Here is a 57,344-nt window from a genome sequence, read left to right as displayed (position 1 = left end):
GCGACGCTCCGGACACCGCCGAGGCCGTCGCGCTCCTGCACCGCGTCACGGAGGCGGCCGACACGACGGGCCGCCCGCTCGCCGCGGCCAACGCCGCCCTGCCCCGGCCGGACGAACCGCACCTCGCGCTCTGGCGGGCGGCGACCGTCCTGCGCGAGTACCGCGGCGACGGGCACCTCGCGGCGCTCGCGCACGCGGAGCTCGACCCGGTCGAATCGCTGGTCTCCTTCGCGGCCATCGGCGCGGCGGCACCCGAGGTGTTCGCGAGCCGGGGGTGGAGCGACCAGGAGTGGGGAGCGGCCCGTCAGAGGCTGCTGAAGCGCGGGCTGTTGACGCCTGACGGTACGGCGACGGAGGCGGGCCGGGCGCTGCGCGGCGAGGTCGAACGGCGTACGGACGAGGCGGCCGCCGCCCCCTGGCGGGAGCTCGGGAGCCAGGAGCGGGAGCGGCTCGTGGAGTTGCTCGGACCGTTGTGGGTGGCGGCGATCGGGTCCGGGATGCTGCCGTCCGAGACGACGCTGGGCATCGGGAAGGTGTGATCCGGAACGCATCCGGGGCGCAGGGCGGTCATGAACACGTCCTGGCGGGGAATACGTCCGTAGAATAACCGAGTTGGTTCGGCTTTCTCCCCGTCAGGACGGCTTCGAGTGATATCTCCCCGCGCATACCGAGTGATGGTGCCCGCCCTCGGAGTGGCCGCCGTGCTGGCCCTGGCGGGCTGCGACCCCGAGAAGATCACGTCCGGTGCCGAGTCGCCGGGCGCCGGCTCGAACGGCGGCGGCGGCCCGGTCACCGGCTTCGGCGCCAGGCCGCTCGACAACGCCGACGGCACGAAGGCCGGCCTGGCGCCCCTCACCTCCGACAAGGACCGGGCGGCGGCCCGCAAGGTCATCGAGAAGGTCGCCACCAAGGGGCGCGGCCCGAAGACCGGCTACGAGCGCGACAAGTTCGGGTACGCCTGGAAGGACTCCGTCGACCACGTACCGCTGTCCCACAACGGCTGCGACACCCGCAACGACCTGCTGGCCCGGGACGGCAAGAAGGTCGAGTTCAGGTCTGGTTCGAAGTGCGTGGTCGCCTCGATGACCCTCAAGGACCCGTACACCGGCAAGACCATCGAGTGGCGCAAGCAGCAGGCCACCAAGGTCCAGATCGACCACGTCATGCCGCTGTCGTACGACTGGCAGATGGGCGCCGCCCACTGGAACGAGTCCAAGCGGCAGCAGATCGCCAACGACCCGCTCAACCTCATCCCGGTGGACGGCCCGGCCAACAACGCCAAGCGCGACTCGGGCCCGGCGTCCTGGCTGCCGCCGTACAAGCCGGTCCGGTGCTCGTACGCGCTGCGGTTCGCGCAGGTCTCGCTGAAGTACGAACTCCCGGTCACCACCGCCGACAAGAAGGTCATGCTGGAGCTGTGCGGCGGCTGACGGGGCGGCGCATCGCCCCGCCTCGCCGAGTGCCCACCTCCGCACAAGACCGCGAGCGGCGGCATTCGCTGGAGGCGAGCGGCTACGTCTTCACTCGGCCCGACGGCAGCCCCAGCGAGGGTGCCACCCTTGCCCGGCAATGCAACACCCTGCTCCGCCACGTCCGTTTCCATTACCTCCGGCACTCGGTAGTGGCCGTTCTCGGACCAAGGCGTCGAACTCGTCGCCATCAAGGAGTTGCTGGGCCGCACCCACATTGGCGTGACTGCCACCGTGTAGGCCCACGTCCGACTCCGCCTCCAGCGCGACGCCATCGACCTCCTCGACAACCGCCGCCGCAACCCCGTTCAGCCCTCCACCCGACGACAGCGATGAACCCACCACTTTGTGCAGCCCCCGCCCGCTGACGTTGCCCTCAACCATTGCCGTCAAGACGCGCAGAAGCCCCGCCGGAACAATTCCGGCGGGGCTTGGTTACTGGGGTCCGGCGTGCAACCGCCTTGCCGTCAATGGCCCGCACTCCGCACGGAGCCAAAGGAAGTGATAAAGGCTCAAGAACGCTTTGGCCACGGCCTTCGGCCTGGAGAGGCCCAAGCACACACCAGTGGTCGAGTTGGCCGCACCGCGAATTCCAACGCCTCAAACGGCGTTTCGCCCAGCTCCCAAACAAGGCCGTCCAGGTAAGCCCGCACGCTACCGCTGGAACCCATGAATACGTGGCTGCTGCTCAACCACCAGCCCACCGGGTTGTGATTCTCCCCGAACACTTCCTCTAGCAGAAGTGCCTCGTCCAGGTATCGGACTCCTTTATTCGGGCTGACCCAATAGGGTTCATCATTCATGAAATTCGGACCAGCAGCCAAGGCCGGCCGGATCTCCAAACCCCAGAATTCCCTGATGAAGGATATGAAATTCTCATGTATCGCATACCCGGAGAGAGTGAGCCGTGCGATGGTGTCTGAGACATCTACGCTCCTTCCTGGCCGCCATCCGGCGGCCAGGAGAGCTTCACGGACTGGAAGGCTCAGCCCATGGTCAGGCCCCGCTGATTCACGGCCCAATGAAAAGCCCCTTCTTGAGCCGAGCGCACCGCCCACAAGGCTTGGCAACGTCGCCATGCTCCCAGTTACCGTCGGGGTCGTCACCCACGTGAATGACATCCATGTGGCCTCCACGTATCGCATCCGGACCCTCGGCATTATAAGCCTTGATCAGACACTTAGTCTCGGCGCATCCGCCATGGTGATCGAGCTCGTCGAAAACATCTTCCATACCGGGAGGTGCAGAAACCTGCTCCTTGTTATGCGCACGATAGGTCGCACCCGAAGGTGAAGTGTATTCGGCAGCATATTCTGCCTCATATGCTTCCGCTATGTCGGCCGTATTTTGCAGATCTTGCGAAGGGGGGCAGTTGTGGACCAATACCGGTGTCGAGCCCGCGAGGACATAGTACGTGTGGACGTCGCGGACGGTCAGGTTATTGACGGTGCTGCTTTTGACCGTCCAGCGGCCGATCGCCGTGATCTGGACGTGCGTCCCCGCGCTGGTGCGGAGCCATTCGCCGGGCTTGAGGTCCGTGGCCTTGATCCAGGCGTTCAGTTCGGGGACCCAGAAGGGGTGGCCGTCGGTCGCGGTGACCTGGGCCGTTCTGGTGCCCTTCTTGCCGTCGGTGTCGATCGTGACCTTGACCAGGTGCTTAAGGCCCTGGCCCTTGATCTCGGCCGTGACCGTCTCGGTCCGGGTCTCGCCGGTTGCCGGGTCGGTCGTGACGACCTTGTCGCCGGCCTTGACCTTCTCGATCGGCTTCGTCGAGCCGTCGGCCATCAGGACCTTGGTCCCCGGCACGAAGCTGTTGCACGTCCCGCCGGACTCGCCCGATGCCTTGCCCGAGCCGCCGCTGCCGCTGGATCCGCCGCTGCTCTTGGTGGATCCGCCGGTCTTGCCGCCCGGCTTCGAGCCGCCGCCGCTGCCACCGCCGCCGCCGTGGGCCGACACCTTCGGGGCAGCCTTGGCCTGGGCCCTCTTCTGGACCGGGTTACCGGTCTTCTTCGCGGCCGCGAGTGCCTTGTCGGCGGTTCTCTTCGCCGCTTCGGCCGCCTTTTTCTTGGCTCGCTGCGCCGCCAGCTTCTTGGCCCGCTCGATCGCCAGTTTCTTCGCCCGTAGTGCCGCCGCCTCGGCCGCCTTCGCCGCCTTGAGGACGATCTGGGCTGCCTTCTTCGCCGCCTGGAACGATTCGACGGCCTTGATCGTGCGCTTGACCGCCTTGATCACCGAGGGGATCTTGCCGAGCTTCGTCCAGGGGATTGCGTCGACCGCGATGCTGACGCAGGACCACATGTCACCGCCGAAGCAGGCCATGGCGTCGTTGATGCCGATGAAGTCCTTCAGCGTCTCCCATGCCACGGCGAGGATCACCGAGGTCATGGACTTGCCCATCATCGACTGCGCCTGCGCGACCTGTGCCGCTGACAGGCCCGCGCCGGCCAGCGCCGCGGCCCGTTCGGTCGCCGAGAGCGAGATGGCCAGACCTGTTGGGTCGGACATCGTCACCGGGTTGTTGTGCGCGTAGGCGTACCCGTTGGACTGCAGTACGTCGTTGAGGTCCACCACCGGGTCGGCGGACAGGAAGCGCCCCACCACCGGGTCGTACAGGCGGGCGCCCAGTGGGACGAAGCCGGACGCGTTGTCCTCGGAGGCGCCCAGGAAGCCGGTGTGCGCCCGGAGGCCGGCGCCGGCCGTGTCCGCGCCGCGCTGGTTGCCGAACGGGTCCTGTTTGCGGATCCGTACCTGCATTCCGCCGTCCAGGGCGACCTCGGCATAGGTGCTGCCCTGGTGGTCACCGGTCTGGGCGACGAGCCGGTCGGCGCTGTGGCCGTTGGCGTAGCGCATGACCGTGCCGCCGGGAGCGGCGTAGGTGCGCTGGGTGGTGGCCAGGACGCCGCCCTGCTGGACGGTGACCTCGGCCTCGCCCAGGTACAGCGTGGCCTGCTTCCCCTTGATCGTCAGCAGGCGGGAGCCGTCGGGGCCGTAGATGTGACGGGTGTCGTTCTGCGGCGCCCAGAGCTGTTCGGCCTTCGTGCTGTCGCAGGAGGCCAGTACGACGGCGGTGGTATCGGCCGAGTCGGCGTTCTTGACGGACAGGCACAGTGCCGAGGCGACATGGATGAGCTGGCCGGAGGCGTTCCGCTTCAGTTCCTGGCCGGCCGAGCCGTCGCACTTCTGGATCTGGACCGCGGACCCGGCAGTGGTGCCGGTGGGCTGGACGCACCACTTGTCGTAGATGTTGAGCGTGCCCCGGTCGGGGTCGGTCGGTGCCTTCCCCGGGGTGGGGCTGAAGCGCCAGTCCTGCGCCAGGGAGGAGTTGCAGGAGTACAGCTCGACCGGCGTCCCCGCCACCGCGAGACTGCTTGTGAGGTCGAGACACTTGTCGGCGAGGCCCACGTACGGGGTCTTGCCGCCGGTGCCCGCGCCCTTGATGCGGTCGACCTTGCCGTCGTACGTCCAGGTCAGGTCCTGCTTGTCACCGTTCTCCAGGGAGGTGACGGACTTGGTCTCACCGGTCAGCTCGTACAGCCGCTCCGCCTCGGCCTTGACCTGGGCACCGGCCGGTGTGGTGTAGGACTTCGACACCTTGGCCAGCGTGTGCGGCTGGGTGCCGTCCGCCTTGCCGTAGGTGTAGGTGCTCGTGGCGTCCTTGTCGGTGTCGCCGGTGAGGTCCTTCTCGGTCAGCTTGGTGCGGTTGCCGAGCAGGTCGTACTCGTACTCCTGCCAGTAGCCGGAGCCGTCCTTGCCGGCGGCCACGGCGACCGATCCGGCGCCATCCTTCGGGCCGGTGCAGGCGCTCTGGTCCTTGGCGGTCCAGGCGGTCTTCAGCTGGCCCAGCGGGTCGTAGACGAAGCACTGCCGTTCATCGATCCCGGTCGCCGCCTCCTGGATCGAGGTGACGTTTCCGGCCGGGTCGTAGGTGTACGAGCGCTTGGAGACGAGATTGCCGGGGACCACCGACTGGTCGCCGCTCTGTTCGCGGTAGACCTGCTGGTCTTTCAGCTCGCCACTCGACTCGTCGAACGTCGACTGCGTCCACACCCGGTAGGGCTGGGCGCCGAGCGTGGAGCGCAGCACCTGGCCGTAGGGGTCGTAGATCGTTTCGGCGCCGTACCAGTCCTTGCCGGAGACCGACAGCGGCTTGCCGTCCTCGTTGTAGCGGACGACGAGCTTCTCCGCGTCGAACGCGCCGACCTTCGGCAGCGTGGAGCTCTCCAGTACGCCGTCGGCGGCGTAGTCGTAGGAGTACGTGTACGACTTGTCCAGGCCCCACGTGTCGGCCAGCGTGGCCGGCAGGCTCAGCGTGGTGGACGTCGGCTGGTAGTCCTTGGTGTAACCGTCGACCTTCTGCGTGTAGGCCTGGCCGTCGGTGTAGCGGGTGGCGGTGGAGGGCAGGCCCTTGCCGCCGGGGGTCTGGTCGTAGCCGTAGTCGGCCAGGAGGGTGCCGCTCGCGTCGTTCAGCCGCTGCTGGGTGGGCCGCGACAGTTGGTCGTAGCCGTTCCAGACGGTGATGCCGCGGGCGTTCTTCGTGGTGAGGACGCGGTCGTGGTTGTCGTACGTGTTCCGCGTCGTGCCCGTGTCCGGGTCGGTGGCGGTCTCCTGACGGCCCCGGCTGTCGTACGTCCAGGTCCACGGGTGGGTGGTGTCGGCGGAGTTGACCGCCTGCACCAGCTGTCCGCGGGCGTCGTACCGGTAGCGCATCGACGTCATGCCGTCGGGCGCGGCCGGGTTCAGGGTGTCCACGCGGGACGTGCGGCCGAGGGCGTCGGTGTAGACCTGGTAGGACGAGGCGCCCTGCGGGTTGATGACCTTCGACCAGTCCAGGCCGTACTCGTAACGGGTGGCCCGCTCGTCGACCGGCTGGGACGACGACTCGTGGGTCAGCGGGTCCTCGACCTTGAGGAACGGCGTCTCCTTGAGCACGCGGCCGGAACCGTCGTAGGCGTAGCGCGTGATGTTGGGGACGGCCGTGTCGCTGACCGGGGTGAACAGCTCGCCATCTGTGGCCTCGTACGTCAGGTAGGCGTTGTTGGTCTGCCACACCTCACCGGAGCTGTTGTACAGCGTGTCGGTGACGAGCCGTCCGCCGCCGTCCGCCTGCTCCTGCGTCTGCCGCTCGCGGCCGAGGCCGTCGTAGAGCGTGACGGAGGTCTCGATGCGGTCGTCGTGGCCACGCGTGTAGGTGGTGACGTAGGAGGGCTTGCGGTCCTCGCCCGCCTTGTATGCCGGCACCGTGTAGACCGCCCTGAAGTCCGGCACGGCCGTGTCGGAGGGGGTCCGGTCGGCGGCCCAGGCCTTCTCGAGCCGGCCCAGTGGGTCGAACTCGGCCTGGGTGACGTGCTTGTTCGCGTCGGTCGTCTTCAGGGTGGTGCCGCGACCGGGCTCGACCTCACGGATCTCGGCGTGTCCTGCGGCGTTGGTCTGGGTGACCTTGAAGACCTGGCCGGTGTCAGGCTCGTAGGTGATCGAGCCGGCGGGCTTGTCGTCCTGGTCGGTCGCGCTCACCACACGGCCGACCGCGTCGAACGCGGTGCTGCCGTCGGACTGCCAGCCGGTTCCGGTGCCGTTGACCGACCAGGTCCGGGACGCCTCGCCCTTCGTGGTGGACGCGAGCGCCGCACCGTAGGCCTGGCCGTCGTACGCGGTCCTGGTGCCGCCGTTCAGCGTCGACAGGGTGGCGAAGTCGGCCGCGGCGCAGGTGGTCGGGGAGACCAGGACCTGCTTGGACAGACCGATGAGGTTCTTCGCGGTGTTGTGGACGTACTCCGACTTGGTGCAGGACTCGTCGCCGGACTTGCCCGTGTCGCCGAGCGACTCCACCTGGACGGGCAGGCCGTAGACCGACTCGTAGACCGTGTGCGTCTTCACCGTCCGCTCGGTGCGGGGGTCGTCACTGTTCTTGCCGGAGGACCTGGTGTACGCGATCTCGTCGGGTTCGGTCACCCGCCAGGCGCGCAGCGGGTCCAGGCCGTCGTCGCGGTCGCGGTGGGCGAGTTCGGTGGCGGCCGGGACGGTGAGGGAGCGGGACACCCAGTCCGTGTCGGCGTCGTCCGCCTCTTCGTAGTCGAGTTCCTCGGCGATCCGGCCGGCGAACGGTTCGCTGTCCTTGGCGATCTCGGCGCCCTCGATGTCCTTCACCGAGACGTCGTCACCCATGCCGCGGAAGAAGCGGGTGACGGACTTGGAGCGCGTGGAGCCGATCGCCTTGTCGTCGGCACCCGTGATCACCGAGGTCTGCTCGAACCCGGCGAACTGCGAGTAGGTGCGGGTGGACTTCTTGGTGAACTCGCCCTCGGCGAGCTTCCAGCCCGCGTTCTTGTACTGGTACTCGGTCTGCGTCGTGTACGCCCCGTTGACGTTGGGGAGTTCTTCGATGGTCCCCACCACGTACTTGTGGAACCAGTCGATGTCCTCGACCTCGGGGTCGGGGTGCCAGAACGACGGGTAGCACAGACGGGTGTTGGACTTCAGCGCCGCCTTGTCGGACTTGCCGGGCAGGCCGGTTCCGGTGGCGCAGTCACCGGCGGGCTGCTTGTAGGTGACGACGGTCTCGCCGCCGTACTCGTTGATGACGCGCCCGATGCGCAGCCGCGAGAAGCCGGGCCGCGGGTCGTTCGGGCGCTTCACCCGGTTCGGCATGTCCTCGGCGTTGGACTCGAAGCGCACCGCGTTCATGGGGACGTTCTTGTCGGTGCTGCCGTTGCGGGCGTATCCGGTGCGCTGCACCGACTCCAGCCACAGGGCGGTGTTCGGCCCGGTCTTCAGGACCGGGAAGTTCTGTGTCAGCGTGAACCGGTCGACCACCTGCCGTGCGGTGGTGTCCGTCCGGCGCTGCGCCGAGGTCTGGATCTGCACCAGGCGCTTGCGGCTCCAGAAGGAGGGCCCGGCGTTCCAGCATTTCGTCTTGTAACTGGAGCTGACCTTACGGCAGTTCAGGTCGGCGGGAGTGTCGTACCAGATGCGGTACTTGCCTGGGTCCTTGTCCTCGAAGTTGGCGTCCGAGCAGGTCAGACTGCCTTCGGCGAGGCAGCGGTCGGTGACGGTGAAGTTGACGCGGGCCGGAGCGACGGCCGTGAACAGGGTGTTCTTGCGCTGGCCGTAGTCGATGTGGTCGAGCCAGCCGTCGCGGTCGTAGACGACCGGGGCCTTGAAGTCGAAGTTGCGGGCGTAGTAGTTCTGCGCCTTCTTCCACCAGAAGGACATGGCGTTCTCGTGGATGTCCTCGACGTAGTCGAGGCTCCAGCGCCAGCCCTGGGTGCACGAGGAGTGGGCCCAGTCACCGGCCTTGTAGCAGTCCTCGCCCGCGTGGTTGCCGTACACCGGGACGGTCAGCACCGAGTCGGTGACCGGCTGGCCGGAGGTCCAGCCGGGCAGCTTGTTCCGGCCGAACCAGTAGCGGGTGCCGTCACGGGTGGTGACGACCCAGTACTCGCCGTCCTTGGCGCCGTTGGCGTTGTCCGCGTCGGTCAGCCGCTCCACCCGGGAGCCGTCGCCGTTGGCCGTGAACCACGTGCCCTTGTCCTTGTCCCAGACCAGCTCGGTGGTCATGCCGCCGAGCGACAGGGTGGCGTTGTCGGAGCCCCAGCACAGGTCCGCGGTGCGGTGCGTCTTGTTGTTGGAGCCCTCCTTCTTTGAGTCCTCGCGGCAGTTGGCGTACGTCCGGGTGATCGATCCCGGGTTGTAGTCCCAGCCGTCGCCGATCCAGGAGGCCTGGTTGTTGGTGGAGGACGTGCGTCCGTCGACCGACTGCGAGGAGTAGCCCAGGGAGATCTTGGGCGCCAGCCCGCCGGCGCTCTCCGGCACCTGTACGTCGTAGGAGTACGTGAAGGCGCCCGAGGAGGAGCCTGCCGACCAGGCGCCGGACGACAGCAGCGGGGTCGCGGTGAAGTCGCCCGAGGCCGAGGCACCGGTGTCCATCGCGCCGATGACCTGCGGGCCGGAGGCGTCCACGGCCGGCAGGACGTAGCTGTCGCGGTAGGACGCGGAGCGGACGCTCGCGCCCGACGTCGTCGGACCTGCGTCACCGCCCAGCAGGCCGGCGACCGGGACGGAGCCGGTGAGGATCTTGCGGGTGGCCGACTTCTTGGCGGCCCCGGTCCGGGTGGGCGCCTTCGCGGCGGGGACCACCTCGACCGAACTGCGCAGCCGCTCGGGCTGCTTGTCGGCCTTGCCGGACATGGTCGTCACGCCGTCGTCGGTGGCGCAGTCGCCGGTGTCGGGTGCGTCGAGTACGCAGTCCGGCAGCAGGACCAGACCGAAGCGGTCGGCGGCCTGCGGGCCGTAGAGGTCGGCGAATCCGGTGGTGTCGACGGCGATGGAGACCTGTGCCGCGGGGTCGGCGCCGGCCGGCGGCGTGACCCTCATGATCATTCCGGAGACGCCCGCGTCCTGGGACGTGCTCGGCGCCGCCAGGCCGACCTTCCAGTCGCCGGCGATCGCGGCCGGGTCGGTGCCCTCGGGCACGCCGACGGCGATGGGGAGGTCGTCGACGGCAACCGTGGTACCGGGCGCGGTGTCCGCTGTCAGCGTGGCGACACCCTCGTCGGGCGACCAGGGTGTGACGGCGGTCGGCTGGTACGGGTCGACGGGTACTTCGTCCGCGGTGGTGAGGTTCTTCTCGGCTTCCTCGTCCCCGTCGAGCGCGGTGCTCTCGGGGAGGTCGGGGAGCTTGACCTCCTCGCGGCTCATGCCGGGGCCGGGTATCGCCCACGCCTCGGCGCTGAGGCTGCCCATCGAAAGGGACAGCGCCAGCAGTAGGACGGTGGCCACTCGGCTCTGCCGGTGGCGACGTCGTTGTGACTTCGTCCCGACCGGGCGTGAACGCCCCAGCCACGACGGCGGACTTTGAGCACGCATACGCGTCGACCCCACCCAAGGCATGCGAAGAACAACAGATGGCGCCCGAACCCTCTGTCATGAACCCCGCAGATTTCAAGATCAGTCGAGAGGGGTGCGAACGGCTCCGTGTGATCTGCGCCATGCGTCATGCGCTGACATACCGTCAACTTCAGGGATAAGTCGATAAAACAATGAAAAGCCCCGCCTACTACCTCACTTCGGGTGATCAAAAGCCGCAGATGACGCACGGTCAAGGCCCGGTCACGTGCGCACCATCCCTTCGTCACGACTTCATAAATTCTCCATATGTGGATCTCATGTGGAGTTCGTGTGATGGTGTGCGCGCCCATGCCCGTTCACCTGGTCCCACAAGGGAGTAGACCGCCGCCGTGTCCGCGCCGCATCGTTTCCTCAGCCCCTTCGTGCGCACGCGCACCAGGTTGGCCCTCACCCTCGGCCTCGTCCTCGTCGCCCTGACCACCGCACTGTTGCCGTGGCGGAGCGCTGACGAAGCCTCACCGCCCCTGTCGAACAAGGCCGCCCAGGCACGAAAGGCGGCGACCGGTCCACGCGATGAGGCCGCCGCCCAGTCGGAGGCCCTGCGCACCCACAAGCAGGTGCTCGTGGACACGGCCACCACTGCCACCTCCCAGACCTGGGCCCGGCCGGACGGCCTGCTGCGCACCCGCATGACCGCGCTCCCGGCCCGGGCGAAGACCGCCGCCGGCGCCTGGGCCCCGGTCGACAACCGGCTGCGGCGGGTGAAGGGTGCCGCCCGCGGGCTGGGCGTCCAGCCCGTCAACCCCGCTCAGCCCGTCCGCTTCTCCGGCGGCACGCCGGGCCACGGGGCCGCCCGTGCCGACCGCTCCCTCGCCCGGCTGTCGCCCTCCGAGGGCCCGAAGGCGTCGTCGGAGACGGTGCTGGCCGAGGTGGACATCGACGGGAACACCGTGGCCTACACCTGGCCCGGACCGTTGCCCGAGCCGGTGCTCGACGGTCCGCGCGCGCTGTACCCCGAAGTGCTGCCGGGTGTCGACCTGTTGCTGGTCGCCCGCGAGGACGGGGGCTTCGCCCAGTTGCTGATCGTCAAGAACCGCGAGGCCGCGCAGAGCAAGGCGGTGGCCACGGTGGCGTACGGACTGCGTTCGAAGACCGCGGTGTTCCATCACGACGAGGACAGCGGCCGCGTAGTCGTCCAGGACCGCTCCGGCAAGGAGGTCGGCTCGATTCCGACGCCCTTCGCCTGGGACTCCGACGGCCGTGACCCGGAGCTGGGCGACGGCCGGTCCACGACGCGCACCTCGGTCGCCACTCCGGCGGACGTGCTGAAGCTGTCCGGGCTGAGCGGCATCGAGCCGGGTGCGCACCAGGCCCCGATGCCGGTCGAGTTGAAGGGTGACGGAACCGGCACTGCCCGGCTCGACCTGCACGCGGCCCGGTCCGGACTGTTCACCGGCCCCGATGTGCGCTACCCGGTGTTCGTCGACCCGACGCTCAACAGCGGCTGGCTGGCGTGGACCGTCGCCTACAAGCCGTACCCGAACACCAGCTTCTGGAACGGCACCAACTTCAGCTCCGGCACCTCGGACGCCCGCGTCGGCCACGAGAGCGAAACCAACGGCACGGCCCGCTCCTTCTGGCGGATGAACTACAGCGCCAGCCTGAAGGGCGCGACCATCACCTCGGCGAGCTTCAAGGTGCTCAACAACCACTCCTGGTCCTGCACCACCCGTGAGTTCCAGTTCTGGCTGACGGGGGGGATCTCCTCCGGCACGACATGGAACAAGCAGCCGAGCTGGGCGACGGAGATCCAGCGCAAGTCGTTCGCCCACGGATGGTCCTCGTCCTCCTGCCCGGACGACTACGAGGCGTTCAACGTCAAGTCGGCGGCTCAGAAGGGCGCGGACAGCGGCTGGTCGAACATCACCTTCGGCATGCGCGCGACCAGCGAGTCCGACAGCCAGACGTGGCGCAAGTTCAAGGCCACCAGCGCCGCGATGGAAGTGGTCTACAACCGTCCGCCCACCACCCCTTCCGGCGTCTCCAGCATTCCGGGCGGCACCTGCAGCCAGGCCACGGCCGGTGCCACGATCGGCAAGACGAACCTGGTCCTGTCGGCGAAGTCCACCGACCCCGACGGCAACCTCAAGGGCCTGCGGTTCCGGTTCTGGAAGAAGGGCGCCACCACCCCGTCGGGCACTCTGGTCACCAGCCTCTCCAGCGGCAAGGCCACACTCACCGTCGCCGCGACCACCCTGGTGGACAAGGGCGTCTACTACTGGGACGTGCGTGCGGAGGACTCCGGCGGCAAGGTGTCGGCGTACTACCCGACCAGTGGCAACCGCTGCACCCTCACCGTCGACGGCTCGGGGCCGCCGCCGCCCACCGTGGAGAGCGACGTCTTTCCCGAGGCCACACCCGACGGCCAGACCTGGGCCACGGTCAACTTCGGCAAGACCGGCCCCGTCACCTTCACCTCCGAAGGGGCCGCCAGGTTCCGGTGGTCCATTGAGGGGGTGAACCCCAAGGACGTGACCGCCACCAACGGCACCTACACACTCGCCGGCTTCGCCCCGACCCACGCCGGTCCCAACTGGCTCCAGGTGTACGCCTACGACGCGCTCGGCAACCCGAGCACGCGCACCGACTACAACTTCTACGTCCCGCCGCGGGACAAGGCGGACGGCCCCTTCGACACGGGCGGCGACGGCATCCCCGACCTGTTGATCGTGGATGCCGACGGCAAGCTCCGCAACTGCGTCGGCGGACCCGAGGGTGACCTGTACGGCTGCCTGGCCGCCTCCTACGACGCGGACAAGAAGCCCGATCCGCAGGGCCACTGGTACGACCCGGCCACCGGCAAGGCAGCGCTGATCACCCACTACCAGGACACCTACCCGGGCGACGGCTCCACCGACCTGTTCGCGGTCAATCCGGACGGCCGCTTCCGGCTCTACCCGGGCGACGGCTACGGCAGCTTCGACGTCACCCGGCGCCTGGAGGTCCGCCTGCCGTCGAACGCTCCGGCGCCGTCGACCTGGACGCAGATCAGGGCCATCGGCGACATCACCGGTGACAAGCTGCCCGATCTGGTGCTGCGCTCCGGTACCCAGTTCTGGCTCCTGTCCGGCTACACCGGCGCCACGTTCCGGACGGCCACGCTGATGAACGACGACGCGTGGGGCCGCCGCGACCTCGTCAACGTCACCGACATCAGCGGCGACAAGACGCCCGACCTGCTGTGGCGCAACCTGGACAACGGCAACATGTACCTCCGCCAGGGCAGGTCCGGCACGGTCGCCGGCAGTGTCGACGTGGCGTCGTTGAAGTTGGCGGCCGACTCCCTCACCGGGAAGGACGAGCCGTACGGCACGAGTTGGACGGAGGCGAACATCGCGACCGCGATCGGCATCCCCGACGTCAGCGGCGACGGCATCCCCGACATCTGGTCCCGCTCCGGCACCGACGGCCAGACGCGGATCTACTTCCCGTCCCGGACCAACACCAACCCGGCGGTCAGGGTGGTCCTGTCGGTGGACTGGAGAACACTGAAGGCGCTGGGCTGACCCACCGGCCACCAGCCGCGACCCACCGGTCAACAGCCATAGGGCTCCGGCCGCCCCCTCGGGGGCGGCCGGAGCCCTATGGCTGTTCAGCACGCCCTGCCGGTGTCGTGCGGGTGCTTCGGCGCGGGTCAGAGCTTCAGGTCCCACTGGGTGGCGTCGTACGTGAAGCCGGGGTTGACCTCGACGGTCAGGTTCTTCGCGTCCGCGGGGGCGTCGAAGGCGTAGAGGACCGTGACCTTCTTGCCCGGCAGGACCGTACCGCTGAAGCCCTCGCCGACCTTGTCGTCGAAGATCTGCTCGGCGTCGACCCCGTCCTTCCCGGCGCGCGCCTCCACGCTGACGAGTGCGGAGTCGAACTTGTCCTTGCCCGCGTTCTCGATGACGACGGCCACGCGGTAGGCCTTGTTGCCCTTGGTGTGACCGGCGGCGAACGAGCCCGCGGAGTACGAGGTCGCGTCGCCGACCGTGACCGTGAGGTCGTCGTCGTAGACCGCCGAGTCGCCGGCCTCCAGGGCCTCGGCGGTGTCCTTCTCGCCTTCGGCCCCGGTGTTCGCGTCGTCCGCGTTCTTGCCGGTGTCCCCGCCCGCCTTGGGCTTCGCCGAGGCCGTTGTGTCCGACACCGCCTTGTTCAGGTCGCTCACCGCGTCGTCGACCGCCTTGAAAGTGATCACGGCGCCGACCACCGAGAGGATCAGCGCGATCAGGCCGAGGGCCGCGCCGAACGTGGCCATTTTCTTGTTCGTCGCCTCGCCCCTCTTGGCGCGACCGCGGCCCACCAGGCCCAGGATCAGCGCGATCAGGCCGAGGACGCCTGCCAGCCAGAAGAGGAACGGGATCAGACCCGAGACCGCGCCGATGAGACCGAGGACCAGCGCCGCGACGCCGAGCCCGTTGCGTGCGGGGCGCAGACCGGGCGTCTGGGCGGGGATGTACGGCTGCTGCGGCTGGGACCGGGGAGCCTGCGGCGGCTGGGTGTACTGGGACATGGCTGTGCCCTTCGGCAGGTGCGGAGTTGAGTGGTGAGCGGTTCCACGCGCCGCCTTGTGCAGCGACAGGTCAATGACATCATTTCCTGTGAACCGAGTCAACGTGGTTTACGCAGTTCGAAAGAGTTTGCGCTGTGAATCGGTTGGTGTGAACAGGTCGGTATGCTCGCCGACACAGCAGGGAGCACGGGCGGGCAGCAGCGGTACGAGCACCAGGGAGACAGCAAGTGCCGGAGAACGCGACAGAGGTGACCGCCGCGGGCATCGCCCGGCTGGCAGGGGTGGGGCGCGCCGCCGTCAGTAACTGGCGCCGCCGGCACGCCGACTTCCCCAAGCCCGTCGGCGGCACCGAGACGAGCCCGTCCTTCGCCCTGCCCGAGGTTGAACAGTGGCTGCGTGACCAGGGCAAACTCGCCGAGGTCCCGCTCCGCGAGCGTGTCTGGCAACAACTGGCCGGACACCCCGCAGGAGCCGTCCCCGCCCTGTTCCACGTCGGATGCGCACTGCTCCTCGTGCGCGAGCGCCCCTCCGCCTGGCGGGAGATCGCGGGGGTGTCCGACGAGCGGATGGCGGGCGTGCTCCCCCTCGCCCTGAACGAGGTGCTCGCCGCCCGGTTCGGACCGGCTTCCGGGGCCGGCCGCGCGGTTCACAGCCCGGACCGCTCCGAGCTCCTGCCGTCCGTCCCGCTGCTGCGGGGCGCCGCGGAGCTCGCCGCTGCCGCCGGGGTCCGGGAGACGTTCGAGTTCCTGCTCGGGCGCCAGCTCGACGCCAACCCGCGCCAGTACACGCTCACCCCGCCCGGCCTCGCGGAGCTGATGGCCGCACTGGCGGTCTCCGGCGGCCGGCCCGCGCGCACCGTCCTCGACCCGGCGGCGGGCACCGGGGCCCTGCTGGGCGCCGTCTCGCGGCCGGACGCGCTGTACGCGCAGGAGAGCGACCCGGACCTCGCGGCACTCACGGGCCTCCGGCTCGCCCTGCACACCGATTCCGCCGGGTGCACGCTCGCCGTGCGAACCGGCGACACCCTGCGCGCCGACGCCTTTCCCGGCCTCACCGCCGACGCCGTGCTCTGCCATCCGCCGTTCAACGAGCGCAACTGGGGCCACGACGAGCTCGCCTACGACCCGCGCTGGGAGTACGGCTTCCCCGCCCGCACGGAGTCCGAACTCGCCTGGGTGCAGCATGCGCTGGCCCATCTGCACGAGGGCGGCACCGCGGTCCTGCTGATGCCGCCCGCCGCCGCGTCACGCCGCTCCGGCCGCCGCATCCGCGCCGATCTGCTGCGGCGCGGCGCCCTGCGGGCCGTCATCGCGCTGCCGGCCGGCGCCGCACCCCCGTACGGCATCCCGCTCCACCTATGGGTCCTGCGCAAGCCGGACGCCGGGCCGCACCCCTCGCCCGAAATCCTCCTGGTCGACACCGCCGACACCGCCGAACCGGCCTCCTCCCAGAGCGGCCGCGACCGGCTCGACTGGCCGGCCCTGCACGCCGCCGTGCTCGACGCCTGGCGACCGTTCAGCGGCGAGTCAGGTGAAAGCGGTGAGTCAGGTGAAGGTGCTGAGACCGGTGGGGCTGGCGAGGCCAATGGAGCTGGTGAGACCGGTGGGGCCAGTGAGGCTGGCGGGGCCGGGGAAGCCGGTGCGACAGGGGCCCACGGAGGGAACCTCGCGAACGGGGAGAGCGTCCGCCCCCGGCTCGGCACCAGCCGCGTCGTCCCGGTCATCGAACTCCTCGACGACGACATCGACCTGGCCCCCGCCCGCCATCTGCCCGCCGCGGCCGCGGCGGACGGGCCCGCCGAGCTGATCGACGTACGGGAACGGCTGACGAAGAGTCTGGGGCTCGCGGGCCGCCTCACCCCGCCGCCCGTCGAGGTCTCCGCCCCCGCCCGCTGGCCGCTCACCACCGTGGGCGAGCTCGCCCGGGCCGGCGCCCTCCAGCTCCGCACCGGCGGCTCCGGCTCCGGCACCGCGCCCGTGCTCACCGAGTACGACGTCCTCGGCTCCACCGCCCCGTCGGGGAGCCTGCCCGCCGACGGGCCGCACGAGGAGCCCGTGCTCGTCGAACCGGGCGACGTCGTCGTCCCCGTACTCGGCGGCGGCTCCGTCGCCCGCGTCATCGACGACGCCACGGCGGGCGCCGCACTCGGCCGCAACCTCCAGCTGCTGCGCCCCGATCCGGCCGCACTCGACCCCTGGTTCCTCGCCGGCTTCCTGCGCGGCACCGCCAACAACCGCCAGGCCAGCAGCCACGCCTCCACCGCGACCCGGCTCGACGCCCGCCGCCTCCAACTGCCCCGGCTGCCGCTGGCCGAGCAGCAGCGGTACGGCGAACGCTTCCGCACCCTGGCCGCATTCGAGGACGCGCTACGCCTCGCCGGCCAACTCGGCGGACGGCTCGTCCAGGGGATGTACGACGGACTGACGGACGGAACGGTCACACCGAAGTGAGCGGAACGACAACGGTTCCGTACAACCCGGGGCCCCTTGCCGGTGTCGACCCTTACGCTCGGTTCTGCGCGCACGTCCCGGTGCGCGCGGATGTCCCATGACCAGGTATTCCAGGAGCAGCCATGTACGCCCCGGGCCAACCGCCGACGGCGCCGCGCACAGTCCCCAGCAGGGCCTGGATCGTCTCGATGCGCGTGCTGTTCAGCGTGCTCTCGGTGTTCTCCTGCGGCTTTCTCCTGTGGGCACCCCTGCTCCGGCTGGCGATCGTGCGCCGCAGGGCCTTCGACTGGTGGATGACCGGGGCCGGCTTCGTGCTCGTCTGCGTGCTGCTGCCGATCATCGGCAGGGACGGCAGCGACTCCGACGCCCACGGCGTCGACTACGTCCTCATCCCGCTGCTGCTGCTCGCCATGGTGGCCGCCCCCACGCACTTCATCGTGGCGGACATCCGCCACTACGCGCGGCAGAACGGCATGAGCGGCGCCATGTCACCACTGCCCGGCTACCCGTACGCGCCCACGGTGCCCATGCAGACACCGGCGCGGGCACCGATGCAGCCGATCGGGCAGCAGCCCCCGGCCCCGCAGTCCTACCCGCCGCAGCCGTACCAGCAGCCCCGCCCCGCACCGCAGCCGTCCACTCCCCAGCCGCACCAGACACCCCACGCCCACCCCCAGCCGCACCCCCAGCCGCACCCCCAGCGCATCGAACAGGTCCGCGCCGAACTGGACGAGCTGAGCGACTACCTGCGCAAGGAGGAAGGCCGGTGAACGGCCGCCTCATCGACGGGCGATACCAACTGGCCACGATCCTCGGCCAGGGCGGCATGGGCCAGGTCTGGACGGCCTACGACCAGCGCCTGGACCGCCGCGTCGCGGTCAAACTGCTGCGCCCCGACAAGGTCACCGGGCCCATGGGCAGCGACGCGGCCGGCGAACTGCGGCGCCGCTTCGTCCGTGAGTGCCGCGTCACCGCCCAGGTCGACCACCCGGGCCTGGTCACCGTCCACGACGCGGGCAGCGACGGCGACGAACTCTTCCTCGTCATGCAGTACGTCGAGGGCGCCGACCTCGCCGACCACCTCACCGAGCACACCCCGTACCCCTGGCAGTGGTCCGTCGCCGTCGCCGCCCAGCTCTGCGCCGTCCTGAGCGCCGTCCACGCGGTGCCGATCGTCCACCGCGACCTGAAGCCCCGCAACGTGATGGTGCGCCCCGAAGGCACCGTCCTCGTCCTGGACCTCGGAGTCGCCTCCGTCCTGGACACCGACACCACCCGCCTCACCCACACCGGCACACCTATCGGCTCACCCGCCTACATGGCCCCCGAGCAGGCCATGGGCGGCGCAGTCGGCCCGTACACCGACCTGTACGCACTCGGCGTCCTGCTCCACGAACTCCTCAGCGGAGACGTCCCGTTCGCCGGTTCCACCGCCCTCGGAGTACTGCACCGCCACCTCTACGAGGCACCCGTCCCCGTCCGGCAGATCCGGCGCGACATCCCCGAGGCGCTCGAAGCGCTCGTGCTGCGGCTGCTCGCCAAGGACCCGCAGCACCGCCCCTCCGGCGCCCAGGAGGTCTACGAGAGCCTCGCCCCCCTGCTCCCCGCCCGCGGCGCCGGACTGCCCGGCGGACCGCTCGACCCGACCCGCCCCTTCCTGCGCCCGCACGCACCCTGGCCCGACCGCGTCACCACCCCGCCCGCCGCCCGGCCCGCACCGGTGCCCACGCTGCCCGCCCGGCCCGATGTCGCCGCCGCCGTCGACGAGGTCAAGAAGCTGCTCGGCGAAGGCCGGATCACCCACGCCGTCGACCTCCTCGGCGGCATCCTGCCCGCCGCCGCCGAACAGCACGGCGAGAGCTCGCCCGTCGTCCGCATCCTGCGCAAGCAGTACGCAGCCACACTGATGGACGACGGCCAGTACCGCCGCGCCCTGCCCGAGCTGCGCCGCCTCGCCGACGACCGCGCGGCCGAGGCCGGACCCGCCGACCCGCAGACCCTCCAGTTCCGCCAGGACACCGCGCAGTGCCTGGAGCAACTGGGCGAGCCCGGCGCCGCGCTCGCGGAGTACCGCGCCGTCCTCCCGTACTACGAGAACCGGTACGCCACCGGCGACGACCCGGCCCGCTCCTTCGAGATCCGCCACCGCATCGGCCAGCTCCTGCTCGCGCTCGGCGACCACGCGGCGGCCATCGCCGGGCTGCGCTCACTCCTGTACGACACCGAGCACAGATACGGACCGCACCACCCGCTGCCCGTCGAGCTGCGCCGCCAGCTGGCACGCCAGCTGCAGGTCCGCGGCGGCTGAATCCCGGCGGCCACGGGCCAGTTCACCCAATGGTCGTCCACCGGCCACACCCGGCATCCGCTCCCGACATATTGACCGGCTGATGTACATTCGTGCTGATCTCGCTGGTGGTGCCTTGCTTCAACGAGCAAGAGATACTCGAACGCTTCCATGAACGCGTGACGGATGAGATGACCCGGCTGGGTCATGACTTCCAACTCGTGTACGTCGACGACGGGAGCGCGGACCGGACCCTGCCGATCCTGCGGCAGCTCGCCGCCGCCGACCCACGGGCCCGCTACGTCTCCTTCAGCCGCAACTTCGGCAAGGAGGCCGCCATGCTGGCCGGCCTCCAGCACGCCGAGGGCGACGCCGTCGTCATCATGGACGCCGACCTCCAGCACCCGCCGGAACTCGTCGGCCGCATGCTTCAGGAGCACGCGCACGGCTACGACCAGGTCATCGCCCGGCGCACCCGCAAGGGCGACCGCGTCACCCGGACACTCACCGCACGCGCCTACTACTGGCTGATCAACCACCTCGTCGACGTCGAACTCGTCGACGGAGTAGGAGACTTCCGGCTGCTCTCCCGCCGGGCCGCCGACGCCGTACTCGAACTCACCGAGTACAACCGGTTCTCCAAGGGACTCTTCGCCTGGGTCGGCTTCCCCACCACCACCTTCAGCTACGAGAACGCCGTCCGCGAAGAGGGCCGGTCCGCCTGGACCTTCGGCAAACTCCTCAACTACGGACTCGACGGACTCCTCTCCTTCAACAACAAGCCGCTGCGCGCCGCGCTCTACCTCGGCCTGCTGCTGCTGTCCCTCGCTCTCGTCTACTCCGGCTGGATCGTCGGCGTCGCCCTGGTGAAGGGCGTCGACACCCCCGGATACGTCACCCTCCTCGTCGTCGTCACCGCACTCGCCGGCGTCCAGATGGTGATGGTCGGGGTGGTCGGGGAGTACGTCGGCCGGATCTACTACGAGGTCAAGCGCCGCCCGCATTACCTGGTACAGGCCACCAACACCCGGCTCCGCGGCCAGGAAGCGGCACCGGAACCCCTGGAGTTCGTACGCCGATGACGGTCAAGGGACAACTCGTCCGCTTCGCTCTCGTGGGCGTCGTGAACACCGGCACGTACTACGGCTGCTACCTCGCCCTGCTCACCCGGCTGCCCTACATAGCCGCGCACGTGGCCGCCTTCGCGCTCAGCATGGCCGGGTCGTTCTTCCTCAACTCCTGGTTCACCTACCGGACCCGGCCCACCTGGCGGAAGTTCCTGCTCTTCCCGCTCACCAACGCCGCCAACTTCGTCATCACCACCGGCGGCGTCTACCTGCTGGTCGACCTGGCCGGCTTCAGCAGCCGCTACGCTCCGCTGGTCGCGGCGGCGGCCGCCATCCCGATCACCTTCGTGGTCTCGCGCACGATCATGCTGCGACCGGACACACCACCGAAACCCCCCGTACCGGTGCGCTGACAGGCCGGCCTGGGACCCCACATCCCCAACTCCTCCCGACTCGTTGGTCGAATCAGTGGCCGGGACCGGATCCACTGCCTAACATCGATCACCGCAAGGCTTTGTGCACCGCCGCACAATCTCCTCGGGAGGCTCCTTTGCACCGCCGCCGTCGCACCGCGCTCACCGTCTCCGCCGTGACCCTCGTCGCAGCGCCGCTCCTCTCCGCCTGCGGCAGCCAGGCCCACCCCGGCGCGGCAGCCGTCGTGGGCGGTGACCGGATCGCGATGTCCACCGTGCAGGCCCAGGTGGCGGACGTGCGCGACGCGCAGGGCAACTCCGCGCAGGCGGTGCAGGCCACCGACCAGTCCGGCCAGCTCGTCCGCGCCAAACTGCACGGGATCATCCTGGACCGGGTCCTGGACCGGGCCTCGGCGGACGCCGGGGTCACCGTCAGCCGCGCCGAGATCCAGCAGATGCGCCAGTCGGCCGTCGCCCAGTACAAGGGGGAGAAGGGGCTGCAGGCCGCGGTGCTCCAGGAACGCTGGCTCGCGCCCGGCCAGATCGACGCCTTCCTGCGCGAGCAGATCCAGCTGACCAAGCTCTCCCAGGCACTCGGCGCGGACCCGTCGAGCCCGGCCGGCACGAAGGTTCTCGGCGACGCCCTGGCGAAGGCCTCCAAGGCCCTCGAGGTCGACGTCAACCCGCGCTACGGCAGCTGGGACAACAAGCAGATCCAGCTCGGCGACTACAAGGCCCCCTGGATCAACCAGGTGACCAAGCCCGAGCAGACCCCGGCGGAGGCCGGGGCGTAACAGCGGCCGTGCGGCCGGGTAGATTCGCAGCGTGAACGCTGAAGACCCCGGCCGTATCGTCCTGCTCACCGCCAGCCACCGCGTCGCGCCCGGACTGCTGTCCTGGCCCGCCTGGCAGACGCTGCAAGCCGCCGACCGGGTGCTCTGCGGGGAGCCCGGCCAGCCGCAGCTGCCGTACCTGCGCGAGGCGGGCATCACCGTCGAGCCGGCCGTCCCCGACGCCCAGGAGCTCGTCGCCTCCTGCACCGGGGGCCGGACCGTGGTGGTCCTCACCGGCGGCGAGGGCAACCAGCCGCTGACCGACGGGCTGGCACGGCTGGCCGGTTCGGGGCGGGTGCAGATGCCGGACCTGGAGCTGCTGCCCGGTTCGTACGACCTGCCGGGCGCGCGCCTCCTCGATCTCGTCCAGGTCATGGACCGCATCCGGATCGAATGCCCCTGGACCTCGCAGAAGACCCACAAGGGCCTCGCCAAGTACGCCATCGAGGAGGCGTACGAGCTCGTCGAGGCGATCGAGGACGGCAACCGCGAGGAGCTGCGCGAGGAGCTCGGCGACGTACTGCTCCAGGTCGTCTTCCACGCGCGCATCGCCGAGGAGGACGAGCAGGAGCCGTTCTCGGTGGACGACGTCGCCGCCACCCTCGTCGAGAAGCTGATCCACCGCCACCCGCACGTCTTCGGCGACGAGAGCGCCGAGACGCCGCAGGACGTCCACGCGCACTGGCTGCGGACCAAGGCGATCGAGAAGCAGCGCGAGTCCGTCACCGACGGCGTCCCCCTCGGCCAGCCCGCCCTGGCGCTCGCCGCGAAGCTGGCCGGCCGCGCCGCCACCGCCGGACTCGACGTGCCGCTCCCCGACGGCGAGGGCGGCGACATCGGCTACCGGCTCCTCGCCCTGGCCGTACGCGCCCAGGAGGACGGCACCGACCCGGAAGCCGCCCTGCGCGCCGCGGGCCGCGCCTACCGGGACGCCATCAGGGCGGCGGAGGGCAACGGATAACGTCGGGGGGTGAACGACAGCCCCGCCGGCACCGGCCCCGCCCACCCGGCCGACGCCGTGCCGCCCGCCCCCGAACTCTTCACGTGGGAGTTCGCCACCGACCCGTATCCCGCGTACGCCTGGCTGCGCGAGCACAGCCCCGTCCACCGCACCACGCTGCCCAGCGGGGTCGAGGCCTGGCTGGTGACGCGGTACGCGGACGCCAGGCAGGCCCTCGCCGACGCCCGGCTGTCCAAGAACCCGGCCCATCACGCCGAGTCCGCGCACGCCAAGGGGAAGACGGGGATCCCGGGCGAGCGCAAGGCCGAGCTGATGACGCATCTGCTGAACATCGACCCGCCCGACCACACCCGGCTGCGGCGTCTGGTGTCCAAGGCGTTCACGCCCCGGCGCATCGCGGAGTTCGCGCCGCGCGTGCAGGAGCTGACGGACCGCCTTCTCGACTCCTTCGTCGAGAAGGGGGAGGCGGACCTCATCCACGAGTTCGCCTTCCCTCTCCCCATCTACGCCATCTGCGACCTGCTGGGTGTCCCGCCCGAGGACCAGGACGACTTCCGGGACTGGGCGGGCATGATGATCCGCCACGGCGGCGGCCCGCGCGGCGGGGTGGCCCGTTCCGTGAAGAAGATGCGCGGATATCTGCTCGAACTCATCCACCGCAAGCGCGAGAACCCCGGGGACGACCTGATCTCGGGGCTCATCCGGGCGAGCGACCACGGTGAGCACCTGACCGAGAACGAGGCCGCCGCGATGGCCTTTATTATCCTGTTTGCCGGTTTTGAGACGACTGTGAACCTCATCGGCAACGGCGTCCACACCCTGCTGGGTCACCCGGAGCAGCGCGAGCGGCTCCAGCGGTCCCTGGCCGAGGGGGAGACGGGGCTGCTGGCCACCGCGGTCGAGGAACTGCTGCGGTTCGACGGCCCGGTGGAGCTCGCGACCTGGCGGTACGCCACCGAGCCGCTGACCATCGGCGGGCAGCGGGTCGGCGCGGGCGACCCCGTGCTCGTGGTGCTCGCCGCCGCCGACCGGGACCCGGAGCGCTTCGACGGCCCGGACACGCTCGACCTCTCACGGCGTGACAATCAGCACCTCGGCTACGGGCACGGCATCCATTACTGCCTGGGAGCGCCGCTCGCCCGGCTGGAGGGACAGGCCGCGCTGGCCACGTTGTTGAAACGCCTCCCGGACCTGCGACTTGCGGGAGAAGCTGCCGATTTGCGCTGGCGTGGCGGGCTCATCATGCGTGGACTGCGCACGCTCCCGGTGGAGTTCACCCCCGGGGCCGTCACCGACGAAGGTGACACTCTGTCAACATTGTGACTTTCGCGTGATCTCCGCTGCATCGACTTGTGACACACGTTCGAGTCCCGCTAGGTTCACCGTTCGACTCACCAGTCACTCGTCAGTCACACGGAAGGCATTCCCATGGGCTCCGCGAACGGCAGACACCGTCGCCCTCGGCAGGCACCCGCGATCATCGTCGCCGCAGGCGTGACCGGATCGGCCATCGCCATCCCGCTGCTCGGCGCGGCAGGTGCGCACGCCGCCGACGCCTCGACCTGGGACCGGGTCGCGGAGTGCGAGAGCGGCGGCATGTGGAGTGCCGACCTCGGCAACGGCTTCTACGGCGGCCTGCAGTTCTCGCAGGAGGTCTGGAAGTCCTACGGCGGCGAGGCGTACGCCTCGCGCGCGGACCTCGCCAGCCGCTCGCAGCAGATCGCCGTGGCGGAGAAGGTGCTGGACGACCAGGGGCCGAAGGCGTGGCCCAGCTGCGCCGTCATCTCCGGCCTCGCCGCGGACGGATCCCTGCCGGGCGTCGACCCGGGCGTCGATCCGGCCGCCACCCCGGCCGCCGACCCGTCGGAGAGCGCGGACCCGTCCGCGAGTGCCGACCCGTCGAAGAGCGCCGACCCGGCGGACGACGCGGCCGAGGACAAGACGAAGGCCCCGTCGGACGACTCCACGGCCGGCCCGGCCGACAGCAAGGACAGCAAGGACCGCAAGCCGGACGCCTCGGCCTCCCCGGACGCCACGCCTCCGGCGTCCGGCTCCTCCGGCGAGACCGGCCCCGCGGACGGCCGGGACGGAGCCTCTCCGGCCGCCGAGACGGGCGGCAAGCACCGCGGTGCGCCGGCCCCGGAGCGGACCGGCGACGGGCGGGACTCGGGGCGGCACGCCTCGCGTGGCGAAGGTGACGGGCGCGCCAAGGGTGCGCCTGCCGCCGACGGCACGTACACCGTCCGGCCCGGCGACAACCTCTGGGCGATCGCCGACGCGCAGGAGCTGCCCGGCGGCTGGACCGGGCTGTACGAGGCCAACAAGGCGGCCGTCGGCTCCGACCCGGACCTCATCCTGCCCGGTCAGCACCTCGACCTCGGCGTGAAGGCCGGCTGAGACCGGCCGGGACGACCAACTGAGGCGACCGGCTGAGGCCCAGTCAGGGCCGCCCTGGAAGCAGCGGTGGAAGCGGCCGTGGAAACGGTCTGATCAACAGCTGAAATCACCTCGAATCCGGGGTACTTAAGAGACCTATGTCCCACTTTGAACTAAGTGAGACATGGGTCTCTTTGCGTGAACTGGCGCGTCTTGTCCGGGAGCTCCCTCCGCATCCGTTCCGACCTGCGCAAACAGGCGTTTATCCGATGCAAGGAAGGGCTGTTTATCCGGTATGTCCTTCTTTGAATGTAGGGGTTGCGTGTGTTTACGGTCAGAACCGCTCGCACCGCGGGCCCCGTCGACCGTCACGCCGAATCCTGCCGTCGGTCGAAGGGAACAGACGCGTAAAGCGCCGTAGGCAGGAGCGGGGGACCCAGGTAAGTGCCGGGCCCGATCGTCGCAGGACGGATCAGGACCGGCTTGGGGTTAAGTCGTGCGCTAGGACGTGCGACCGGGCAACTCACTTGGCCCGAACCCGACAGCTCACCTCGCAGGCGTCGGTGAGGAGAAGTCTCGATGCTGCTCAACAGCAAGGGCAACAAGCACCGCCGCCCGTCCAGGGCCGTCCGTATCGCCACGCTCGCCGGTGTGACCGGTGCCGCCATCGCCGTGCCCCTGATGGGTGCCACCGGCGCCTCCGCCGCCTCCGTCTCCACGTGGGACGCGGTCGCCCAGTGCGAGTCCGGCGGCAACTGGTCCATCAACACCGGCAACGGCTACTACGGCGGTCTGCAGTTCTCGCAGTCCAGCTGGGCCGCCGCCGGCGGTACGCAGTACGCGGCCCGCGCCGACCTGGCCAGCAAGTCCCAGCAGATCGCCGTGGCCGAGAAGCTCCTCGACATGCAGGGACCGGGCGCCTGGTCCTGCGCCGGTGCCGGCAACCTGAGCAACGACGGCGTGGACCCGGGTGTCGACACCGGCTCCGCCGCTCCCAAGCAGGAGTCCGCTCCCAAGCAGGAGTCCGCCCCGGCCCAGCAGGCCGAGCCGAAGAAGGCCGAGCGCACCGAGGCCCCGGCCACCAACCGCTCGGACCGCTCGACCGCCCCCAAGGCCGAGCAGAAGAAGACCGTGACCACCCCGACCGGCGAGAAGGTCAAGAAGGGTGACGGCGAGTACAAGGTCGTCACCGGCGACTCGCTGAGCAAGATCGCGGCCGACCACGACGTCAAGGGCGGCTGGGAGCAGCTGTTCAAGCTGAACAAGGACATCGTCAAGGACGCCGACATGATCTTCCCGGGGCAGCAGCTGCACCTGGTGAAGTAGTCCGGCACTCTCCTCGCCGATCGCCCGGCCCGGCCCGCGTCTTCCCCCCACGCGTGCCGGGCCGGGGTCTGTCGGTCGCCGGTCTGCGGGCCCGACGGGCCGGGAAACTCCGGGTGATTGTTCAACTGTTGTAGTTACTGGTCAGTAAATTTCTGGTTGTTCGCCCCGCTATCACCGCCCTTGGGTCCTTTTTCGTCCCAGGGGACGGGCGGGCGGCCGACTGAGACGGCCGGGCCGGTTAGGCTCTTGTCGCAAGGCCAAAGCGACCCTGCGCAACCAGCGTCATATCCCAGAAGGAGATGCCTCGTGCCGTCCATCGACGTCGTCGTAGCCCGGGAAATCCTCGACTCCCGGGGCAACCCCACGGTCGAGGTCGAGGTTGGCCTCGACGACGGCAGCACGGGTCGTGCTGCCGTTCCGTCCGGAGCCTCCACCGGTGCGTTCGAGGCCATTGAGCTTCGCGACGGTGACCCCAACCGCTACCACGGGAAGGGCGTCGAGAAGGCGGTCCTCGCCGTGATCGAGCAGATCGGCCCGGAGCTCGTCGGCTACGACGCGACCGAGCAGCGGCTGATCGACCAGGCCATGTTCGACCTGGACGCTACCGAGAACAAGGGCTCGCTCGGCGCCAACGCCATCCTCGGCGTCTCGCTCGCCGTCGCCCACGCCGCGTCCGAGGCCTCGGACCTGCCGCTGTTCCGCTACCTCGGTGGCCCGAACGCGCACCTGCTGCCCGTCCCGATGATGAACATCCTCAACGGTGGGTCGCACGCCGACTCCAACGTGGACATCCAGGAGTTCATGATCGCCCCGATCGGCGCGGAGTCGTTCTCCGAGGCCCTGCGCTGGGGCGCCGAGGTCTACCACACCCTGAAGAAGGTCCTGAAGACCAAGGGCCTGTCCACCGGTCTCGGTGACGAGGGCGGCTTCGCGCCGAACCTGGAGTCCAACCGCGCCGCGCTCGACCTCATCGTCGAGGCGATCAAGGAAGCCGGTTACGCCCCCGGCAAGGACATCGCGCTCGCGCTCGACGTCGCCGCGTCCGAGTTCTACAAGGACGGCACGTACGAGTTCGAGGGCAAGTCCCGCTCGGCCGCCGAGATGACCGAGTACTACGAGGAGCTCGTCTCCGCGTACCCGCTGGTCTCCATCGAGGACCCGCTGTACGAGGACGACTGGGCCGGCTGGAAGGTCATCACCGACAAGATCGGCGCCAAGGTGCAGATCGTCGGCGACGACCTCTTCGTCACCAACCCGGAGCGCCTGGCCCGGGGCATCGAGGAGGGCTCCGCCAACGCCCTGCTCGTCAAGGTCAACCAGATCGGTTCGCTGACCGAGACCCTGGACGCCGTCGAGCTGGCCCAGCGCAACGGCTTCAAGTGCATGATGTCCCACCGCTCCGGCGAGACCGAGGACGTCACCATCGCCGACCTCGCGGTCGCCGTGAACTGCGGCCAGATCAAGACCGGCGCCCCGGCCCGCTCGGACCGTGTCGCCAAGTACAACCAGCTGCTGCGCATCGAGGAGATCCTCGACGACGCCGCGGTGTACGCGGGCCGCTCGGCGTTCCCGCGGTTCAAGGGCTGACAAGCCCGACCGGGTCCAGCGACCCGGCCTCCGTCCGTCCCCGCACTCGGTCCCGTACCGTGTGCGGGGACGGACGTGCGTAATGGGGAGGCGGAGACATGGCCGCGAAGGACCGGGACCGGTTCTCCACCGCGACCCGGCTGAGGCTGCTCGGTGAGCAGACCGCAGCCCGCGTCTACCGTTCCCAGAGCAAGCGCCAGGCCCGCCGCTCCCGCCTCACCGGCCGGGCGGCCTTCCTGGCCCTGGTCGTCTGCTCCCTGATCGTCGCCCTCGCGTACCCGATGCGGCAGTACGTGTCGCAGCGCGACGAGATCGCGGACCAGGAGCGGCTCGCGCAGGAGGCCGAGGCACGCACCGAGGAGCTGCGCGACGAGAAGGCGCGCCTCCAGGACAACGCGTACATCAAGCGGCTGGCCCGCGAGCACCTGCACTACCTTCTTCCGGGGGAGACCGGCTACACCGTGGTCGATCCCGACGCGGTCAAGGAGCGCAACGGAGAGCCGGACGAGTCCGGCCGGCCGTGGCACTCCAACCTGTGGGACGGCGTCGACAGCGCCGACCGGGGCTGACCCGCGTTCCCGTCCTTTCGCATTTCCCCGTTCGTCTGCGCAACCGCAGTTCAAGGGGCCCGATCAGAACCTAGGCAGGCATGGAAACGCCCCCTCCCCAGACCGAGTCCACCGCGCCCACCGACGCGGACATCGCCGCGTTCCAGCAGCAGCTGGGGCGCCCGCCGCGTGGGCTGCGCGCCATCGCGCACCGCTGCCCGTGCGGCAACCCGGACGTGGTCGAGACGCAGCCCCGGCTGGAGGACGGTACGCCGTTCCCCACGACGTACTACCTGACGTGCCCGCGTGCGGCGTCCGCGATCGGCACGCTGGAGGCGAACGGGGTCATGCGGGAGATGACCGAGCGCCTCGGTACGGACCCCGCGCTGGCGGCCGCGTACCGGGCCGCGCACGAGGACTACATCGCGCGGCGTGACGCCATCGAGGTGCTGGAGGGCTTCCCGAGCGCGGGGGGCATGCCGGACCGGGTGAAGTGCCTGCACGTGCTCGTGGGGCACTCGCTGGCCGCGGGGCCGGGGGTGAACCCGCTGGGGGACGAGGCGATCGCGATGCTGCCGGAGTGGTGGCGCAAGGGTCCGTGCGTGTCGCCCTGCGGCGTGCCGGACTCGGACGAGGGCTGACCCACCCCCGGGGGGCTCCGCCCCCGCACCCCCGATCCTCAAATGCCGGAGAGGCTTGAAGACATGACGCGTGTGGCCGCCATCGACTGCGGTACCAACTCGATCCGTCTGCTGGTGGCGGACGCCGACCCCGCCACCGGGGAGTTCACCGAGCTCGACCGGCGGATGGAGATCGTCCGGCTCGGCCAGGGCGTCGACCGGACCGGGCGGCTCGCCCCCGAGGCGCTGGAGCGGACGTTCGCCGCGTGCCGGCAGTACGCGGCGGTGATCAAGGAGCACGGCGCCGAGAGGGTCCGCTTCGTCGCCACCTCGGCCTCGCGGGACGCGGAGAACCGGGACGAGTTCGTCCGCGGGGTGCTGGACATCCTGGGCGTCGAGCCCGAGGTGATCAGCGGTGACCAGGAGGCGGAGTTCTCCTTCGACGGGGCCACCAAGGAGCTGGCCGGGCGCGACGACCTGGCGAAGCCGTACCTCGTCGTGGACATCGGCGGCGGCTCGACCGAGTTCGTCGTCGGCGACGACCGGGTGCGGGCGGCCCGGTCCGTGGACATCGGCTGCGTGCGGATGACCGAGCGCCATCTCTCGCGGGACGGCGCGGTCGTCGACCCGCCCACGCCGGAGGCTGCCGACGCGATCCGCGCGGATGTCGCCGCCGCGCTGGACCTCGCCGGGCGCAGCGTCCCGCTCACCGGGGCCGGCACGCTGGTGGGCCTGGCCGGCACGGTCACCACGGTGGCCGCGATCGCACTGGGCCTGGAGGAGTACGACTCGGCGGCGATCCACCACTCGCGGGTCTCCCTGGAGCAGGTCCGGGAGATCACCGGGCGGCTGCTCTCCTCGACCCACGCCGAGCGTGCCGCGATCGGCGCGATGCACCCGGGGCGGGTCGACGTGATCGCCTCCGGGGCGCTGATCCTGCTCGCCGTCATGGAGCGGACCGGGGCGCATGAGGTGGTCGTCAGCGAGCACGACATCCTCGACGGGATCGGCTGGTCCGTCGCGTAGGGCCTGTCCGGACAGGCCCTACGCCGTTTTCGGCGGGCGGGGCCGCTGAGCGCCCTCCTGAGGCCTGCGCGCGGGGCTTCGGGGGGTGGGGTGCCGGTGGGTGCGCAAACCTTGCTCATACGCATTCCTGCCTGCACCTTTGAGCCGCTGAGGGCCACCCGGGGGAGCCCTTCGGGGACACGCCGCGACGAACTTCGTGAACTTCTTCACAAGGAATTGGGTCCGTGGGGGCGGACTTCTGCTCCGGACGGGCCCGCAGGAGCGTGTGCGGGGTCACTCGCGGCGTGAACGGGGTGGTTCCGGGAGTGTTGCGGGAGTGTGAACCGGGCGGGTGGTCCACCTCGCCCGGCGGCTCAAGGGCCAGCTCACAAGCGGTGAACAACGTTCGCCACGGTGCTGTGGTTCCCTGCCGGGGCCATGACCTGGGTCACGTGGGCGGCGAAGTGTAGCAGAGGGTGGGCCATACCTTGTGAAGGGGCTCACGAGCTCACCCCCCGGGAGGGGTGGATACTCGATGGCATGAGCACCACGGAGCGTCCCAGGATCCTCGTAGTAGGCGGTGGGTACGTAGGCCTGTACGCAGCTCGGCGCATTCTGAAGAAGATGCGCTACGGAGAGGCGACCGTCACGGTCGTCGACCCCCGGTCGTACATGACCTACCAGCCCTTCCTCCCCGAAGCTGCTGCCGGCAGCATCTCGCCCCGGCACGTCGTCGTCCCGCTGCGACGTGTGCTGCCGAAGGCCGAGGTCCTCACCGGCCGCGTCACGACCATTGACCAGGACCGTAAGGTCGCCACGGTCGCGCCGCTCGTCGGCGAGGCCTACGAGCTGCCCTTCGACTACCTGGTCATCGCGATGGGCGCCGTCTCGCGCACCTTCCCGATCCCCGGCCTGGCCGAACAGGGCATCGGCATGAAGGGCATCGAGGAGGCCATCGGCCTGCGCAACCACGTACTGGAGCAGCTGGACAAGGCTGACTCGACGACCGATGAGGATGTCCGCCGCAGGGCGCTCACCTTCGTCTTCGTGGGCGGCGGCTTCGCCGGTGCGGAGACCATCGGCGAGGTCGAGGACATGGCCCGCGACGCGGCGAAGTACTACACGAACGTGAAGCGCGAGGACATGCGCTTCGTGCTCGTCGACGCCGCCGACAAGATCCTTCCCGAGGTCGGCCCGAAGCTGGGCACCTGGGGCCGGGAGCACCTGGAGTCCCGTGGTGTCGAGGTCTTCCTCTCGACCTCCATGGACTCCTGCGTCGACGGTCACGTGGTGCTGAAGAACGGCCTCGAGGTCGACTCCAACACCATCGTGTGGACGGCCGGCGTGAAGCCGAACCCGGCGCTGGCCCGTTTCGGCCTGCCGCTCGGTCCGCGCGGCCACGTGGACACCACCGAGAAGCTCCAGGTGCAGGGCACCGACTACATCTGGGCCGCGGGCGACAACGCCCAGGTTCCGGACATGGTCGGCCGCAAGGCCGGCAACCCGAACGCCTGGTGCCCGCCGAACGCCCAGCACGCGCTGCGTCAGGCCAAGGTCCTCGGCGACAACGTCATCTCCGGGATGCGCGGCTTCCCGCAGGGCGAGTACAGCCACGCCAACAAGGGTGCGGTCGCCGGTCTGGGCCTGCACAAGGGCGTCGCGATGATCGTCGTGGGCAAGGTGAAGATCAAGCTCAAGGGCCGTCTCGCCTGGTACATGCACCGTGGCTACCACGGCGTGGCGATGCCGACCTGGAACCGCAAGATCCGGATCTTCGCCGACTGGACCCTGGCGATGTTCCTCAAGCGCGAGGTCGTCTCGCTCGGCGCCATGGAGACTCCGCGCGAGGAGTTCTACGAGGCCGCCAAGCCGGCCCCGGCACCCGCCGCCGCCCAGCCGGTGGGCGAGAAGGCCAAGGCCTCCTAGCGCACCCCGGGCCGGGGGCCCAACACCTCCCGGCCCGCGCGGAACGCAGTCGTACGACGCCCGAAGGGGCCGTCCGCCATCCGTGGTGCGGGCGGCCCCTTCGGCGTATCGGCACGGGGCGGGGCGGGGCACGGTACAGGGGGAGCGGGGCCAGTGACCCGGCGGATGCGTGGTTCATACAGGTATTTTGCCGTTCCATTGCGCGGTAGCGGGATGGCCCGACCGCCGGAAACTGTTGAGGGGGGTGTACCTCGTCACGGCGCCAACGGGTGCCGCGGCGTGGTCCGAGACATGTGTGGGCATGTCTGGGCACGTTGGGAAACACCATCACGGAGGTGTGCGCCATGGCAGACGCCGCGTTGCGGCTGACCGCTCTCGCCCAGGAGTTGCTGGGAGAACCCCTACCGGTCCGGATCCGGGCCTGGGACGGCAGCGAATCCGGACCGCCCGAGGCCCCCGCCCTCGTCATCAGGAGCCGTCGCGCCCTGCGCCGGCTGCTGTGGAAGCCGGGCGAACTGGGCCTCGCCCGCGCCTGGGTGGCCGGGGAACTCGACATCGAGGGCGATCTGTACGAGGCCCTGGATCTGGTGGCCGGGCTGATCTGGGACCGCGGGGCGGAGGCGAAGGACAGCGTCCACCCGGTCCGCGACCCGAAGATCCGGGCGGCAGCCAAGGGGATGCTGCAGCTCGCCGGTCCCTGGCCGCCGCCCCCGCCGCCACCGGAGGAGGTGCGCCGCCGCACCGGAGCCCTGCACACCAAGCGCCGCGACAAGGAGGCCATCAGCCACCACTACGACGTGGGCAATGACTTCTACGAACTGGTCCTCGGCCCGTCCATGGTCTACTCCTGCGCCTACTGGGAGGACGGCGGAACCCTTGAGGACGCCCAGCGCGACAAGCTCGACCTGGTCTGCCGCAAGCTCGCCCTGAAGGAAGGGGACCGCCTCCTGGACGTCGGCTGCGGCTGGGGGTCCATGGCGATCCACGCGGCCCGCGAGTACGGTGCCCGGGTCACCGGTGTGACCCTCTCCACCGAACAGGCGGCCTTCGCCAGGAAGCGCATCGCCGAAGAGGGCCTGACCGACCGGATCGAGATCCGGGTCCAGGACTACCGGGACGTCAGGGACGGCCCGTACGACGCCATCTCCTCCATCGGGATGGCGGAACACGTCGGATCGGTCCGCTACCGCGAGTACGCCGACGACGTCTACGCACTCCTCAAGCCCGGCGGGCGTCTCCTCAACCACCAGATCGCCCGCCGCCCGGAGAAGGACGAGTCCGCCTACCACGTGGACGAGTTCATCGACGCCTACGTCTTCCCGGACGGTGAGCTGGCTCCGCTGGGCCGGACCGTCGCGACCCTTGAGGAAGCCGGCTTCGAGGCCCGCGACGTCGAGTCGCTCCGTGAGCACTACGCACTGACCCTGCGCCGCTGGGTCGCCAACCTGGAGAAGGAGTGGCCGCGTGCGGTGAAGATGACCTCGCCCGGCCGGGCGAGGGTCTGGCGCCTGTACATGGCCGCTTCCGCGCTCTCCTTCGAGCACAACAAGATCGGCGTCAACCAGATCCTGGCCGTGCGGCCGGCGGAGGGCGGAACCGCCCGGATGCCGTTGCGCGCCCGCGACTGGAAGGCGTCCGCGACCGGCTGAGCCGTGCACATGCGAGAGGGCCGGTGTCCGTGGTCGCGGACACCGGCCCTCTCACGTCCGCCGTCCGGCGCTACTCGGTCTTGATGGCCGTCAGCATGTTGAGCTTCGCGGCGTTGCGGGCCGGCCACATCGCGGCCAGCACCCCCACCAGTCCGGCCAGCAGCAGGAAGAGCGCGATCCGGCCCCACGGCACGACCAGGGCGTACTGCGGGATCTCGGACGACACGGCCCGGCCGATCGCCCAGCCGAGGAACAGGCCCAGCCCGATACCGATCAGCGCGCCGAACACCGAGATGACCACGGCCTCCAGCCGGATCATGCGCTTGACCTTGCGCCGGTCCAGACCGATCGCCCGCAGCATGCCGATCTCCTGCTGCCGCTCGAACACCGACATGGCCAGCGTGTTGACGACGCCGAGCACCGCGATGATCAGGGCCATCCCCAGGAGCCCGTACATGATGTTCATCATCAGGTTGATGGTGCCGCCGAACATGTCCCGGATGTCCTGGCGGTCCATGACGCTCATGCCCGGGTTGTCACCCAGCGCGTCCACCACGGCCTGCTCGTTGGCCGCGCTCGAACCGCCGTCCGTCTTGACCCAGATCTCGCGGATGTCCGCCCGGCCCTCGTGCGGGGCCACCTTCTCGCGGGGGATCACGACCGGCGACAGGAACTCGTTGTCCTTGTAGAGCGCCCCGATCCTCAGGGTCTCCTTCTTGTCGTCCTCGTAGGTGACCGGGACGCTGTCCCCGGTCTTCCAGCCGTTGGACTTCGCGGTCTTCTCCGAGACGGCGATCGCGCCGCTGCCCAGGGAGTCCATCGAGCCCGAGAGGGTGTCGACGCTGAGGACCTTCTGCACATCGCCGGGGGTGACGCCGGACGCCGACAGGTTCGCCTTGCCGACCGACAGCCAGACGGACTGCGTGGGCGAGACGGCGGTGACGCCGTCGGCCTTCTCCAGGGCGGTGAGGGCCGACTCGTCGAGCGAGTCCCCGCTCGCCATCGACACCATGTAGTCGGCCTTGATGTTGTCCGTCGTCATCCGGTCGACCGCCTGGCCGAGGGTGACGCCGAGGACCGAGATGCCGGTGACGAGGGTCAGGCCGATCGCCAGCGCGGAGGCGGTGGCGCCGGTGCGCCGCGGGTTGCGGACCGCGTTCTGCGCGGCCAGCTTGCCGGAGACCCCGAACAGCCGCCGCAGCAGCGGGCGGAGCAGGGCGATCACCGGGCGGGACAGCAGCGGGATGAGGATGATGATGCCGATCAGCGCCAGGAAGGCGCCGGCCGCGATGCTGGCCTGGGCCGAGTTCCCGGACTGCGCCGCACCGGCCACGACCGCCGCCGCGCCCAGCAGCGTGATGACCGCGCCGATCGAGTTGCGCACCACCAGGGACTTCACGGAGGCCACCGAGTACATGCTGTTCATCGCGGCGACGGGCGGGATCTTCGCGGCCCGGCGGGCGGGCAGCCAGGCGGCCAGCACGGTGATCAGGACGCCGACCGCGAGGGCGGCGATGATCGTGGTCGGCGCGACCACCAGCGGACCGGCCGGGATCTTGCCGCCGATCAGGCTCATCGCCGAGCGCAGCCCGACGGCGAGACCGAGCCCCACGGCGAAGCCGATGACGGAGGCGACCAGACCGACCACGGCGGCCTCGAGCAGCACCGAGCGCTTGACCTGGCGGCGCGAGGCGCCGACGGCACGCAGCAGCGCCAGCTCCTTGGTGCGCTGCGCGACCAGCATGGTGAAGGTGTTGGCGATCAGGAAGACGCCGACGAAGAGGGCGATTCCCGCGAAGCCGAGCAGCAGCTTGTTGAGGCTGCTCAGGCCGGACTCGATCTGCTCGGCCTGCTCGTCGGCGCGGACCTTGCCGGTCTTGGCCTCCGCGTCCTTGGGCAGCAGCGGCTTCACCGCGGCCAGCACCCGCTGGTCGGAGGCGCCGGGTGCGGCGGTGACGGAGACGTCCCTAAACTCGTCGGGCCGCAGGAACAGCTTCTGGGCGACGTCGGAGTCGAAGAGCACCAGGCTGCCGCCGGCGTTGACCGCGCCGTCCTCGGTGGTGAAGACCCCGGACAGGGTGTACTCCTTCACCGGCCCGTTGGTGGCGACCCGTACCTTGTCGCCGACCTTGTACTCGCCCTTCTCCGCGGTGTCCCGGTCCAGGGCGATCCGGCCGGCGGCGGTCGGCCCCGTGCCGTCGGTGAAGTCGTACTGCGCGTCCTTGCCGCCCTTGCCCGGGGCGAAGTTGCCGCCGGTGTTGGTCCAGCCGTTGCCGATCAGCTTGCCGTCCGTGCCGGCGACCCCGGCGAAGCCGGAGACCCGGCCGGTGGCGCTCGCCACTCCGTCCAGGGCGCGGATCTTCTTCAGGGTGGCGGCGTCGACGCCGGGCGTCTCGGCGTCGCGCTGGTCGGCGTAGGTGGTGACCGCGACGGCGACGTCGTCGTAGTTCTTCGCCGACTGGTTGCGGAAGGCGTTTCCGAGGGTGTCGGTGAAGACCAGAGTGCCGGAGACGAAGGCCACGCCGAGCATCACGGCGAGGACGGTCATCAGCAGCCTGGCCTTGTGCGAGAGCACATTGCGCAGGGCGGTACGGAACATGGCTGTGTCCTGGAGGGGAGGGGGGTTCCGGAAAAGGGCATGGATCGGGCGTCGCGCGGCGCGAGGCGGTGCGACGCAGGGGCCGGGGCGGCGGCCGGGGGCTCGGCTCAGCTGGTGCGGCCCTTGGCGTCGAACGCCTTCATCCGGTCCAGCACCCCGTCCGCGGTGGGGTGCATCATCTGGTCCACGATCGCCCCGTCCGCGAGGAAGATGACCCGGTCCGCGTAGGAGGCGGCCGCCGGGTCGTGGGTCACCATGACCACGGTCTGGCCCAGCTCGCGCACCGAGTTGCGGAGGAAGCCGAGGACCTCGGCGCCGGAGCGCGAGTCCAGGTTCCCGGTCGGCTCGTCACCGAAGATGATCTCCGGCTGCGAGGCCAGGGCACGGGCCACCGCGACGCGCTGCTGCTGGCCGCCGGAGAGCTCGGTGGGCCGGTGCTTCAGGCGGTCGGTGAGGCCCACCATCTCGATGACCTTGTGCAGCCACTCCTGGTCGGGCTTGCGGCCGGCGATGTCCATCGGCAGCGTGATGTTCTCCAGCGCTGTCAGGGTCGGCAGCAGGTTGAACGCCTGGAAGATGAATCCGATCTTGTCCCGTCGCAACTGGGTGAGCTGCTTGTCCTTGAGGGAGCCCAGCTCCGTCTCACCGATCCGCACCGAGCCGCTGCTGAAGCTGTCGAGACCGGCCACGCAGTGCATCAGCGTGGACTTGCCGGAACCCGACGGGCCCATGATCGCGGTGAACTCGCCCTGCGGGAAGTCCACGGTGACCCGGTCCAGCGCGGTCACCTTGGTCTCGCCCTCTCCGTAGACCTTCGACAGTTCCGTGGCGCGTGCAGCCACCGCGGTGGCGCGGTGAGCGGTGGTCATGGTGGTCACGGGAAGCTCCAGGGTCGGGTTCGTACGGGAGGGACGGGACCTTCGGGTCCGAGCAGGACCTTCGGGTCCGAGCAGGACCATCGGCCGAGCAGGACCATCGGGTCCGGGCCGGAAGGAGGGCGCCGCCGGACGCGGCGTCCTCCTCGACGGCACTGCTCCATCGTCTCCGCCGATCCGCCGCGGATCGTCAGTCCCGGTGCCCGTTCCCGGGGCCGCCTTGAGTCGCACCGACGGGCGCTCGCGTCCTCCTGCGGTATGACACCGTCCCCGAGACGGCTGACGCCGCCCGTGGTCCGCCCGGCCTTGCGCGGCCGCCGTGTTCGTGCCCTCGTTGCCGGGGAAACGCCCCGTGTCCATGATCACGGGCACGGTCCTGGCGACCCGGAGGCCCCGGTCGGGCAGCCGGTTCCGGACCGGGCTGACGGCCCCGCCGGCCGGCAGGGGTGGCGCGCCCCTGGCGATCCGTGGCGCGCCCCTGGCGAATCGGCTGTGTGGGTGCGGCGAATTCACGTCAATTCGGATTGCCGCCTGTCACGCCCACAACCCGGGCAGGCGTGTGACTATGCCTCTCGCGTGTGCTGACGCACCCTCAAGCGGTCAATAAAATAAGACAACATCGAGCCACTGTTCGGCCGATCGGGGGAGCCCCCCGGATAGGGTCATGTGCCAACGCGGAGCCGCGCCAAGCCCGGATGGTGGAATGCAGACACGGCGAGCTTAAACCTCGCTGCCCCTCGGGGGCGTACCGGTTCAAGTCCGGTTCCGGGCACTCAATCCGCGACATGGATCGAGTGCCGACGCGGCCTATTCGGCAGGCCCCCCGCGCGGGCGTCGGGGGCGGGACGGTCCGGGGTGCGGCGGGTGAGTGCGTGGACGGCGCAGCCCAGGGCGAAACCGTAGACGGACACCAGGCCGTGGCCGTTCGACTGGGCGAACCAGACCGCCAGGCCGAGCACGGGCACGCCGGCCGCCAGCAGGATCTCCTTCAGGTGCTCCCGGCCGGGCCGGCGGCCGGTGCGCAGCGTGCGCAGGAGCAGCGCCGCCGACAGGGTCGCGGCGAGGAAGTACGTGGCGCCGGAGCTTCCGGCGAAGTTGCGGGGGTCGGTGCTGTGCCCGTGCTCGCCGAACAGCGCGTCGACGTAGCCGGGCAGGAGGATGCCGGCGAGGAACAGGCCCAGTGTGAGGGGAGCGCCCCAGAACCAGTTGGCCAGGGCGGCGATGACGGCGAGGGTGGCGAGGTTCCACGCCCCGCCGAGCGGGCCGCCGTTCTGCATGAACGTCGAGGTGAGGGTCCGCCACCAGCCGGACCTGGCCGGGTCGCTGTCGAGGGCGTCCATCGCGCCTGACCAGCAGAGCTGGGTGATCACCCCGGCGACGGCGAGCGAGGTCAGCCCCACCGCCGCCCACGGGACGCGCCGCGCTCGCAGGGTGTCCTGGCCGAGCAGGGTCAGTCCTCCGTTGAGCATCAACATCATCAGTGCCGCCGTGGTCACGTTGAACAGCAGTCCGCCCATCGTCACCACCCCCCTTCAAACGCTGTTTGAATCCCGTCGGTGATGACAGTAGACGCGTCTGCGGCAGTTTTCAAACGGTGTTTGAAATTCGGCTACAGTGGGGCTCATGAAGCTGAGCACGGACCGGATCATCGACGCGGGCATGGCGGTGTTCGCCGAAGCGGGCTACCACGGGCTGTCCATGCGACAGGTGGCGAAGCGGCTCGACGCGCACGCCGGCAGCATGTACTACCACGTGCCCAACAAGAGCGCCCTGCTCCAGCTGATGGCCGACCGGCTGGCGCGGCAGGCGTACGACGCGGGCACCGCCGCCCTGGCCGCGCTGCCCGGCGGGGCCGGCTGGCCGGAGCGGGTCGAGGCCCAGGCCGTCTCGCTCCGGCAGAGCCTGCTGAGGCATCCCGGCGGCGCGGTCATGTTCGCCGACAGCCCGAAGGTGCTCAGCACCGGAGCGCTGTCCCTGATGGAGCGGCTGCTGCGGACGCTGAAGGACGCCGGCATCCAGGACGGGCACCTCGGCATCGCCGCTGACACGGTGCTCAGCCACATCACCGGCTACGTGCTCCAGGAACAGGGCGAGCCCCCCGCCATCGAGGTCGGTGCCGAGGACGTCGCCGAGCTCCACCGCCGCTTTCCGCTGACCGTGGCCGCGGCGTCCGGTCAGGACCAGGACGAGAAGTTCGTCCGCAGCGTCCGGCTGCTCTGCGCCGGAATCGGAGCGCTCGACGGGGCTGGGGATCCGGCGGCCTGACGCCGGTCACCCTTCGGTGATCATGGGTGACGCGCTGTGGACATCGAGGGGGAGCTGTGGAGAATGGACCTCCAATCCGGTGTACCTGGGGGGCTCCATGAGCATCATGTCAATCGGCGGGTTAGCGCTGATAGTTGTCGTCCTGCTGGCCTATTTCGTGCCGACCGTCGTCGCCTTCGCGCGAGGCGTGTCGAACAGTGGCTCGATACTCGTGTTGAACCTGTTCCTCGGCTGGACCCTGGTGGGCTGGGTCGTGGCGCTGGCGATGGCGGCACGCAGTACCGCGCCGCGCACGGGGATGTGAGTCGTCCGGCCGTGCGCTGATTTCCCGACCGAGGAATCGATGGACACGTCCTGCCCGCTCATCGGTGTGTTCGCCCTGGCGGCGCTCAGGTCGCCGGGGCGGACCGCCCGGCAACTGCGCGGAGCGCGCTCGGGCGTCTCCGCGCCGACGCGCTGCGTCCGGGCGTACGGCTTCCCGGAGAACCTGTTCTCCTGACGGGCGCGGGGGGCCCGGACCTCCCGCGCCCGCGTGCCGGACGGCGTCTGCCGCTAGCCGTGCATGCCGATCTGGTAGTCGCCGGCGGGCTGCTGGATGATCACGTTCAGGCGGTTGAAGGTGTTGATCACGGCGATGGCGCACACCAGGGCGGCGAGCTGGTCGTCGTCGTAGTACTGGGCGGTGTTCGCCCAGACCTCGTCCGGGACGCCACCGGCCGCGTCCGCGATGCGGGTGCCCTGCTCGGTCAGCTCCAGGGCGGCGCGCTCGGCATCGGTGAAGACGGTGGCCTCCCGCCAGGTCGCGACCAGGTTGATGCGCACCGCGCTCTCCCCGGCGTGCGCGGCCTCCTTGGTGTGCATGTCGAGGCAGCCGGCGCAGCCGTTGATCTGGCTGGCGCGGATCCTGACCAGCTCCTGCGTCGCGAGCGGCAGCGTCGACTCCTTGAGCGCGTTGCCTGCCGCGATGATGTGCTTGAGGGACTTGGCCGCGACCGGGCTGTCGAGGGGCTTCAAGCGGGCGTTCATGGTGCACTCCCTTGAGGTTTTTGGTGCCTGTACCTCTCTGACCGATCGGGCCGCCGAAATGTGACAGCCCTGGATGTGACCCACATCTCACCGTCGCGGCTCGTGCTCGCATCCGCCTCCCGGCACCCGTTTCGCGGCGCGGTCGCTCACTCGCCGGGCCGGAAGCCGCAACGGCCCCTCTCGCGGGGGGAGTTGCGCACGGTACTGTCGCGCCATGTCTCAGTCGTCGTCACGGATCCCGGCATCGGCATCGGCACCAGCATCGGTACCGTCGTCGGTGGCCGGCTTCTACGACGCACTGGCCGACGACTACCACCTCATCTACGAGGACTGGGATGCCGGCATCCGCCGGCAGGGCGCCGCCCTGGACGCGTTGATCGGCCGGGAGCGGGCCGAGGTGCTCGACTGTTCCTGCGGCATCGGCACCCAGGCCATCGGCCTCGCGCTGCGCGGGCACGACGTCACCGGGACCGACCTCAGCCCCCGAGCCGCCGCCCGCGCCGCCCGTGAGGCCCGGCACCGAGGGCTCGGCCTGCGCACGGCCGCCGCCGACATGCGGTACCTGCCGTTTCCCGACGACCGGTTCGACGTCGTCGTCTGCGCCGACAACTCACTGCCGCACCTGCTGACCGCGCAGGACGTGCACGGCGCGCTGGCGGAGATGCGGCGCGTGCTGCGGCCGGGCGGGCTGCTGCTGGTCAGCACCCGCCCCTACGACGAACTGCTGCGCGACCGCCCCGCTTCCACGGCTCCCCAGACCCACCCGGCCGACGGCGACGAGGAACGGACCGTCACCTTCCAGCTCTGGCACTGGCACGAGGACGGCGAGCACTACGACCTCGAACATTTCCAGCTCCTCGCGGCGGCCCCGGCAGGGGAGTGGCGCGTCCGGGTCCGCCGGTCCACCTACTGGGCACTGGGCCGGGACCGGCTGGCCTCGCTCGCCGCCGGGGCTGGGTTCGCCGGGCCGGAGTGGCGGATGCCCGAGGAGTCCGCTTTCTTCCAGCCGCTGCTCGTGGCCCGCGCGCGATAAGCCGTTGGACGCGGGGCGCGCGCCTGGCAGATTTGGGTTCATGACCGCGACCATGACGGGCCACAAGCGGGACCTCCACCTCTATCTGCAGGATGCCCGCGACACCTTTCTCTGGAAGCTCGAAGGGGCGTCCGAGTACGACATCCGGCGCCCGCTGACCCCGACCGGCACCAACCTGCTGGGGCTGGTCAAGCACGTGGCCGGAGCCGAGGCGTTCTACTTCGGCGCCGCCTTCGGGCGGCCCGTCGAGGCGCCGGAGCTCTGGATCGTCGGGGACGCCGAGCCGAACGCGGACCTGTGGGCCACCGCAGACGAGACACGTGCGGAGATCGTCGCCGGGTACCGCCGGGTGTGGGCCCACTCGGACGCGACGATCGACGCGCTGGACCTCGATGCCGTCGGCCGGCTCCCCGGGGAAGCGGGGACCGAGCTGACGCTCCACCGGATCCTCGTCCACATGGTCGCCGAGACCCAGCGGCACGCCGGGCACGCCGACATCGTCCGGGAACTCGTCGACGGGACCACGGGCCTGCGGGCCGGGAGCGACAACATGGCCTCCGGCGACGCGGCCTGGTGGGCGAGCCACCGGGGCCGGGTGGAGCGCGCGGCCCGGGAGGCCCCGGACACGTCGAGGCCCTGACTACGCCGAGCCCTGCGGCTCCGGAGCGGGAGTCGGCCCCGGCCCTGCGGCCGCAGCCGCAGCCGCAGCCGCAGCGGGAACCGGTCCGGCGGCGTGGGGCAGCCGGCGTACGGCGCGGGAGGCCAGGGGGAGCGCGGCCGCCGCCGCCGAGATCACCCCGGCGGCCGCGGCGACGCGGAACGCGCCGTACGACTGCGCGAGCGGGCCGACGCACAGCTGCCCGACCGGGACCGCGATGTACGAGAGCAGGTCGTCGTACGAAGCGACGCGCGAGAGCACCTGCGGCGGAACGTGCTCCTGCAGCGAGGTGTCCCAGGCGACGGCCGTGACGGCGGAGCCCAGCCCCGCGACGAACGCGGCGGCCAGCAGCCACGGGGCGTGCAGCCGGGCACCCAGGGCGAGCAGCGGGAGCGCGGCGAGGGCGTTCGTCAGCTGCCCCAGGCGCAGCAGGCGCCGCACCACCAGCCGGTACATCAGCAGCCCCGACACCAGCAGCCCGATGCCACGGACGCTGAGCACCAGACCCCAGGTCGCCTCACCGCTGAGCTGACGGGTGAGCTGGGGGCCCAGGATCTGCCAGGTGCCGGTCTGGGCCAGATTCATCAGGCAGAACGACAGCGTGCCGATCCACACCCAGCGGATCGCGCGGAACTCCGTCCACCCGTCGCGGATGTCGGCGGCCAGGGTGGTCGTCCGCCGGGGCGCGGCCGGGGCGCCGGTGAACGTGAGCCGCGCGAGGAAGCCCGCCGCCAGCAGGTAGGTGAACGCGTCGAAGGCGATGGCCGGGCCGCTGCCCGCCGCCACGACGAGCACACCGGCCAGGCTGGGCCCGAGGATCTTCGTGGCGTTGCGGGCCGTGCCCAGCAGGGAGTTCGCCTGCTGGAGCCGGGCCCGGTCGACGAGCTGCGGCAGGACCCCGCGCAGGGCCGGTGCCGTGAACGCGCCCAGCGTGCCGTTCAGGAACTCCAGCACGGCCACCGGGGCCAGCGCGTAGTGGCCGGTCAGCAGGAGCGCCGCGACGCCGCCCTGGGTGAGGGCCGCGCCCAGATGGGCCGCGACCAGCACGTTCCGGCGCGAGGACCGGTCGGCCACCGCCCCGCCCACCAGGAGCAGCACCAGCAGCGGCAGCATGTGGGCGGCCAGCACGAAGCCGAGGTCCCCGGAGCTGCCGGAGGCGTCCAGGACCGCGAAGGCCAGCGCCACCGGGGCCATCGAGCTGCCGAGCAGCGACACCAGCCGCCCGGCGTAGAACGCGCGGAAACCCGGCTGCCGGAGAAGGGAGGGGGTGGCGGACCGAGGGGGCGGCGGAGGCGCGAGAGGTGGCTGCACCGGCAGGATTCTGCGGAGACGGCCCCGGTGCGCGCTAACGTTTCGGCAGGAGGCGAAAGATGGTGATGCTACGGCTGAGCTCGATGGCCCTGTCCCGGTCCAGGTTCGCGCTGTCGCCGCTGGCCGAGACGCTGGGGTCGATGTGCGTGCTGGTCAAGCCGTGCTCCGATCCGTGGCTCGTCCCCTGGTACGACCGGCACCGCGACGCCTTCCTCGCCGTCCTCGACGCCGATCCCTTCGCCAGGGGCCTGGTCGAGCTGATCTCCTCGACCAAGTACCTCCCCGGCTACATCACCCTTCCGCCGTCCGGCGGGATGCGTACCGCCCTGGACGACGAGCTGGCGCCGGTCGCCGCCGCATCCGACGCGGCCGTGCGCGCCGACCTCGAAGCAGCGGTGGCGCACAGCTGGAAGCGGCACGACCTGGGGTGGCTTACCGGGCGCGGCTGGGGAGCCCGTACGGCTGGTCTGTTCCGGTACACCTGGGAGGCCCACATCCTCGCGGACTGGCCGCGCCGCCGAGCGCTGCTGGAACGGGACGTCAGCCACCGGGCGGGACTGCTGGCCGCCTACGGCTGGCCCCGTGCCCTCCAGCAGATGAACCGCCGCAGTGCCTGGGTCGGCGCGGACGCGATCCGCTTCAGCCACCAGCCGGGACCGGACCGTGTCGTCGGCGAGGACGGAATGCTGTTCGTGCCGGTCTGTGTGACGAGCGGCACCTGGCTCGCCGAGGAACCCCCCGCCCGGTACGCCCTGGTCTATCCGGCGCGCGGGTCCGCCGCCGAAGCCACCGGCGGGCTCCGGCCCGCCCGTGCGCTGGAGCGGCTGATCGGCACCGGCCGCGCCGCCGTGCTCCAGGAACTGGAACGCCCCGCCACCAGCACCGAACTCGCCCGCCACTTCGGCCAGTCGCTCGGCACGGTCGGCGGGCATCTGGCGGTCCTGCGCGACGCGGGCCTGGTCACGGGTACGAGGGTCGGCCGGCGGGTCGTCTACCGGCGCACCGGGGCGGGCGACGCCCTGGCCGGGGACGGTCCTGTCCAAGAGGGGGCGGAACCGATGTGATCAGGCGATCACTGCGATAGGTACGAGCCGCGAAAGATCCTCCCCTGGCACTAGGGAGTTTGTTTTGCCTACCCATTACTCTTGTCCCAAGGCCGCGCTGGGTGGCCATGGAGGAGTGAGATGAGGAGCAGCAACCCGGTCTTCTCGCGACGGGGCTTCAGCCGCGACAACGGTTACGCGAACGTCAACGCGGCACCGCAGGCCGGGGCCCCCGTAGCGGGTGCCAACCCGTACGCCACCAACCCCTATGCCCAGCCGGACGCCCAGTACGGCGCCCCGCAGGCGCCGGCGCGCTCCGGTGTGATGACGATCGACGATGTCGTCACCCGTACGGCGCTGACGCTGGGCACGGTCGTGGCCGGTGCCGCCGTGGCCTGGGCCGTGCTCCCGGTCGACGAGGCGAACCTCGGCAAGTCGTACGGCATCGCGATCGGCGCCGCGCTGATCGCCTTCGTGCTGTCGCTGGTCCAGTCCTTCAAGCGCAAGCCGGTCCCCGCGCTGATCATCGCGTACGCGGCCTTCGAGGGTGTCTTCCTCGGGGTCATCTCCAGCGCGGTCAGCACGTACATCTCACCGGGTGTCGTGATGCAGGCGGTGATGGGCACCATGTGTGTCTTCGCCGGTGTGCTGTTCGCGTACAAGATGCGCTGGATCCGCGTGACCCGCCGGTTCTACGGCTTCGTGATGGCCGCCGCCATGGGCTTCATGCTCCTGATGGTGGTCAACCTGCTGTTCGCCGCCTTCGGTGGCGGTGACGGCCTCGGCTTCCGCAGCGGTGGCCTCGGCATCCTCTTCGGTGTCGTCGGCATCATCCTCGGTGCCTGCTTCCTGGCCCTGGACTTCAAGCAGGTCGAGGACGGCGTCGCGTTCGGCGCTCCGCGCGAGGAGTCCTGGCTGGCGGCCTTCGGCCTCACCATGACCCTGGTGTGGATCTACCTGGAGATGCTGCGCCTGCTCTCCATCCTGAGCGGTGACGACTAGACACAGCCGGCAGACATGTCGACGAACGGCCCGCAGGCTCCTGCGCAGGAGCCTGCGGGCCGTTTTCCGTGCCAAGCGGGGACGGGACGGCGCTACAGGAGCTTGCGGGCTGCTCTTCGCAGGTCGTACTCGTGGATGAGCGCCTTCGCGTGTCCATAGGCGAGGTCGTGCTCGCTCCGCAGCCAGCTGACCTTCTCCTCGAAGCGGAGAGCGGGGCCGTCCTCGACGGTGCGGAGCCAGTCGGAGATCTCACGACCGGTGCAGTGCGGGATTCTGGCGAGCAGGTTGCGGTGGGTCTCTTCGGACAGGACTTGGGACATGGCGCCTCCGACGCGTTGTGCGCGGTACTGGTCCTTCCCGACACCGTGCCTGAGGGCCGGGCCGTTGGCAACCATCCGGGCGGGGGCGCGTAGGGTCGCGGGGTGCTCGATACGACGCCCCTGATCATCGCCGTGGACCGATTCGCCGACCGGCTGCGTGCCGCCCCGCAGAGCAGACTGCAGCGGGGTGCGGCGGCCGAGGGGCTGGCCGTGGCCAGGCAGTTGGCGGTACGGGCCCAGCGCGTCGAGGCGCCGGACCGGGAGCCGAGGACCATGCCGGACGCCGGGATCTTCGCGATCGGTGACCAACTCGCGGTCGCGGGGCGGGATCTGGCCGTGGCACTGGAAACGGCCCCGTCGGCGGAGCTGGACGAGGCCGTGCGATTCGTCGAGGAAGCGACCGCCCGGGCCTTCGCCTAGGCGGTACGCGCGGCAGCGGCCGGCGAGGGCCGCTGTGCCGTGGGGGGTGCGGGGGTGGGGGCCGGACGACCGGTCCGCGGGCTAGAAGCTCGCGATGACGCGGTCGGCCAGTATGTACACGTTCTCCCGGCCGCACGAGAACGTCAGCGCGTACGCGCCGGAGACGCCGGAACCGCCCAGCAGCACCGGGTGCTCACCGGACCGCAGGGACTCGGCCAGTCGCTCCGCCGTCTCGCGGTGGCCGGGTGTCATGCAGAGCGTGGTGCCGTCGGCGAAGACGTAGACGTCGAGCGTGCCGAGTGGGCCGGGTCGCACGTCGGAGAGTTCCGTACGGCTGTCGGCCAGCTCCTCCAGGCGGTTCACCGTGCGCTCGTGGTCGGTGACGACGGGTGTCTGCACCGGCACGAAGTCGGGGTGCGAGGGGTGGCGGCGACGGGCCGCGGCCAGCTCGGGGGAGTCCTCCGCGAACTCCGCGATCTCCGGGAGCTCGGTGATGTCGGCGAGCTCGGCCAGTTCCGTCAGCTCCTCCAGCGCTTCGGTGGCGTCGAGGTCCATCGCCTCCAGGCCGGCGAAGTCCGCCTGGCGCGGCATGAAGAACGGGGCGTCCTCGCCGACCCCGGCCAGGCCGCCCAGCAGCGACGGGGCGTCGGCGGCGTCGCGCGCTTCCTGCGTGGCCCAGAAGGCCCGCGCCTCGGCGAGTTCGCGTTCCCGCTCCTCGGCCAGCGCCTCGGCCACCGCCGCGCGTATTTCCGCGGCAGGTGTGGCGTCGTTACGGCTCTGGGCGGGGACCGTGGCGGCCTGGGCGCGGCCGTCGGCCAGCTCCCTTCGAAGGGCCGATACCTGCCTACGCAGCCCGTGAGCGGCGTGCAGAGCAGCAGCGCCCACGGCCGTGGCAGCGGCGGTGGTCAGCAACAGGGCAAGAGGCATGGCGCTCACTGACTTACTCCCGGTTTCAATCGATCCCCCGACTTCCTACATCAGCTTGGCCTCTACCGGCACCATGTGTCAGTGCATTACGTCACGAATTGGACAGGTCTTTGTGCCCGGGGTTTAGCCCTGATGCTGGTGTGACCTGCGGGAATGACTCTCCCCCAGGAGATAGGTCACATCCTGGGGGAGATTCGGTCACGGTCGGGGCTCGGAACCGGCCACCGGCCCGCCCCGAGGGCCTCGGAGCGGGGCGGGAAGGGGCTCAGCTCAGCCGCTCGTGCTGGTGGTCGCGTTCGCTTCGCTTCCGCTGAGGGCAGGTGCCGCCCTCGTTCCTCGGGCGACCCCTACCCTCCGCTCCAGCTCAGCTCAGCCGCTCGATGACCATCGCCATGCCCTGGCCGCCGCCGACGCACATCGTCTCCAGGCCGAACTGCTTGTCGTGGAACTGGAGGCTGTTGATCAGCGTGCCGGTGATCCGCGCGCCGGTCATGCCGAAGGGGTGGCCCACCGCGATGGCGCCGCCGTTGACGTTGACCTTGTCCAGCGGCAGGCCGAGGTCCCGGTAGGACGGGATCACCTGGGCGGCGAAGGCCTCGTTGATCTCGGCCAGGTCGATGTCGCCGACGCTCAGCCCGGCCCGCTTCAGCGCCTGCTTGCTCGCCTCGACGGGGCCGTAGCCCATGATCTCGGGGGAGAGGCCGGAGACACCGGTGGAGACGATCCGGGCCAGCGGGGTCAGGCCCAGCTCGCGCGCCTTGGTGTCGGACATGATCACGAGCGCCGCGGCGCCGTCGTTGAGCGGGCAGCAGTTGCCCGCGGTGACCAGGCCGTCGGGGCGGAAGACCGGCTTCAGGCCCTGCACGCCCTCCAGGGTGACGCCCGCGCGCGGGCCGTCGTCCTTGGCGACCACGGTCCCGTCCGGCGTCGTCACCGGGGTGATCTCGCGCTCCCAGAAGCCGTTCTTGAGGGCTTCCTCGGCGAGGTTCTGCGACCGGACGCCGAACTCGTCCATGTCCTGGCGGGTGACGCCCTTGGTCCGGGCCAGGTTCTCCGCGGTCTGCCCCATCGAGATGTACGCGTCCGGCACCAGGCCGTCCTCGCGCGGGTCGTGCCAGCTCGCACCGGACTCCGCGGCGCGAGCCGCGGTGCGGGCCTCGGCGTCCGCGAACAGCGGGTTGTGGGTGTCCGGCCAGCTGTCGGAGTTGCCCTTGGCGAACCGGGACACCATCTCGACGCCGGCCGAGATGAACACGTCGCCCTCGCCGGCCTTGATGGCGTGCAGCGCCATGCGGCTGGTCTGCAGGGACGAGGAGCAGTAGCGGGTGACCGTACAGCCGGGAAGGTGATCCATCCCCATCTGTACGGCGATGATGCGGCCCAGGTTGTTGCCCTGCTCGCCGCCGGGCAGGCCACAGCCGAGCATCAGGTCGTCGATGTCCCTGGGATCCAGCTCGGGGACCTTGGCCAGTGCGGTCTGGATGATCGTGGCGGTCAGGTCGTCCGCCCGCAGGTCCTTCAGCGAGCCCTTGAAGGCCCGGCCGATGGGGGAACGGGCAGCAGAGACGATCACGGCTTCGGGCATCACGCGGCTCCATGAGGGCTGGAAGGCTGGCTGGCGGACTGCTCTGGAAGTTACCCGGACGTACCTCTGAGGTCACCCGGACCGGCATGTGATGCGGGCCTCTTTTCTAAGCGACCGCTCAGTCAGTCGGCGGTCGGGGTGCCCGTGTCGGTGCCCGGACGCCGCTCCACCCGGGTGGAGCCGCCCTGTTCCCGGCGTTCCCCCGGTTCTCCCTGCTCCCCGTGGCCGCCCTGACGCGGATGACGGTGCCGGTGCGGATGGGGGTGCGGATGCGGCTCCGTGGCCGCGGGCAGGCGCCGCCGCCTGCGGTGCTTGAGGAGCGCCCAGGGCGCTCGGGCCCCGGTGACCTCCGTACCGGCCTCCCTGGCCGCCTGGGAGGCCGCCTTGGCCACCGGCAGGATGTCCTCGCGCCGGGCGGCGTCCAGATGGTCGGACTCCGGCCACAGCCCCAGCACCGCGCAGAGCGTCGGCAGGACCGCCATCGCCGCGGTCGCGTACCCCTCGGCCGAGGGGTGGTAGTTGTCCGGGCCGAACAGCTCCCGCGGGTTCGCCTCGAACTCCGGGCCCAGCAGGTCGCCCAGCGACACCGTGCGCCCGCCCTGCTCCACCGAACCGATCGTCTGCGCCGCCGCCAGCTGCCGGCTCACCCGCCGGGCCAGCCACCGCAGCGGCTGGTAGACCGGCTCGATCGTGCCCAGGTCCGGGCAGGTGCCGACCACCACCTCGGCGCCCGCCGTCCGCAGCCTGCGCACCGCCGTGGTCAGACAGCGCACCGACTGGGTCGCGGGCATCCGGTGCGTCACATCGTTCGCCCCGATCATGATCACGCAGACGTCCGGGGCCCCGGACGGGTCCGCAAGGAGCAGCGATACCTGCCGCTCCAGATCGTCCGACCTGGCCCCCGGCTGCGCGACATTGCGCAGGTCCACCGGCCGCTCCGAGACCGCAGCCAGCCCCGAGGCCAGCAGCGCGCCCGGCGTCTGTCCGGCCCGCCGCACGCCCTGCCCGGCCGCCGTGGAATCCCCCAGCAGCCCCAGCCGCAACGGATCCGACGGCCCGGCGAACGCCACCCCGTACCGCCCGTCCGCGCTGGGCGGGACCGGGGCGACCCCGCCGCCCACCAGCCGCTTCGCCAGCTGGACCTCCGCCAGCAGGACGCCTACCGCCGCGGCGCCCAGCAGTCCGACGCTGCCGCCGCCGTAGGCCGCGCCCGCCGCGATCCGCCGTGCCACCCTCGCTCTCGACACAGTCCGGTCCACCTCCTCGTCGCCATTCACGCCCCGTCCGCGGCGGCCGGTGGTGTCGCGGGCCGTCGCGGTGAGGTCGTCACCGCCGTACACAGAGCTAACTGCCCCCAAGAGGGCGTCGTTCAATCGCTTCGCCCAATCCGGTCCCCGTACGCATACTCTTGCCGCACCATCACGGAGACCCCGGAGTACACGGTGCAATTCCACGATTCGATGATCAGCCTCGTTGGCAACACCCCGCTGGTGAGGCTGCGCAGTGTGACGGCCGGCATCCAGGCGACGGTCCTGGCCAAGGTCGAGTACTTCAACCCCGGCGGCTCGGTCAAGGACCGGATCGCCCTTCGCATGATCGAGGCCGCCGAACAGAGCGGCGAGCTGCTGCCCGGCGGCACGATCGTCGAGCCGACGAGCGGCAACACGGGTGTGGGCCTGGCGATCGTCGCGCAGCAGAAGGGCTACAAGTGCATCTTCGTCTGCCCGGACAAGGTGTCCACGGACAAGATCAACGTGCTGCGCGCCTACGGGGCCGAGGTCGTCGTCTGCCCGACGGCGGTCGACCCCGATCACCCGGACTCCTACTACAACGTCTCCGACCGGCTGGTCCGTGAGACGCCCGGAGCGTGGAAGCCCGACCAGTACTCCAACCCGAACAACCCGCGCTCCCACTACGAGACCACCGGTCCCGAACTGTGGGAGCAGACGGACGGGAAGATCACCCATTTCGTGGCGGGCGTCGGCACCGGCGGAACGATCAGCGGCACCGGCCGCTATCTGAAGGACGTCAGCGAGGGCGCCGTCAAGGTCATCGGCGCGGACCCGGAGGGCTCGGTCTACTCGGGCGGCTCGGGGCGGCCGTATCTGGTCGAGGGCGTCGGCGAGGACTTCTGGCCGACGGCGTACGACCGGACGGTCACCGACGAGATCGTCGCCGTGTCCGACAAGGACTCCTTCCAGATGACCCGCCGGCTCGCCAAGGAGGAGGGGCTGCTGGTCGGCGGCTCCTGCGGGATGGCGGTCGTGGGCGCCCTGGAGGTCGCGAAGCGGCTGGGCCCGGACGACGTGGTCGTCGTCCTGCTCCCGGACAGCGGGCGCGGCTACCTGAGCAAGATCTTCAACGACGAGTGGATGGCGGACTACGGCTTCCTGGAGAACACCGGTCCCTCCGCACGCGTCGCGGACGTCCTCGACTACAAGGAGGGCCCGATCCCGACGCTCGTCCACATGCACCCGGAGGAGACCGTCGGCGAGGCGATCGACGTCCTGCGCGAGTACGGCGTCTCGCAGATGCCGATCGTGAAGCCGGGCGCCGGTCACCCGGACGTGATGGCCGCCGAGGTCATCGGCTCGGTGGTCGAGCGCGAGCTGCTGAACGCGCTCTTCGCCCAGCGCGCCTCGCTCTCCGACCCGCTGGAGAAGCACATGTCGTCACCGCTGCCGCAGGTCGGCTCCGGCGAACCGGTCGAGGACCTGATGGCGGTGCTCGGCGGCGCCGGCGCGGCGGACGCGGCGATCGTGCTGGTCGAGGGCAAGCCCAAGGGCGTGGTCAGCCGGCAGGACCTGCTGGCGTTCCTCGCCAAGGACGCGGCGGCGGTCGCCAAGCCGTAGCCACCCCGACAAGCCGTAGCCACCCGGACCGGACCGAACCGGACCGGACCGGACTGGGGCTTCGCGAAAACGGTACGAGCGCGACACGTACCCGCAGCACCGGCTTAACACGGGTCGGGCAGATTGATGGGTGTCGGCAGGGAAACCCGCCGGCACCGAAACGGCGACACGGACTACGGAGCGGCTCCCGGACCTCCATTGTCGTCAGGATGCGCGACCGGCCCTGACCCGGACCGCGTCCTTCGCGGGGACCGCCGTCGTCCCGCCCTCCGGGCAACCGGGGGTGCGGCGGTCCCCGCGACATACCTGTGCGCGGGCCCTCCGACAGCCGCTCAGCCGGCCGGTGCGGCGACCCCCGCCGTCAGCAGCACGAGGCGCTCCGCCGACTCCGTACCCGGCTCCGGGGTGTAGACCACCAGGCACTGATCGGGATCCCCGGGCACGTCGAGCGTCTCGTACGGGAGCGTCAGCGCGCCCGCGGCCGGGTGGTCGATCCGTTTGACGCCGTACGCCTTCGCCTTCACCTGGTGATCCGCCCACAGCCGGCGGAAGTCCTCGCTGCTCATCGACAACTCGCCCACCAGCGTAGCCAGTTGCTTGTCGTGCGGGTGGAGGCCGGCGTCCAGGCGCAGATGGGCGACCGTCTCCGTGGCCACGGCTGCCCAGTCCGGGTAGAACGCGTGGGACGCCGGGTCCAGGAACACCTGGCGCGGGACGTTGCGCGCGTCCGGGGCGAGCTCCGAGAAGCCGAGGACGGCGTCCGCCGCCGCGTTCCACGCGAGTACGTCCATCCGGCGGCCCAGGACGAACGCCGGTGCCCCGCCCAAAGTGTCCAGCAGCAGCCGCAGCCCCGGCCGCACCCGCTGGGCGTCCGCCGGGGCCGCCGTGCGCGGCTTCGGGCGGGCCACCGTGCGCAGATGGGCGTGTTCCGTCTCGTCCAGGCCGAGCACCCGGGCCACCGCGTCCAGCACGGCGTCCGAGACGCTCGGGCCGCGCCCCTGCTCCAGCCGGATGTAGTAGTCCACGCTCACCCCCGCGAGCTGTGCCACCTCCTCGCGCCGCAGGCCCGGAACGCGCCTGCGGCCGTACGAGTTCAGCCCGACGTCACCGGGCTGAATGCGGGCACGTCGTGAGCGGAGGAAGTCTCCGAGGTCGCCGTCCATGCCGCGATGGTAGAAGACCCGGCCGCCGCCCAGCCTGGTACTGCCGGACCCAGGAAAGACGCATCCCTGGGTAACGGCGTCCCCCGGCGGCAGAGTCGTTCCCGAGCAGGGGAGACGCCCCGGCCCGCAGAACCAGGGAGTACGGACATGTCGTACGGGACACTCGCAGGCCGCACCGCAGTCATCACCGGAGCCGCCAGCGGCATGGGCGAGGCCACCGCCCGGCTGCTCGCCGCCCAGGGGGTCAGGGTGGCACTGCTGGCCCGCCGGGGGGAGCGGCTGGCGGAACTGGCCGGCAAGATCACCGCCGACGGCGGCCAGGCACTCGCCGTCGTCGCCGACGTCACCGACCAGGCGTCCGTGGACGCCGCCGCCGAGCGGGTGCACGCCGAGTTCGGCCGGGTGGACCTGGTGGTCAACGCCGCCGGAGTGATGCTGCCCAACCCGGTGGACGAGGGCCGCACCGACGAGTGGCAGCGGATGCTGGACACCAACGTGTCGGGCGTCCTGCGCGTCATCCGGGCCTTCACCGCGGACCTGGTGGCGGCCGCCGCCGACGGCCGGACCGCCGACCTGGTCAACATCTCCTCGATCGGCGCGCACATCACGTTCCCCAACTACGCGGTGTACGGCGCGACGAAGGCCGCGCTCACCTACCTCTCGGCCTCGCTGCGCACCGAACTCGGCCCGCGCGACGTCCGCGTCACGAACATCGAGCCGGGCCTCACCGACTCGGAACTGGCCGGGCACGTCGACAACGCGGCGCTCAGCGGCGAGCTCGACGGCATGTTCGACGCGCTCGGCGGGCTCTCCGGCGACGAGATCGCCGACCTGATCGCGTACACGACCAGCCGCGCCCGCCACATCAACCTGCGTCAGCTGGTCGTGCTGCCGACCCGTCAGGCGTGAGGCACCGCCCGGCCGGCGCCGCTCAGTCCTCCCAGTCGGACTTCTGGCGCTCGTCTTCCCGGCGCCGGGAGAGGCGCCCGCCGCGGGCGGCCTGGAAGGCGTTGACGCCGACGATCCCGAGCCAGGCCACGACCAGCCCCTGGATGCCCGCGTTCGCCACCCCGATGGCGGACAGCGGGATGGCCAGGACCAGCGAGACGATCGCGAATCCGTACTGCTCGGCGAAATTCCCGGGGGGACGCTCCGGCCGGCGCGCCCCCCTGGCGACGACGATCTGCTGCTCCGCGAGATGACGCCTGACCCGCCGGTCGAGCGTGCCGTCGAGCCGCTGCTCGACCTTCTCCAGAAACGACTCGACGAGCGCGGACTCGTACTCGGTGCCCAGCTCGCTGCGGGCCTGAAGGGTGGCGTCGAGCTCCTTCTTGAGCTCCGTGTCGGGTGCGTCCATGGTCCTACGTTACGAAGCCGTGGCGGCCGGGTCAGTGGGGCTAACCCCCCTGTTTACGCTGGGGGCGGGCGCCGGGACCGCGCCGGCCTCACTGGCGCCAGGCCACCGCGAGGCCCTTGCTGATCGCCATGACGACGGCGAGGACCAGGGCCGGGACGACGTAGCCGGCCAGCGCCAGGGCCACGGCACCCGCACCGAACCAGCAGGTCTCGAAGGCCACCCGTATCGCGCCGTGCACCTTGTGGGGTGCGTCGGGTGCCCCGAACAGCCACCACAGCACGATCATCACGACCGGTCCGCCGATGCCCGCGAGCAGCCGCAGCATCCACCCAGTGCCGAGAGTGAAACCCCAGGTGGCCACGGATGCGATGACGGCGAGCTCCGACAGGAAGACGACCAGCAGGTTGACCGACTTCATGCCGCCTTCCCCGGGACGGTCGCGCCGGCGCGACGCACCAGCCACCAGGCGGTGCCGAGGTGGGTGGCCGCCGCGAGCGTCCCGCCGACCGCCATGCCGGTGACCCCCCGGCTGACGCCGATGTACGCGTCGCCCAGCTGCGCCGCCCCGGCCACCGCCAGGACCGGTACCAGCGCGCGGTGTTCCCCCTTCAGCAGGTACACCAGCGCGGCGGCGAGCGGGACCGCGCGGACCGCGTAGGCCTCGGCGTACACCTGGAGCCCGGCCGTCGGACCGGTGCCGGCCGGCAGCAGGAGCGTGGGGCGTGCCACCGCGATCACGGCCGCGACCGCCGAGCCCGCAGCCATGGCCACGTTGAGTCCGGCCAGTGAGCGTCGCATTTCGTCACCTCGTTAATCATTAACTCTCTGAATGATTTGCTGATGATACGGTGCTGGGCGTGAAGGATGTCAAGCAGGAAACGCTGACCGGCACCACGGCCTTCCGGCTCGGCACGCTCGGTGCGATCACCGCCGAACTGTTCGCCGAGCGGCTCGCCGTCCACGAGCTGAAGCCCAAGCACGCCGGGCTGCTCGCCCTGCTGGCCAGCGGTGCGGCGGCCTCGCAGCAGGACATCGCCCGCACCATGCGCGTGACGCCCAGCCTGGTGGTCGGCCTCGCCGATCACCTGGAGGAGCTGGGCGCGGTCGGCCGGGAGCGCGACCCCGTCGACCGCCGCCGCCAGATCCTCACCCTCACCGACCGGGGCCGCGAACTGCTCGCCCTCTGTACGGAGACGGCGGAAGCCATCGACGAGGAGCTGACGGCCGGGCTCGACGACGCCTTCCGCACGAACCTGCGCCGGACCCTCGCCGTACTGGCCGCGCGGGCGGGGCTGCCCGGGTAGGGGGGTGTCGCCCGCTACGGCCGGCGGCGCAGCATGTTCATGATGGTCATCGTCAGCACCGTCTCACCGCGCTGGTTGAGCACCTCCACACCGGTGTGCACCAGCCCGCGGTCGGGCTTGGAGCGCGAGACGCGGGCCCCGGTGACCGTGGCCCGGACCGACAGGGTGTCGCCCGGCCGGACCGGCCGCTGCCAGCGGAGTTCGTCGACGCCGGGGGACGCGAGCGAGGCGACCTTGCTCAGGTAGTGGTCCGCGTACATGCGCATCATCACGGCCGTGGTGTGCCAGCCGCTGGCGATCAGCCCCTGGAACGGGCCGTCCTGGGCCGCGGCGGGATCCGTGTGGATGCTCTGGGTGTCGAAGCGCCGGGCGAAGTCCAGGATTTCCTGCTCGGTGAGGGTGCCGGCGCCGAAGACGTGCACGGCGCCCGGCACGTAGTCCTCGAAATACCGGTCCTCGACGGGGGAGGCGAAGTTGTCGGTGCTGGCAGGAGCGGCCGTCGTCACGGGTGCCCTCTCGCTCGGTTCCCCGCCCGCGTTCGGCGAGGCTCTGTGGACGGGAATTGGACGGAAACTGGACGGGAAGCGACTGGAACACGCGAACGGTAGTGGACCGCCGCGTCCGCCGGGGCGGCCGGCGAGGTGTCTGCATATGGACATGCAGACGCCTTGCTGGCTGAATGGATTCGTCGGTGCCCGACCGCGGCGCGACGGATCTACCGAGGGGACAGGATGAGCGGGAGCAGCCCGGCCGCGAGGTTGCAGCAGCTGTTCGAGGGGCGCAGGCTCACCCCCACCCAGCGGCGCATCGCGCACTCGATGGTGCGCAGGGCCGGGGACGCGCCGTTCCTGTCCAGCGTCGAGCTGGCCGAACTGGCGGGGGTGAGTCAGCCCTCCGTCACCCGGTTCGCCGTGGCGCTGGGCTTCGACGGCTACCCCGCGCTGCGCAGACACCTGCGCGAGGTCTCCCCGGCCGGGGCCGCCGAGGGGGGCGGGGACGACACGTACAACGAGTACCAGCAGGCGGTGCTCGGTGAGATCGAGAACCTGCGTCACCTCGCTGAGCTGCTCGCGGACCCGGGCCCCGTCGAGCGGGCCGGGCGACTGCTCGCCGCCTCGCGCCCGTTGCCAGTGCTCGGGCTGCGCGCCGCCTCCTCGCAGGCCCGGGGCTTCGGGTACTTCGCCGCCAAGGTCCACCCCGACGTCCGGGTGCTCGACGAGGGCGGCAGCATGCTGCACGACCGGATCGACGTCGCCCGCCGGGCCGGCGCCACCGCGCTGATCTGCTTCGCGTTGCCGCGCCACCCCCGGGAGGTCGTGGACGCGCTCGCCTACGCGCGGGAGCAGGGGCTGACCGTGGTGTCGGTAGCGGACTCCGCGTTCGCCCCGGTGGCCGCCCACAGCGATCTGCTGATCCCGGCCGCCGTCGGGACCGGGCTCGCCTTCGACACGGCGTGCGCGCCGATGCTGCTGGGGCGGGTGCTCCTGGAGTCGATGTGCGACGCCCTGCCGGACGCGCAGGCACGCCTGGAGGAGTTCGACGCGAGGGCGGCGGCGCGGAGCCTCTTCGTCGAGTGACGGGGCCCCGCGCCCGGTGGGCGGATTCTTGGGGTCCTCGCAACACCTGATGGCTTATGTGGCCGTCAGTAGATCACGCAGGCGCTCGGCTGGGGTTTTCCAGCCGAGCGTTTT

The 57,344-nt window shown here is 70.6% G+C and carries 48 protein-coding genes, 1 tRNA gene and 1 riboswitch (1 of these 50 running past the window's edge); of the genes, 32 read left to right on the top strand and 17 right to left on the bottom strand.

Going from position 1 to position 57,344, the window contains the following annotated elements:
• Together ACGFU6_RS18470 and ACGFU6_RS18465 are read left to right on the top strand one after the other, a co-directional pair.
• A protein-coding gene (locus ACGFU6_RS18470; protein ID WP_393611986.1) for a hypothetical protein crosses the window boundary here: on the top strand, positions 1–539 show its 3' portion. The gene continues 328 nt to the left of window position 1, outside the view; only the last 539 of its 867 coding nucleotides appear in the window; its start codon lies off the left edge, out of view; the stop codon is at positions 537–539.
• Between the two features lie 135 nt (positions 540–674).
• Positions 675–1,430, top strand: a complete 756-nt coding sequence (locus tag ACGFU6_RS18465) for an HNH endonuclease family protein (protein ID WP_393611984.1) — start codon at positions 675–677, stop codon at positions 1,428–1,430.
• A gap of 551 nt (positions 1,431–1,981) precedes the next feature.
• Here the strand turns inward: ACGFU6_RS18465 and ACGFU6_RS18460 are convergent.
• Together ACGFU6_RS18460 and ACGFU6_RS18455 are read right to left on the bottom strand one after the other, a co-directional pair.
• Positions 1,982–2,548 (bottom strand): SUKH-3 domain-containing protein, encoded by a 567-nt coding sequence (locus tag ACGFU6_RS18460; protein WP_393611982.1) that lies wholly within the window; start codon positions 2,546–2,548, stop codon positions 1,982–1,984.
• Complete coding sequence (locus ACGFU6_RS18455; protein ID WP_393612274.1) at positions 2,481–10,208, bottom strand: ricin-type beta-trefoil lectin domain protein; 7,728 nt, start codon at positions 10,206–10,208, stop codon at positions 2,481–2,483. The genes ACGFU6_RS18460 and ACGFU6_RS18455 overlap by 68 nt, the downstream gene beginning before the upstream one ends.
• Before the next feature lie 494 nt (positions 10,209–10,702).
• On the opposite strand from ACGFU6_RS18455, the gene ACGFU6_RS18450 reads away from it, so the two are divergent.
• Positions 10,703–13,879, top strand: a complete 3,177-nt coding sequence (locus tag ACGFU6_RS18450) for a DNRLRE domain-containing protein (RefSeq protein WP_393611980.1) — start codon at positions 10,703–10,705, stop codon at positions 13,877–13,879.
• A 128-nt stretch (positions 13,880–14,007) separates the two neighbouring features.
• On the opposite strand, the gene ACGFU6_RS18445 is transcribed toward ACGFU6_RS18450, so the two are convergent.
• A complete protein-coding gene (locus ACGFU6_RS18445) occupies positions 14,008–14,865 on the bottom strand; it encodes a DUF4190 domain-containing protein (protein WP_393611979.1) in 858 nt (285 codons plus the stop codon).
• A 227-nt stretch (positions 14,866–15,092) separates the two neighbouring features.
• Between ACGFU6_RS18445 and ACGFU6_RS18440 the strand changes: the two genes are divergently transcribed.
• The 16 genes from ACGFU6_RS18440 to ACGFU6_RS18365 all read left to right on the top strand — a co-directional run bounded on the left by ACGFU6_RS18440 (position 15,093) and on the right by ACGFU6_RS18365 (position 33,913).
• The gene (locus ACGFU6_RS18440) at positions 15,093–17,315 is read left to right on the top strand and encodes an N-6 DNA methylase (RefSeq protein ID WP_393611977.1); all 2,223 of its coding nucleotides are present in this window, start codon (positions 15,093–15,095) and stop codon (positions 17,313–17,315) included.
• Between the two features lie 122 nt (positions 17,316–17,437).
• Positions 17,438–18,085, top strand: a complete 648-nt coding sequence (locus ACGFU6_RS18435; protein ID WP_393611976.1) for a hypothetical protein — start codon at positions 17,438–17,440, stop codon at positions 18,083–18,085.
• The gene (locus tag ACGFU6_RS18430; protein WP_393611974.1) at positions 18,082–19,623 is read left to right on the top strand and encodes a protein kinase; all 1,542 of its coding nucleotides are present in this window, start codon (positions 18,082–18,084) and stop codon (positions 19,621–19,623) included. The genes ACGFU6_RS18435 and ACGFU6_RS18430 overlap by 4 nt, the downstream gene beginning before the upstream one ends.
• Before the next feature lie 92 nt (positions 19,624–19,715).
• Positions 19,716–20,684 (top strand): glycosyltransferase family 2 protein, encoded by a 969-nt coding sequence (locus tag ACGFU6_RS18425; RefSeq protein ID WP_393611972.1) that lies wholly within the window; start codon positions 19,716–19,718, stop codon positions 20,682–20,684.
• A complete protein-coding gene (locus ACGFU6_RS18420) occupies positions 20,681–21,082 on the top strand; it encodes a GtrA family protein (protein WP_393611971.1) in 402 nt (133 codons plus the stop codon). The genes ACGFU6_RS18425 and ACGFU6_RS18420 overlap by 4 nt, the downstream gene beginning before the upstream one ends.
• 137 nt (positions 21,083–21,219) lie before the next feature.
• Entirely contained in the window at positions 21,220–21,876 is a 657-nt protein-coding gene (locus ACGFU6_RS18415; protein ID WP_393611969.1) for a SurA N-terminal domain-containing protein, read from the top strand.
• A gap of 31 nt (positions 21,877–21,907) precedes the next feature.
• Entirely contained in the window at positions 21,908–22,876 is a 969-nt protein-coding gene (locus ACGFU6_RS18410) for a nucleoside triphosphate pyrophosphohydrolase (protein ID WP_393611967.1), read from the top strand.
• 9 nt (positions 22,877–22,885) lie between these two features.
• Complete coding sequence (locus ACGFU6_RS18405) at positions 22,886–24,199, top strand: cytochrome P450 (protein ID WP_393611965.1); 1,314 nt, start codon at positions 22,886–22,888, stop codon at positions 24,197–24,199.
• A 105-nt stretch (positions 24,200–24,304) separates the two neighbouring features.
• Positions 24,305–25,273 (top strand): transglycosylase family protein, encoded by a 969-nt coding sequence (locus ACGFU6_RS18400; RefSeq protein WP_393611963.1) that lies wholly within the window; start codon positions 24,305–24,307, stop codon positions 25,271–25,273.
• Positions 25,274–25,655: 382 nt separating this feature from the next.
• Positions 25,656–25,827, top strand: a riboswitch (cyclic di-AMP (ydaO/yuaA leader).
• 4 nt (positions 25,828–25,831) lie between these two features.
• The gene (locus tag ACGFU6_RS18395; protein ID WP_393611961.1) at positions 25,832–26,578 is read left to right on the top strand and encodes a transglycosylase family protein; all 747 of its coding nucleotides are present in this window, start codon (positions 25,832–25,834) and stop codon (positions 26,576–26,578) included.
• 306 nt (positions 26,579–26,884) lie between these two features.
• Positions 26,885–28,165 carry a phosphopyruvate hydratase gene (eno, locus tag ACGFU6_RS18390; protein WP_024491435.1) on the top strand — a complete coding sequence of 427 codons (1,281 nt, stop codon included), beginning with the start codon at positions 26,885–26,887 and terminating at the stop codon, positions 28,163–28,165.
• 98 nt (positions 28,166–28,263) lie between these two features.
• Positions 28,264–28,734, top strand: coding sequence for a septum formation initiator family protein (locus ACGFU6_RS18385; RefSeq protein WP_393611959.1), 471 nt, complete (start codon positions 28,264–28,266; stop codon positions 28,732–28,734).
• Between the two features lie 80 nt (positions 28,735–28,814).
• Positions 28,815–29,354: a DUF501 domain-containing protein gene (locus ACGFU6_RS18380; protein ID WP_393611957.1), complete on the top strand. Its 540-nt coding sequence runs from the start codon at positions 28,815–28,817 to the stop codon at positions 29,352–29,354.
• A gap of 63 nt (positions 29,355–29,417) precedes the next feature.
• Positions 29,418–30,359 (top strand): exopolyphosphatase, encoded by a 942-nt coding sequence (locus ACGFU6_RS18375; RefSeq protein WP_393611955.1) that lies wholly within the window; start codon positions 29,418–29,420, stop codon positions 30,357–30,359.
• A 519-nt stretch (positions 30,360–30,878) separates the two neighbouring features.
• Positions 30,879–32,264, top strand: a complete 1,386-nt coding sequence (locus ACGFU6_RS18370) for an NAD(P)/FAD-dependent oxidoreductase (protein ID WP_123525608.1) — start codon at positions 30,879–30,881, stop codon at positions 32,262–32,264.
• Positions 32,265–32,608: 344 nt separating this feature from the next.
• On the top strand, positions 32,609–33,913 hold the full coding sequence (locus ACGFU6_RS18365; RefSeq protein ID WP_393611953.1) for a class I SAM-dependent methyltransferase: 1,305 nt from the start codon (positions 32,609–32,611) through the stop codon (positions 33,911–33,913).
• A 70-nt stretch (positions 33,914–33,983) separates the two neighbouring features.
• Here ACGFU6_RS18365 and ACGFU6_RS18360 read toward each other — a convergent pair whose 3' ends face one another.
• Entirely contained in the window at positions 33,984–36,512 is a 2,529-nt protein-coding gene (locus tag ACGFU6_RS18360; RefSeq protein WP_393611951.1) for an ABC transporter permease, read from the bottom strand.
• A 107-nt stretch (positions 36,513–36,619) separates the two neighbouring features.
• The gene (locus tag ACGFU6_RS18355; RefSeq protein ID WP_393611949.1) at positions 36,620–37,390 is read right to left on the bottom strand and encodes an ABC transporter ATP-binding protein; all 771 of its coding nucleotides are present in this window, start codon (positions 37,388–37,390) and stop codon (positions 36,620–36,622) included.
• A 686-nt stretch (positions 37,391–38,076) separates the two neighbouring features.
• Between ACGFU6_RS18355 and ACGFU6_RS18350 the strand changes: the two genes are divergently transcribed.
• A tRNA-Leu gene (locus tag ACGFU6_RS18350) sits at positions 38,077–38,159 on the top strand.
• Between the two features lies 1 nt (position 38,160).
• Here the strand turns inward: ACGFU6_RS18350 and ACGFU6_RS18345 are convergent.
• A complete protein-coding gene (locus ACGFU6_RS18345) occupies positions 38,161–38,904 on the bottom strand; it encodes a hypothetical protein (RefSeq protein ID WP_393611947.1) in 744 nt (247 codons plus the stop codon).
• A 106-nt stretch (positions 38,905–39,010) separates the two neighbouring features.
• On the opposite strand from ACGFU6_RS18345, the gene ACGFU6_RS18340 reads away from it, so the two are divergent.
• The 3 genes from ACGFU6_RS18340 (at position 39,011) to ACGFU6_RS18330 (ending at position 40,151) form a co-directional block, all read left to right on the top strand.
• The gene (locus tag ACGFU6_RS18340) at positions 39,011–39,652 is read left to right on the top strand and encodes a TetR/AcrR family transcriptional regulator (RefSeq protein ID WP_393611945.1); all 642 of its coding nucleotides are present in this window, start codon (positions 39,011–39,013) and stop codon (positions 39,650–39,652) included.
• 97 nt (positions 39,653–39,749) lie between these two features.
• Positions 39,750–39,956 (top strand): superinfection immunity protein, encoded by a 207-nt coding sequence (locus ACGFU6_RS18335; RefSeq protein ID WP_393611943.1) that lies wholly within the window; start codon positions 39,750–39,752, stop codon positions 39,954–39,956.
• A 39-nt stretch (positions 39,957–39,995) separates the two neighbouring features.
• Positions 39,996–40,151, top strand: coding sequence for a hypothetical protein (locus tag ACGFU6_RS18330; RefSeq protein WP_393611942.1), 156 nt, complete (start codon positions 39,996–39,998; stop codon positions 40,149–40,151).
• A 53-nt stretch (positions 40,152–40,204) separates the two neighbouring features.
• On the opposite strand, the gene ACGFU6_RS18325 is transcribed toward ACGFU6_RS18330, so the two are convergent.
• A complete protein-coding gene (locus ACGFU6_RS18325; protein WP_393611940.1) occupies positions 40,205–40,678 on the bottom strand; it encodes a carboxymuconolactone decarboxylase family protein in 474 nt (157 codons plus the stop codon).
• Between the two features lie 214 nt (positions 40,679–40,892).
• Here ACGFU6_RS18325 and ACGFU6_RS18320 point away from each other — a divergent pair, with 214 nt between their 5' ends.
• Together ACGFU6_RS18320 and ACGFU6_RS18315 are read left to right on the top strand one after the other, a co-directional pair.
• Positions 40,893–41,711, top strand: a complete 819-nt coding sequence (locus tag ACGFU6_RS18320; RefSeq protein WP_393611938.1) for a class I SAM-dependent methyltransferase — start codon at positions 40,893–40,895, stop codon at positions 41,709–41,711.
• Positions 41,712–41,751: 40 nt separating this feature from the next.
• Entirely contained in the window at positions 41,752–42,351 is a 600-nt protein-coding gene (locus ACGFU6_RS18315; RefSeq protein ID WP_393611936.1) for a DinB family protein, read from the top strand.
• Here ACGFU6_RS18315 and ACGFU6_RS18310 read toward each other — a convergent pair whose 3' ends face one another.
• Positions 42,352–43,680 carry an MFS transporter gene (locus ACGFU6_RS18310; RefSeq protein ID WP_393611935.1) on the bottom strand — a complete coding sequence of 443 codons (1,329 nt, stop codon included), beginning with the start codon at positions 43,678–43,680 and terminating at the stop codon, positions 42,352–42,354. It lies immediately after the preceding gene.
• 59 nt (positions 43,681–43,739) lie between these two features.
• Here ACGFU6_RS18310 and ACGFU6_RS18305 point away from each other — a divergent pair, with 59 nt between their 5' ends.
• Positions 43,740–44,744: an ArsR/SmtB family transcription factor gene (locus ACGFU6_RS18305; RefSeq protein ID WP_393611933.1), complete on the top strand. Its 1,005-nt coding sequence runs from the start codon at positions 43,740–43,742 to the stop codon at positions 44,742–44,744.
• Positions 44,745–44,864: 120 nt separating this feature from the next.
• Complete coding sequence (locus tag ACGFU6_RS18300; RefSeq protein ID WP_393611931.1) at positions 44,865–45,725, top strand: Bax inhibitor-1/YccA family protein; 861 nt, start codon at positions 44,865–44,867, stop codon at positions 45,723–45,725.
• Between the two features lie 92 nt (positions 45,726–45,817).
• On the opposite strand, the gene ACGFU6_RS18295 is transcribed toward ACGFU6_RS18300, so the two are convergent.
• Positions 45,818–46,045, bottom strand: coding sequence for a DUF4287 domain-containing protein (locus tag ACGFU6_RS18295; protein ID WP_123527779.1), 228 nt, complete (start codon positions 46,043–46,045; stop codon positions 45,818–45,820).
• A gap of 102 nt (positions 46,046–46,147) precedes the next feature.
• Here ACGFU6_RS18295 and ACGFU6_RS18290 point away from each other — a divergent pair, with 102 nt between their 5' ends.
• On the top strand, positions 46,148–46,465 hold the full coding sequence (locus ACGFU6_RS18290; protein ID WP_393611929.1) for a hypothetical protein: 318 nt from the start codon (positions 46,148–46,150) through the stop codon (positions 46,463–46,465).
• An 81-nt stretch (positions 46,466–46,546) separates the two neighbouring features.
• Here the strand turns inward: ACGFU6_RS18290 and ACGFU6_RS18285 are convergent, their stop codons facing one another.
• From ACGFU6_RS18285 to ACGFU6_RS18275, 3 genes are all read right to left on the bottom strand, one after another.
• A complete protein-coding gene (locus ACGFU6_RS18285; RefSeq protein WP_393612272.1) occupies positions 46,547–47,392 on the bottom strand; it encodes a hypothetical protein in 846 nt (281 codons plus the stop codon).
• 364 nt (positions 47,393–47,756) lie between these two features.
• Positions 47,757–48,977 (bottom strand): acetyl-CoA C-acetyltransferase, encoded by a 1,221-nt coding sequence (locus tag ACGFU6_RS18280; protein WP_393611927.1) that lies wholly within the window; start codon positions 48,975–48,977, stop codon positions 47,757–47,759.
• A 122-nt stretch (positions 48,978–49,099) separates the two neighbouring features.
• The gene (locus tag ACGFU6_RS18275) at positions 49,100–50,209 is read right to left on the bottom strand and encodes an SGNH/GDSL hydrolase family protein (RefSeq protein WP_393612271.1); all 1,110 of its coding nucleotides are present in this window, start codon (positions 50,207–50,209) and stop codon (positions 49,100–49,102) included.
• Between the two features lie 210 nt (positions 50,210–50,419).
• Here ACGFU6_RS18275 and ACGFU6_RS18270 point away from each other — a divergent pair, with 210 nt between their 5' ends.
• Entirely contained in the window at positions 50,420–51,829 is a 1,410-nt protein-coding gene (locus tag ACGFU6_RS18270) for a cystathionine beta-synthase (protein WP_393611925.1), read from the top strand.
• Between the two features lie 332 nt (positions 51,830–52,161).
• Here ACGFU6_RS18270 and ACGFU6_RS18265 read toward each other — a convergent pair whose 3' ends face one another.
• Entirely contained in the window at positions 52,162–52,992 is an 831-nt protein-coding gene (locus ACGFU6_RS18265; RefSeq protein ID WP_393611923.1) for a helix-turn-helix transcriptional regulator, read from the bottom strand.
• A 147-nt stretch (positions 52,993–53,139) separates the two neighbouring features.
• Between ACGFU6_RS18265 and ACGFU6_RS18260 the strand changes: the two genes are divergently transcribed.
• Entirely contained in the window at positions 53,140–53,901 is a 762-nt protein-coding gene (locus ACGFU6_RS18260) for an SDR family oxidoreductase (protein ID WP_393611922.1), read from the top strand.
• Positions 53,902–53,923: 22 nt separating this feature from the next.
• Here ACGFU6_RS18260 and ACGFU6_RS18255 read toward each other — a convergent pair whose 3' ends face one another.
• The 3 genes from ACGFU6_RS18255 to ACGFU6_RS18245 all read right to left on the bottom strand — a co-directional run bounded on the left by ACGFU6_RS18255 (position 53,924) and on the right by ACGFU6_RS18245 (position 55,147).
• The gene (locus ACGFU6_RS18255) at positions 53,924–54,349 is read right to left on the bottom strand and encodes a hypothetical protein (RefSeq protein WP_393611920.1); all 426 of its coding nucleotides are present in this window, start codon (positions 54,347–54,349) and stop codon (positions 53,924–53,926) included.
• Between the two features lie 88 nt (positions 54,350–54,437).
• Positions 54,438–54,767, bottom strand: coding sequence for a YrdB family protein (locus ACGFU6_RS18250; RefSeq protein WP_393611918.1), 330 nt, complete (start codon positions 54,765–54,767; stop codon positions 54,438–54,440).
• Positions 54,764–55,147 (bottom strand): hypothetical protein, encoded by a 384-nt coding sequence (locus ACGFU6_RS18245; protein WP_393611916.1) that lies wholly within the window; start codon positions 55,145–55,147, stop codon positions 54,764–54,766. Before ACGFU6_RS18245 ends, ACGFU6_RS18250 begins: the two co-directional genes overlap by 4 nt.
• Positions 55,148–55,206: 59 nt before the next feature.
• Here ACGFU6_RS18245 and ACGFU6_RS18240 point away from each other — a divergent pair, with 59 nt between their 5' ends.
• A complete protein-coding gene (locus ACGFU6_RS18240) occupies positions 55,207–55,653 on the top strand; it encodes a MarR family winged helix-turn-helix transcriptional regulator (protein ID WP_393611914.1) in 447 nt (148 codons plus the stop codon).
• Positions 55,654–55,667: 14 nt separating this feature from the next.
• On the opposite strand, the gene ACGFU6_RS18235 is transcribed toward ACGFU6_RS18240, so the two are convergent.
• Positions 55,668–56,159 carry a MaoC family dehydratase gene (locus tag ACGFU6_RS18235; RefSeq protein WP_393611912.1) on the bottom strand — a complete coding sequence of 164 codons (492 nt, stop codon included), beginning with the start codon at positions 56,157–56,159 and terminating at the stop codon, positions 55,668–55,670.
• A gap of 225 nt (positions 56,160–56,384) precedes the next feature.
• On the opposite strand from ACGFU6_RS18235, the gene ACGFU6_RS18230 reads away from it, so the two are divergent.
• Positions 56,385–57,230 (top strand): MurR/RpiR family transcriptional regulator, encoded by an 846-nt coding sequence (locus ACGFU6_RS18230; protein WP_393611911.1) that lies wholly within the window; start codon positions 56,385–56,387, stop codon positions 57,228–57,230.
• Positions 57,231–57,344 lie beyond the last annotated feature (114 nt).

The organism is Streptomyces sp. NPDC048462 (assembly GCF_043200175.1).
Classification (GTDB): Bacteria; Actinomycetota; Actinomycetes; order Streptomycetales; family Streptomycetaceae; genus Streptomyces.
The sequence above is the reverse complement of the archived record's forward strand: the minus strand, read 5'-3'. Positions and strand labels throughout refer to the sequence as shown.

What these genes read in the sequence shown, in the direction of transcription:
- ACGFU6_RS18230 (WP_393611911.1), top strand. Translation starts at nt 56,385, where the DNA reads ATGAGCGGGAGCAGCCCGGCCGCGAGGTTGCAGCAGCTGTTCGAGGGG.
- ACGFU6_RS18255 (WP_393611920.1), bottom strand. Translation starts at nt 54,349, where the DNA reads ATGGACGCACCCGACACGGAGCTCAAGAAGGAGCTCGACGCCACCCTT.
- ACGFU6_RS18445 (WP_393611979.1), bottom strand. Translation starts at nt 14,865, where the DNA reads ATGTCCCAGTACACCCAGCCGCCGCAGGCTCCCCGGTCCCAGCCGCAG.
- ACGFU6_RS18315 (WP_393611936.1), top strand. Translation starts at nt 41,752, where the DNA reads ATGACCGCGACCATGACGGGCCACAAGCGGGACCTCCACCTCTATCTG.
- ACGFU6_RS18340 (WP_393611945.1), top strand. Translation starts at nt 39,011, where the DNA reads ATGAAGCTGAGCACGGACCGGATCATCGACGCGGGCATGGCGGTGTTC.
- ACGFU6_RS18260 (WP_393611922.1), top strand. Translation starts at nt 53,140, where the DNA reads ATGTCGTACGGGACACTCGCAGGCCGCACCGCAGTCATCACCGGAGCC.
- ACGFU6_RS18245 (WP_393611916.1), bottom strand. Translation starts at nt 55,147, where the DNA reads ATGCGACGCTCACTGGCCGGACTCAACGTGGCCATGGCTGCGGGCTCG.
- ACGFU6_RS18400 (WP_393611963.1), top strand. Translation starts at nt 24,305, where the DNA reads ATGGGCTCCGCGAACGGCAGACACCGTCGCCCTCGGCAGGCACCCGCG.
- ACGFU6_RS18265 (WP_393611923.1), bottom strand. Translation starts at nt 52,992, where the DNA reads ATGGACGGCGACCTCGGAGACTTCCTCCGCTCACGACGTGCCCGCATT.
- ACGFU6_RS18385 (WP_393611959.1), top strand. Translation starts at nt 28,264, where the DNA reads ATGGCCGCGAAGGACCGGGACCGGTTCTCCACCGCGACCCGGCTGAGG.
- ACGFU6_RS18460 (WP_393611982.1), bottom strand. Translation starts at nt 2,548, where the DNA reads ATGGCGACGTTGCCAAGCCTTGTGGGCGGTGCGCTCGGCTCAAGAAGG.
- ACGFU6_RS18280 (WP_393611927.1), bottom strand. Translation starts at nt 48,977, where the DNA reads ATGCCCGAAGCCGTGATCGTCTCTGCTGCCCGTTCCCCCATCGGCCGG.
- ACGFU6_RS18365 (WP_393611953.1), top strand. Translation starts at nt 32,609, where the DNA reads ATGGCAGACGCCGCGTTGCGGCTGACCGCTCTCGCCCAGGAGTTGCTG.
- ACGFU6_RS18420 (WP_393611971.1), top strand. Translation starts at nt 20,681, where the DNA reads ATGACGGTCAAGGGACAACTCGTCCGCTTCGCTCTCGTGGGCGTCGTG.
- ACGFU6_RS18395 (WP_393611961.1), top strand. Translation starts at nt 25,832, where the DNA reads ATGCTGCTCAACAGCAAGGGCAACAAGCACCGCCGCCCGTCCAGGGCC.
- ACGFU6_RS18455 (WP_393612274.1), bottom strand. Translation starts at nt 10,208, where the DNA reads ATGGGCAGCCTCAGCGCCGAGGCGTGGGCGATACCCGGCCCCGGCATG.
- ACGFU6_RS18295 (WP_123527779.1), bottom strand. Translation starts at nt 46,045, where the DNA reads ATGTCCCAAGTCCTGTCCGAAGAGACCCACCGCAACCTGCTCGCCAGA.
- ACGFU6_RS18300 (WP_393611931.1), top strand. Translation starts at nt 44,865, where the DNA reads ATGAGGAGCAGCAACCCGGTCTTCTCGCGACGGGGCTTCAGCCGCGAC.
- ACGFU6_RS18330 (WP_393611942.1), top strand. Translation starts at nt 39,996, where the DNA reads ATGGACACGTCCTGCCCGCTCATCGGTGTGTTCGCCCTGGCGGCGCTC.
- ACGFU6_RS18370 (WP_123525608.1), top strand. Translation starts at nt 30,879, where the DNA reads ATGAGCACCACGGAGCGTCCCAGGATCCTCGTAGTAGGCGGTGGGTAC.
- ACGFU6_RS18320 (WP_393611938.1), top strand. Translation starts at nt 40,893, where the DNA reads ATGTCTCAGTCGTCGTCACGGATCCCGGCATCGGCATCGGCACCAGCA.
- ACGFU6_RS18285 (WP_393612272.1), bottom strand. Translation starts at nt 47,392, where the DNA reads ATGCCTCTTGCCCTGTTGCTGACCACCGCCGCTGCCACGGCCGTGGGC.
- ACGFU6_RS18465 (WP_393611984.1), top strand. Translation starts at nt 675, where the DNA reads ATGGTGCCCGCCCTCGGAGTGGCCGCCGTGCTGGCCCTGGCGGGCTGC.
- ACGFU6_RS18345 (WP_393611947.1), bottom strand. Translation starts at nt 38,904, where the DNA reads ATGGGCGGACTGCTGTTCAACGTGACCACGGCGGCACTGATGATGTTG.
- ACGFU6_RS18435 (WP_393611976.1), top strand. Translation starts at nt 17,438, where the DNA reads ATGTACGCCCCGGGCCAACCGCCGACGGCGCCGCGCACAGTCCCCAGC.
- ACGFU6_RS18360 (WP_393611951.1), bottom strand. Translation starts at nt 36,512, where the DNA reads ATGTTCCGTACCGCCCTGCGCAATGTGCTCTCGCACAAGGCCAGGCTG.
- ACGFU6_RS18375 (WP_393611955.1), top strand. Translation starts at nt 29,418, where the DNA reads ATGACGCGTGTGGCCGCCATCGACTGCGGTACCAACTCGATCCGTCTG.
- ACGFU6_RS18335 (WP_393611943.1), top strand. Translation starts at nt 39,750, where the DNA reads ATGAGCATCATGTCAATCGGCGGGTTAGCGCTGATAGTTGTCGTCCTG.
- ACGFU6_RS18380 (WP_393611957.1), top strand. Translation starts at nt 28,815, where the DNA reads ATGGAAACGCCCCCTCCCCAGACCGAGTCCACCGCGCCCACCGACGCG.
- ACGFU6_RS18305 (WP_393611933.1), top strand. Translation starts at nt 43,740, where the DNA reads ATGGTGATGCTACGGCTGAGCTCGATGGCCCTGTCCCGGTCCAGGTTC.
- ACGFU6_RS18325 (WP_393611940.1), bottom strand. Translation starts at nt 40,678, where the DNA reads ATGAACGCCCGCTTGAAGCCCCTCGACAGCCCGGTCGCGGCCAAGTCC.
- ACGFU6_RS18250 (WP_393611918.1), bottom strand. Translation starts at nt 54,767, where the DNA reads ATGAAGTCGGTCAACCTGCTGGTCGTCTTCCTGTCGGAGCTCGCCGTC.